Genomic DNA, 41,634 nt, shown 5'->3' with positions numbered 1-41,634 from the left:
TTGATTTCTAGTCTTTGATTAGATCGTTCTTTAAAAATTTGGGTATGTGATAGAAAGATAGACTGAACGTTACTTTCACTGGTAACGGCTCAGGCTAAGGTAAAATTTGTGAGTGGCTCTTAATTGAGTATGATCGAATTTTCGGCGAATGTCGTCTTCATAGTATAACCAGATTGCTTGGGGTTATATGGTCAAGTGAAGAAGCGCATACGGTGGATGCCTTGGCAGTCAGAGGCGATGAAAGACGTGGTAGCCTGCGAAAAGCTTCGGGGAGTCGGCAAACAGACTTTGATCCGGAGATGTCTGAATGGGGGAACCCAGCCATCATAAGATGGTTATCTTGTACTGAATACATAGGTGCAAGAGGCGAACCAGGGGAACTGAAACATCTAAGTACCCTGAGGAAAAGAAATCAACCGAGATTCCCTTAGTAGTGGCGAGCGAACGGGGACTAGCCCTTAAGTGGCTTTGAGATTAGCGGAACGCTCTGGAAAGTGCGGCCATAGTGGGTGATAGCCCTGTACGCGAAAATCTCTTAGTCATGAAATCGAGTAGGACGGAGCACGAGAAACTTTGTCTGAATATGGGGGGACCATCCTCCAAGGCTAAATACTACTGACTGACCGATAGTGAACTAGTACCGTGAGGGAAAGGCGAAAAGAACCCCGGAGAGGGGAGTGAAATAGATCCTGAAACCGTATGCGTACAAGCAGTGGGAGCCCACTTTGTTGGGTGACTGCGTACCTTTTGTATAATGGGTCAGCGACTTATTTTCAGTGGCGAGCTTAACCGAATAGGGGAGGCGTAGCGAAAGCGAGTCTTAATAGGGCGTCTAGTCGCTGGGAATAGACCCGAAACCGGGCGATCTATCCATGGGCAGGTTGAAGGTTGGGTAACACTAACTGGAGGACCGAACCGACTACCGTTGAAAAGTTAGCGGATGACCTGTGGATCGGAGTGAAAGGCTAATCAAGCTCGGAGATAGCTGGTTCTCCTCGAAAGCTATTTAGGTAGCGCCTCATGTATCACTGTAGGGGGTAGAGCACTGTTTCGGCTAGGGGGTCATCCCGACTTACCAAACCGATGCAAACTCCGAATACCTACAAGTGCCGAGCATGGGAGACACACGGCGGGTGCTAACGTCCGTCGTGAAAAGGGAAACAACCCAGACCGTCAGCTAAGGTCCCAAAGTTATGGTTAAGTGGGAAACGATGTGGGAAGGCTTAGACAGCTAGGAGGTTGGCTTAGAAGCAGCCACCCTTTAAAGAAAGCGTAATAGCTCACTAGTCGAGTCGGCCTGCGCGGAAGATGTAACGGGGCTCAAACCATACACCGAAGCTACGGGTATCACGTAAGTGATGCGGTAGAGGAGCGTTCTGTAAGCCTGTGAAGGTGAGTTGAGAAGCTTGCTGGAGGTATCAGAAGTGCGAATGCTGACATGAGTAACGATAATGGGTGTGAAAAACACCCACGCCGAAAGACCAAGGTTTCCTGCGCAACGTTAATCGACGCAGGGTTAGTCGGTCCCTAAGGCGAGGCTGAAAAGCGTAGTCGATGGAAAACAGGTTAATATTCCTGTACTTCTGGTTATTGCGATGGAGGGACGGAGAAGGCTAGGCCAGCTTGGCGTTGGTTGTCCAAGTTTAAGGTGGTAGGCTGGAATCTTAGGTAAATCCGGGATTCTAAGGCCGAGAGCTGATGACGAGTTAACTTTTAGTTAACGAAGTGGTTGATGCCATGCTTCCAAGAAAAGCTTCTAAGCTTCAGGTAACCAGGAACCGTACCCCAAACCGACACAGGTGGTTGGGTAGAGAATACCAAGGCGCTTGAGAGAACTCGGGTGAAGGAACTAGGCAAAATGGCACCGTAACTTCGGGAGAAGGTGCGCCGGTGAGGGTGAAGGACTTGCTCCGTAAGCTCATGCCGGTCGAAGATACCAGGCCGCTGCGACTGTTTATTAAAAACACAGCACTCTGCAAACACGAAAGTGGACGTATAGGGTGTGACGCCTGCCCGGTGCCGGAAGGTTAATTGATGGGGTTAGCTAACGCGAAGCTCTTGATCGAAGCCCCGGTAAACGGCGGCCGTAACTATAACGGTCCTAAGGTAGCGAAATTCCTTGTCGGGTAAGTTCCGACCTGCACGAATGGCGTAACGATGGCGGCGCTGTCTCCACCCGAGACTCAGTGAAATTGAAATCGCTGTGAAGATGCAGTGTATCCGCGGCTAGACGGAAAGACCCCGTGAACCTTTACTATAGCTTTGCACTGGACTTTGAATTTGCTTGTGTAGGATAGGTGGGAGGCTTTGAAGCGTGGACGCCAGTCTGCGTGGAGCCAACCTTGAAATACCACCCTGGCAACTTTGAGGTTCTAACTCAGGTCCGTTATCCGGATCGAGGACAGTGTATGGTGGGTAGTTTGACTGGGGCGGTCTCCTCCTAAAGAGTAACGGAGGAGTACGAAGGTGCGCTCAGACCGGTCGGAAATCGGTCGTAGAGTATAAAGGCAAAAGCGCGCTTGACTGCGAGACAGACACGTCGAGCAGGTACGAAAGTAGGTCTTAGTGATCCGGTGGTTCTGTATGGAAGGGCCATCGCTCAACGGATAAAAGGTACTCCGGGGATAACAGGCTGATACCGCCCAAGAGTTCATATCGACGGCGGTGTTTGGCACCTCGATGTCGGCTCATCACATCCTGGGGCTGAAGCCGGTCCCAAGGGTATGGCTGTTCGCCATTTAAAGTGGTACGCGAGCTGGGTTTAGAACGTCGTGAGACAGTTCGGTCCCTATCTGCCGTGGACGTTTGAGATTTGAGAGGGGCTGCTCCTAGTACGAGAGGACCGGAGTGGACGAACCTCTGGTGTTCCGGTTGTCACGCCAGTGGCATTGCCGGGTAGCTATGTTCGGAATAGATAACCGCTGAAAGCATCTAAGCGGGAAACTAGCCTCAAGATGAGATCTCACTGGGACCTTGAGTCCCCTGAAGGGCCGTCGAAGACTACGACGTTGATAGGTTGGGTGTGTAAGCGCTGTGAGGCGTTGAGCTAACCAATACTAATTGCCCGTGAGGCTTGACCATATAACACCCAAGCAATTTGCGTCGAAAGGCCAGATTGCGGTGTGTGAAGACGCAATGAACCGAAAGTTCGAGATTTCACAAAACACCGACAGCTGTCACATACCCAATTTGCTGAAGCGAGGCCAGCTGGCCACGACTCAGTACCCGAATTTCTTGACGACCATAGAGCATTGGAACCACCTGATCCCATCCCGAACTCAGCAGTGAAACGATGCATCGCCGATGGTAGTGTGGGGTTTCCCCATGTGAGAGTAGGTCATCGTCAAGATTAAATTCCGAAACCCCATTTGCGAGAGCAGATGGGGTTTTGTTTTGGGCGGTCGGAAAGTGCGAAGAGGCGCCTCGGGAGGGGCTTCAGTGCTAAAGTCCATGCCCATTAAAGGAAACAGGATCTCCGTTCGAAGCGCTAGCAGTACTTTGGGTGGGTCCAGGGTTAACCAAGGGTCGTTTTAGCGTCCTCGCAAAGGCCTGTGAGTGGGCCTGCTGGACTTTATGATGATATGAAGGGGAGTCGCGCTATCTCGCTCTCTGGGAGCTGTCGCGGCCTCAGGGCGCTTTTCTGCAGACGAAAAAAAAGACCTTGAAATTCAAGGTCTTTCTTTAAGATGGTGCCCCGAGGGAGACTCGAACTCCCACTCCTTTCGAAAACGGATTTTGAATCCGCCGCGTCTACCAATTCCGCCATCAGGGCTCAATGGCGGCGAAGTATAGAGATGAGATTACCGTTGGTCAATCACGTTTCATGGTCTATTTTCACTATTTCCGCTAGACTTCCCGGCCCTGCTAGACGAACCCCATCATGCGCGTTGCTGACTTTACTTTTGAACTCCCGGATTCGCTGATTGCTCGCCACCCTTTGGCCGAGCGTCGCGCCAGTCGACTGCTGACCCTGGACGGGGCCAGCGGCACCCTCGCACACCGTCAATTCACTGATTTGCTTGAGCATTTGCGTCCGGGCGATCTGATGGTGTTCAACAATACCCGGGTCATCCCGGCACGGCTGTTTGGCCAGAAAGCATCCGGCGGCAAGTTGGAAATTCTGGTGGAACGGGTGTTGGACAGCCATCGTGTGCTGGCCCATGTACGCTCCAGCAAGTCGCCGAAACCGGGTTCGAGCATCCTCGTCGAGGGTGGCGGTGAAGCCGAGATGGTAGCGCGTCATGATGCGCTGTTCGAACTCCGGTTCGCCGAAGAGGTTTTGCCGTTGCTGGAGCGCGTCGGTCATATGCCATTGCCTCCTTATATCGACCGCCCCGACGAAGACTCGGACCGTGAGCGCTATCAAACGGTCTATTCCCAGCGCCTCGGTGCCGTGGCCGCGCCGACTGCCGGGCTGCATTTTGACCAACTGCTGCTGGATGCGATTGCCGCCAAGGGCGTCGAGACCGCCTATGTGACCCTGCACGTGGGGGCCGGCACGTTTCAGCCGGTGCGTGTGGATAACATCGAAGACCACCATATGCATAGCGAATGGCTGGAAGTCAGCCAGGACGTCGTGGACGCAGTTAGCGCCTGCAAGGCGCGCGGCGGGCGGGTGGTTGCGGTGGGCACCACCAGCGTGCGCTCCCTTGAGAGCGCGGCGCGTGATGGCGTGCTCAAACCGTTCAGTGGCGACACCGATATCTTTATTTACCCAGGCCGGCCGTTCCATGTGGTCGACTGCCTGGTGACCAACTTCCATTTGCCGGAATCCACGCTATTGATGCTGGTGTCGGCCTTCGCGGGTTATCCCGAAACAATGGCGGCGTACAAAGCAGCCATCGACAATGGATACCGTTTTTTCAGCTACGGTGATGCGATGTTTATCACCCGTAATCCGGCGCCGCGCGGCCCAGAGGAACAACTATGAGTCGTATGTCGTTTGAATTGCTCGCCACCGACGGCAAAGCCCGTCGCGGTCGCCTGACGTTTCCGCGCGGTACGGTAGAGACCCCGGCATTCATGCCCGTGGGCACCTACGGCACCGTTAAAGGCATGCTGCCGCGTGACATCGTCGCCACCGGCGCCGAGATCATCCTCGGCAACACCTTCCACCTGTGGCTGCGTCCAGGCACTGAAGTGATCAAGAAGCATGGCGACCTGCATGACTTCATGAAGTGGCAAGGCCCGATCCTCACGGACTCGGGTGGTTTCCAGGTGTTCAGCCTGGGCGCCATGCGCAAGATCAAGGAGGAGGGCGTGACCTTCGCCTCGCCGGTGGACGGTTCCAAGGTATTCATGGGCCCGGAAGAGTCCATGCAGGTGCAACGCGACCTGGGCTCGGACATCGTGATGATTTTCGACGAGTGCACACCGTACCCGGCTGATGAGGACGTCGCGCGGATTTCCATGGAGCTGTCCCTGCGTTGGGCCCAGCGTTCGAAGAATGCCCATGGCGACAACACCGCGGCGCTGTTTGGCATTGTCCAGGGCGGCATGCATGAAAGCCTGCGCAAACGCTCGCTGGAAGGCCTCGACAAGATCGGTTTTGACGGCCTGGCCATCGGCGGTTTGTCGGTGGGCGAACCCAAGCACGAGATGATCAAGGTACTGGACTACCTGCCAGGCCTGATGCCCGCTGACAAACCTCGTTACCTTATGGGCGTTGGCAAACCCGAAGATCTCGTAGAGGGTGTGCGCCGCGGTGTGGACATGTTCGATTGCGTGATGCCAACCCGTAATGCCCGCAATGGGCATCTGTTCATCGATACAGGCGTGCTCAAGATCCGTAACGCGTTCCATCGCCATGATGATTCGCCGCTGGATCCCACCTGTGATTGCTACACCTGCCAGAACTTCTCCCGTGCTTATCTGCACCATCTGGACAAATGCGGGGAAATGCTGGGTAGCATGTTGAATACCATCCACAATTTGCGTCACTACCAAGTCCTGATGGCTGGTTTGCGCGAGGCTATTCAACAGGGTACATTGGCCGCCTTCGTCGATGCCTTCTATGCCAAGCGCGGGCTCCCTGTGCCGCCCTTGGACTGAGTTTTCCGACCCTAAGATTCACTATTTGCAACTGGAGTGCTAAATGAGCTTTTTTATCTCTAACGCCATGGCTGACGCCGCTGCGCCTGCTGCTGCCGGCCCTATGGGCGGTGGTTTCGAGTGGATTTTCCTGGTCGGCTTCCTGGTCATCTTCTACCTGATGATCTGGCGTCCACAGGCCAAGCGTGCCAAAGAGCAGAAGAACCTGCTGGGCAGCCTGCAGAAAGGCGACGAAGTCGTGACCACCGGCGGCATCGCGGGCAAGATCACCAAGGTTTCCGATGCTTTCGTGGTTCTGGAAGTGTCCGACACCGTGGAAATGAAGTTCCAGAAGGGCGCCATCGCCGCCACGCTGCCAAAAGGCACGCTCAAAGCGATCTAAGTTCCAACCTTTACCAATCGACGGGGCGCGCAAGGCGCCCCGCGTTATAAGCGGGCGGCGTGATGCTGAACAAATACCCTCTGTGGAAATACGTACTGATCCTGGCGGTGCTGGCGATCGGTTTTATTTATTCCGCTCCCAATCTTTACCCTGATGACCCGGCGATCCAGATCACTGGCGCCAGCACTTCGCTGCAGGTCAACCAGGCTGACCTGGAGCGCGCGAGCAAGGCGCTGGCCGACGCGGGTATCCAGGTTAAAGCGGCAACATTGGCAGCTGGTGCGAAGGGCGGGTTGTTGCGCCTGACCAAGCAAGAAGACCAATTGCCGGCAAAAGATGTCGTACGCAAGGCCATGGGTGACGATTACGTTGTTGCCCTGAACCTGGCACAGACCACGCCACAGTGGTTGCGCAGCATTGGCGCGCACCCGATGAAGCTGGGTCTGGACTTGTCCGGTGGTGTGCACTTCCTGCTGGAAGTCGACATGGACAAAGCCCTCGACGCACGCCTGAAGGTCTATGAAGGCGACGTGAAGAGCCTGCTGCGTAAAGAGAAGCTGCGTTATCGCAGCCTGCCGCAGCTCAACGGTGCCATCCAGCTGGGCTTCTCTGACGAGGCCTCCCGTGAACAGGCCCGTGCGCTGATCCGCAAGAACTTCAACGATTTCGACATCGTACCGGCCGACCTGAATGGTCAGGCGGTACTGCGTCTGGCGATGAGCCCGGCCAAAATCGCGGAAATCCGCGAATACTCCATCAAGCAGAACTTGACCACGGTACGTAACCGCGTCAACGAGCTGGGTGTGGCCGAGCCGATTGTTCAGCGTCAGGGCGCCAACCGCATCGTGGTTGAGCTGCCGGGCGTGCAGGACACCGCTGAAGCCAAGCGTATCCTGGGTAAAACCGCCAACCTGGAGTTCCGTCTTGCGGCTGAGCCGGGTGCTTCCCGTGCAACTTCCGAAGAGTTCGAGTTCCGTGAAGGCAACCGTCCTCCGGCGCTGATCGAGCGTGGCTTGATCATCACCGGTGACCAGGTGACCGACGCCAAGGCCGGTTTCGGCGAGCACGGTACCCCTGAAGTGAACATCCGCCTGGATGGCCACGGCGGCGAACTGATGAGCCGCGCCACGCGCAGCAACGTTGGTCGCAGCATGGCGGTGATCTTCATCGAGCAGCGCCCGGTGACCACCTACACCAAGCAAATGGTCAACGGCGTCGAGAAAGACGTACCGGTGCAGACCTTCAAGGAAGAGAAGAAGATCATCAGCCTGGCGACCATCCAGTCGCCGCTGGGTGCTCAATTCCGCATCACCGGCCTGAACGGCCAGGGCGAATCCTCGGAGCTGGCCCTGTTGCTGCGTGCCGGTGGCCTGGCTGCGCCGATGTACTTCGCTGAAGAACGTACCATCGGCCCGAGCCTGGGTGCCGACAACATCACCAAGGGTATCGACGCGGCCTTGTGGGGCATGCTGTTCGTGTCGCTGTTCATCATCGCCATCTACCGCTTCTTCGGCATCATTGCCACCGTGGCCCTGGCGGGCAACATGGTGATGCTGCTGGCCCTGATGTCGCTGCTGGGCGCTACGCTGACCTTGCCAGGTATCGCCGGTATCGTACTCACCATGGGTATGGCGGTAGACGCCAACGTGCTGATCTTCTCGCGGATTCGTGAAGAGATCGCCGCCGGCATGACCGTACAGCGTGCAATCAACGAAGGCTTCGGCCGGGCATTTACCGCGATTCTCGACTCCAACCTGACCACATTGCTGGTTGGCGGGATTCTCTTTGCCATGGGCACCGGCCCGGTCAAAGGTTTTGCGGTAACCATGTCCCTCGGTATCTTTACCTCGATGTTCACGGCCATCATGGTGACCCGCGCAATGGTCAACCTGATCTTTGGCGGGCGTGACTTCAAGAAGTTGTGGATTTAAGGGGCTGCCATGTTACGTACAATCAACTTCATGGGCGTTCGCAACATTGCGTTCGGCGTCACCTTGCTCCTTACCGTTCTGGCGTTGTTCAGCTGGTTCCATAAGGGCCTGAACTACGGTCTGGACTTCACCGGCGGTACGCTCATCGAGCTGACCTACGAGAAGCCCGCCGACGTCACCCTGGTACGCAGTGAACTGGTCAAGGCCGGCTATCACGAAGCCATCGTGCAGAGCTTCGGTGCGACCACCGACCTGCTGGTGCGCATGCCTGGCGAAGACCCGCAACTGGGTCACCAGGTAGCCGAAGCCTTGCAGAAGGTGGGTGGTGACAACCCTGCGTCGGTCAAGCGCGTCGAGTTCGTGGGCCCGCAAGTGGGTGAAGAGCTGCGCGACCAGGGCGGCCTCGGCATGCTGATGGCGCTGGTCGGTATCATGATCTACCTGGCTTTCCGCTTTCAGTGGAAGTTCGGTGTCGGCGCCATTGTGTCGCTGATCCACGACGTGATCGTGACCGTGGGTATCCTGGCGTACTTCCAGATCACCTTCGACCTGACCGTGCTGGCGGCCGTGCTGGCGATCATTGGTTACTCCCTCAATGACACCATCGTGGTATTCGACCGGGTTCGCGAGAACTTCCGCGTACTGCGCAAGGCGTCGCTGATCGAGAACATCAACATCTCCACCACCCAGACCCTGCTGCGGACCATGGCGACGTCGATCTCCACCTTGCTGGCGATCGCGGCGCTGATGATCTTCGGTGGCGACAACCTGTGGGGCTTCTCCCTGGCGCTGTTCATCGGCGTCCTGGCAGGCACCTACTCGTCGATCTACATCGCCAACGTGGTGCTGATCTGGCTGAACCTCAACAGCGAAGACCTGATCCCTCCTGCCGCCACTGGCAAGGAGGTCGACGACCGTCCTTGAGGGGCGCTTGTTGATCTGCTGTTACAAAAAGGGCACGAGTATTGAACTCGTGCCTTTTTTTTTGCTCCAAGGCTGGGTATAGCGCGGATCTTTCGGTCCGTTTGTGATGGTCAGGAGGTTCAACGTGAACAAGTCGTTACTGGTTGGTGCGGTATTGGGTGCTGTCGGTGTAACTGCCGGGGGTGCTGTTGCCACCTACAGCCTGGTAAAAAGCGGCCCTGAGTATGCGCAAGTGCTGGCGGTGCAGCCGGTGAAAACCCAGATTAAAACACCTCGCGAAGTCTGCAAGGACGTCGCAGTGACCCGGCAGAAGCCGGTGCAGGATCAACATCAGATCGTCGGTACGGTGGTTGGTGCGCTGGCCGGTGGCCTGTTGGGTAACCAGGTCGGTGGCGGTAACGGCAAGAAGCTGGCCACTGTGGCCGGTGCGGTCGGTGGTGGTTACGCCGGTAACAAGGTTCAGGAAGGTATGCAGAACCGCGATACCTATACCACCACCCAGACTCGCTGTAACACCGTCAACGACATCAGTGACAAGGTCGTTGGCTATGACGTGCGTTACACCTTGGATGGCAAGGAAGGTTCGGTGCGCATGGATCGTGATCCGGGCGGCCAGATTCCAGTCGACAAGGAAGGGCGTCTCGTCCTGGGCCAGAACCAGCAGTAAGTCTTCTCTTGTATTTGATTTGTGGTGGTGTTGGTATTTAAGCTCACACCAAGCAAATCCCAGGCATAAAAAAAGCACCCCGCAGGGTGCTTTTTTTTGCTCGCTCGCTTAGCGCTTCAGCGAAGCCGGCAGGTGCGGCTGGATCGCCGTCAGTACTGCCTTGAAGCATTTGGTGTTGCCGGCAACGACGTGGCCTTTTTCCAGGAAGTCATGACCGCCGGTGAAGTCGCTCACCAGGCCGCCGGCCTCTTGGATCAGTAGGGCGCCTGCAGCCATGTCCCACTCGGACAGGCCCGACTCCCAGAACGCATCAAAACGACCGGCAGCCACATAGGCCAGGTCCAGGCTGGCCGCGCCAGCACGACGGATGCCGGCAGTCTGGCCAACCAGGGCGCGGAACATGCCCAGGTAGTTCTCCAGGTTGTCCATCTGGTCGTCACGGAACGGGAAGCCGGTACCCAGCAGGGCGCCATCCAGGCTGGTGCGACCGCTGACGCGCAGGCGACGACCGTTCAGTTGGGCACCACGGCCACGGCTGGCGGTGAATTCTTCCTGGCGAACAGGATCGAGTACTACAGCGTGTTCCAGGCGGCCACGGTATTTGCAGGCAATGCTGACGGCAAAGTGCGGGATGCCGCGCAGGAAGTTGGTGGTGCCATCCAGTGGGTCGATGATCCACAGGTAGTCTTCGCCTTCGCCGCTGCCTTTGTGCAGGCCGGTTTCCTCGCCGAGGATGCCGTGGGTAGGGTAGGCCTTGCGCAGCGCGTCGATGATCTTCTGTTCAGCGGCGCGATCCACCTCGGACACATAATCCTTGGCGTCTTTTTCGTCGACCTTGATGGTATCCAGGCGCTCGATGGAGCGGAAGATCAATTCACTGGCGCTGCGGGCGGCGCGCAGCGCGATATTCAGCATGGGCTGCATGGATGTGTCACCTAAGGTTGTTAAAGAAAGCCGAGCATTCTAGCAGAAACTTTCTTCAGGTGAAGGACGACGTTAGCTTTCATGGCATAACCTTAGGCTGTTCTGTAAGATTTGCTCCCCTTTCCCGTGTCCGAGAGCGCCTACCTTGCTGCAAAACATTCGTGTCGTCTTGGTCAATACCAGTCATCCCGGCAATATCGGCGGGGTGGCGCGAGCCATGAAAAACATGGGGCTGACGCGCCTGGTGCTGGTCGAACCGCGCGTGTTCCCGCACCACGAGGCCGATGCCCGCGCATCCGGCGCCAATGACATCCTGGAAAAAGCCCAGGTGGTCGCCACTCTGGAAGACGCCTTGGTCGGCTGCAACCTGGTGCTTGGCACCAGCGCCCGTGACCGCCGCATCCCCTGGCCGCTGCTGGATCCGCGTGAGTGCGGTACCAAGGTAGTGGAAGAGGCGGCCGGCGGTGCTGAAATCGCCCTGGTATTCGGCCGTGAAGACTCCGGCCTCACCAATGAAGAGCTGCAACGATGTCATTATCACGTGCACATTCCATCAGACCCTGGGTTCAGTTCGCTGAACCTCGGGGCAGCGGTGCAGGTGTTGAGTTACGAAGTGCGCATGGCCTGGCTGGCCGCTGAAGGGCAGCCGAGCAAGGTAGAGAAGGATGAAGTGGCGTCGACCAAGAGTGGCGAACTGGCCACCATGGACGAGCTGGAGCGGTTCTATGAGCACCTGGAGCAAACCCTGGTGGCCATCGAATTCCTCGATCCGGAAAAACCTCGGCACTTGATGGCGCGCCTGCGCCGCCTGTACGGGCGCAGCTCGGTCAGTCGAGCGGAAATGAATATATTGCGTGGCATCCTCACGGAAACCCAGAAAGCGGCCCGTGGCGAGCTTCTTAAGCGGAAGGATTAAAAATGTTCGAGCGTTTGCGAGAAGATATCCAGAGTGTTTTCCATCGTGACCCGGCGGCGCGCAACGCCTTTGAGGTGCTGACCTGCTACCCGGGCATGCACGCGATCTGGATCCATCGCCTGTCCGGCGCCTTGTGGAATATGGGCTGGAAATGGTTGGCGCGGCTGGTGTCGAACTTCGGCCGCTGGTTGACCGGGATCGAGATTCACCCAGGTGCCAAGGTGGGACGTCGCTTCTTTATCGATCACGGTATGGGCATCGTCATTGGCGAGACTGCCGAGATTGGTGACGACGTGACCCTCTACCAAGGCGTGACATTGGGCGGCACCAGCTGGAACAAGGGTAAGCGCCACCCGACGCTGGAGGATGGTGTGGTGGTGGGTGCGGGCGCCAAGGTGCTTGGTCCGTTCACCGTAGGCGCTGGCGCCAAAGTCGGCTCCAACGCCGTGGTGACCAAGGCCGTGCCGGCCGGCGCCACTGTAGTGGGGATTCCGGGGCGGATCATCGTCAAGCCGGAAGTGGGCGATGAGCAGGAAGCCAAGCGCAAGGCCATGGCCGAAAAAATCGGTTTCGATGCCTACGGTGTCAGCGAAGACATGCCCGACCCTGTCGCGCGCGCCATCGGCCAGTTGCTTGACCACCTGCAAGCGGTGGACGGCAAGCTGGACGGTATGTGCGGCGCGCTGAAGGAATTGGGCAGCAGCTACTGTGCGAAAGACCTGCCTGAGCTGCGCGAAGAGGACTTCGCCGAGATCAAGAGTGAGCCCGCCACCAAAGCTGGCTGAGATCTCACATTTGCTGCTAGGCCCATGTGGGAGGCTTGCCCCCCCCCCCCCGATGGCCATCTGTCAGTCACCCAATATATTGACTGATCCACCGCTATCGGGGGCAAGCCCCCTCCCACATGTGATCTCCATTGGTCTCGATATCGAGCCATCGCCGCGCTGCCGCTGTTCGTCCTCGCCCCGTCCTGCTATGATTCGCGCGCCCTTTTTACGGGTAATCCTGACTAAAGTACTAGGTCTTATAGTTGACTTAAATACTCGGGAATCGCATACTTGCTCCCATTCTGAAACACCTTGGTACTTGTCCATGAGACTGACTACAAAAGGCCGATACGCGGTGACCGCCATGCTTGATTTGGCCTTGCACGCGCAAACTGGGCCGGTGTCCCTGGCCGATATCTCCGAGCGCCAAGGCATTTCCCTGTCCTACCTTGAGCAGCTGTTCGCCAAGTTGCGCCGTAGCAATCTGGTCTCCAGTGTGCGTGGGCCGGGCGGCGGCTATCAGCTGTCCCGCGACATGCAGGGCATCCAGGTGGCCCAGGTGATCGACGCGGTCAACGAATCCGTCGACGCGACCAAGTGCCAGGGCCTGGGTGACTGCCACGCCGGCGACACCTGCCTGACGCACCACTTGTGGTGTGACTTGAGCCTGCAGATCCATGAGTTTTTGAGTGGTATCAGCTTGGCTGATCTTGTGACTCGCCGTGAGGTGCAAGAAGTAGCCCAGCGTCAGGACCAGCGCCGTTGCAATACCAAGGCGCCGCGTCTGGACAAGATCGAAGCGTCCGCCGTCGAGTGACAGCCGAAGAGCTAACGGCACGCCAGCCAGCCTGATTTAGGAGAAAGTCCATGAAATTGCCGATTTACCTTGATTACTCAGCGACCACCCCGGTTGATCCGCGTGTCGCGCAAAAGATGAGCGAGTGCCTGCTGGTCGACGGAAACTTCGGCAACCCGGCCTCCCGTTCCCACGTTTTCGGCTGGAAAGCCGAGGAAGCGGTCGAGAACGCTCGTCGCCAGGTTGCCGACCTGGTTGGCGCAGATCCGCGTGAAATCGTCTGGACCTCCGGTGCCACCGAGTCCGACAACCTGGCTATCAAGGGCGCGGCGCATTTCTACGCGACCAAAGGCAAGCACCTGATCACCACCAAGATTGAGCACAAGGCTGTCCTCGACACCATGCGCCAACTGGAGCGTGAAGGTTTCGAGGTCACTTACCTTGAGCCAACCACCGACGGTATCGTCACCCCGGCCATGATCGAAGCCGCGCTGCGTGAAGACACCATCCTGGTTTCCGTGATCCACGTGAATAACGAGATCGGTACCATCAACGACATCGCGGCCATCGGCGAGCTGACTCGCTCCAAAGGCATCCTGCTGCACGTCGACGCTGCTCAGTCCACCGGCAAGGTCGATATCGACCTGTCCAAGCTGAAAGTCGACCTGATGTCGTTCTCGGCCCACAAGACCTATGGCCCCAAAGGCATCGGCGCACTGTACGTGAGCCGCAAGCCACGCGTGCGCATCGAAGCCACCATGCACGGCGGCGGTCACGAGCGCGGCATGCGTTCGGGCACCCTGGCGACCCACCAGATCGTCGGCATGGGCGAAGCCTTCCGCGTAGCCAAGGAAGACATGGCTGCCGAAAACGTACGTATCAAGGCCCTGAGCGATCGCTTCTACAAGCAGGTCGAGAACCTTGAAGAGCTGTACATCAACGGCAGCATGACTGCCCGTGTACCGCACAACCTGAATTTGAGCTTCAACTATGTCGAAGGCGAGTCGCTGATCATGGCGCTCAAGGACCTGGCGGTTTCGTCCGGCTCGGCCTGTACCTCGGCTTCGCTTGAGCCTTCGTACGTACTGCGCGCCCTGGGCCGCAACGACGAACTGGCACACAGCTCGATCCGCTTTACGTTCGGCCGCTTCACCACCGAAGAGCAAGTCGACTACGCCGCGCAGAAGGTTTGCGAAGCCGTCAACAAGCTGCGCGTCCTGTCGCCGCTGTGGGACATGTACAAAGACGGTGTCGATATTTCCAAGATCGAGTGGGCGGCACACTAACTATAGAAGCCGCCACCCAAGCTCTGTAGGAACGTGGCGGTAAACGCAGGCGTTTTTACAGGGTTCCAGAGCGGCCCTGATGAGTGAGGATTCAGTACCATGGCTTACAGCGAAAAGGTCATCGACCACTACGAAAACCCGCGCAACGTCGGCAAGATGAACGCGGAAGACCCTGATGTCGGCACCGGCATGGTCGGCGCTCCGGCGTGCGGCGATGTAATGCGCCTGCAGATCAAGGTCAACGAAGCTGGCGTTATCGAAGACGCCAAGTTCAAGACTTACGGCTGCGGTTCGGCCATCGCCTCCAGCTCCCTGGCGACCGAATGGATGAAAGGCAAGACCCTGGATGAGGCTGTGACTATCAGCAATACCCAGCTGGCCGAAGAACTGGCCCTGCCTCCAGTGAAAATCCACTGCTCCGTGCTCGCAGAAGACGCCATCAAGGCGGCCGTTCGCGACTACAAGCAGAAGAAAGGCTTGATCTAAGCATTTGGCGACGAGTAAGGAGTCAACGATGGCTATCAGCATGACAGAAGCGGCTGCGCGGCACGTGCGACGCTCCCTGGATGGGCGCGGTAAAGGTGAGGGGATTCGTCTGGGTGTTCGCACCACGGGCTGCTCCGGCCTTGCCTATGTGCTGGAGTTCGTCGACGAGGTGGTTGATGAGGACCAGGTGTTCGAAAGTCACGGCGAGAAAGTGATCATCGACCCTAAAAGCCTGACTTACCTGGACGGCACCGAACTCGATTTCGTCAAGGAAGGGTTGAACGAAGGCTTCAAGTTCAACAACCCCAACGTACGCGGTGAATGTGGCTGCGGCGAAAGCTTCAACATCTGAGGCTATTCGTGGGTACTCCTTGTCATTTCGCTTTATTCGAGCTGCAGCCGAGTTTTCGGCTGGACCTCGAGCAGCTTGCCACGCGCTACCGAGAATTGGCGCGTGGGGTGCATCCGGACCGCTTCGCTGACGCTTCCGAGCGTGAGCAGCGCTTGGCGCTGGAGCAATCGGCCAGCCTCAACGAAGCCTATCAGACGCTCAAAAGCCCACCGAAGCGCGCGCGTTACCTGCTCGCGATGAACGGTGGCGAGTTGCCCCTGGAAGTGACCGTGCACGACCCGGACTTCCTGATGCAGCAGATGCAGTGGCGTGAAGAGCTCGAAGACCTGCAGGACGAAGCCGATGTGGCGGGTGTCGCGGTCTTCAAGCGTCGTCTGAAAGTTGCCCAGGATGAGCTCAACGAAAGCTTCGCAGCCTGTTGGGACGATGCAGCGCAACGTGAACAGGCCGAGCGCCTGATGCGGCGCATGCAGTTCCTCGACAAGCTCACCTACGAAGTGCGCCAGCTGGAAGAGCGCCTCGACGATTAACCCAGTGTGCTGCCCGTGATGCGCGCCTGATAGACAGATAAGACCTGATTACCATGGCTCTACTGCAAATCGCCGAACCCGGCCAAAGCCCTCAACCGCACCAGCGTCGCTTGGCGGTGGGGATTGACCTGGGTACCACCAATTCCCTGGTTGCTGCCTTGCGCAGCGGCCTGTCCGAGCCGCTGCCCGACGCTGACGGCCAGGTGATCCTGCCGTCCGCCGTGCGCTATCACGCTGATCGCACCGAAGTCGGTGAGTCGGCCAAGTTGGCGGCGTCTACCGATCCTTTGAACACCGTGCTGTCGGTCAAGCGCTTGATGGGTCGTGGCCTGTCCGACGTCAAGCAATTGGGCGACCAGCTGCCGTACCGCTTTGTCGGTGGTGAATCCCATATGCCGTTCATCGACACGGTCCAGGGCCCGAAAAGCCCGGTGGAAGTGTCGGCGGATATCCTCAAGGTGCTGCGCCAGCGCGCGGAAACCACGCTGGGTGGCGAACTGGTCGGTGCGGTGATCACCGTCCCGGCGTATTTCGATGATGCCCAGCGCCAGGCCACAAAGGACGCGGCGAAACTCGCCGGCCTGAGCGTGTTGCGCCTGCTCAACGAGCCGACTGCTGCGGCCGTGGCCTATGGCCTGGACCAGCATGCCGAAGGCCTGGTCGCTATTTACGACCTGGGTGGTGGCACTTTTGATATTTCGATCCTGCGCCTGACTGGCGGCGTGTTCGAAGTACTGGCTACCGGTGGCGATACAGCGCTGGGTGGCGATGACTTCGACCACGCCATCGCGGGTTGGATCATCAGCAGCGCCGGCTTGTCCGCTGACCTGGATCCGGGCGAGCAGCGTAACTTGCTGCAAACGGCCTGTGCCGCCAAGGAGGCGCTGACTGACGCTACTTCTATTGACGTTTCCTACGGCAGTTGGTGCGCCAAGCTGACTCGCGAAGCCTTTGATTCGCTGATCGAACCGATGATCGCCCGCAGCCTGAAAGCCTGCCGTCGTGCCGTGCGTGACTCCGGTATCGAGTTGGAAGACGTCGGTGCCGTGGTCATGGTCGGCGGTTCAACCCGTGTGCCAAGGGTTCGCGAAGCCGTGGCCGAAGCCTTTGGTCGCCAGCCGCTGACGGAAATCGACCCGGACCAGGTGGTCGCCATCGGCGCCGCCATCCAGGCCGATACCCTGGCCGGCAATAAGCGCGATGGCGGCGAACTGCTGCTGCTTGACGTGATCCCGCTGTCCCTGGGGCTGGAGACCATGGGCGGGCTGATGGAGAAGGTGATTCCACGGAACACCACCATCCCCGTCGCTCGCGCCCAGGACTTCACGACCTATAAAGATGGTCAGACGGCGATGATGATTCATGTGCTGCAAGGCGAGCGCGAGCTTATCAGTGACTGCCGCTCCCTGGCGCGCTTTGAATTGCGCGGCATCCCGGCCATGGTCGCGGGTGCGGCGAAGATTCGCGTGACCTTCCAGGTCGACGCCGACGGCCTGCTCAGCGTCGCCGCGCGCGAGCTGGCGTCCGGCGTGGAGGCCAGCATCCAGGTCAAGCCGTCCTACGGCCTGACTGACGGTGAAATCGCCAAGATGCTCAAGGATTCGTTCCAATACGCCGGTGACGACAAGGTCGCGCGTGTACTGCGCGAGCAACAAGTGGATGCCCAGCGCCTGCTTGAAGCGGTGCAGGGCGCCCTTGATGCCGACGGCGAGCGTTTGCTGGATGCCGAAGAGCGCATGGTCATCGACCTGCAGATGCAGGAGCTGGCCGAACTGATGAAAGGCAACGATGGTTACGCCATCGAGCAGCAGACCAAGCGCTTGTCGCAGGTCACTGACGCCTTTGCTGCCCGCCGCATGGATCAGACGGTAAAAGCCGCACTGGCCGGGCGCAACCTGAATGAAATCGAGGAATAATTAATGCCGCAGGTCATTTTTCTGCCACACGCCGAGCATTGCCCGGACGGTATGGTTGTTGAGGCTGAGACCGGCAAGTCCATCCTCGAAGTTGCCCATGACAACCACATCGAGATCGAAAGTGCCTGTGGTGGTGTGTGCGCCTGCACCACCTGCCACTGCATCATTCGCGAAGGCTTCAGTAGCCTGGAAGAGGCCGATGAGCTGGAAGAGGATTTTCTTGATCGCGCCTGGGGCCTGGAAGCCACTTCTCGCCTAAGCTGTCAGGCAAAGGTCGGGACTGAAGACATCACCGTCGAAATTCCGAAATATTCGCTCAACCATGCGGCCGAAGCGCCGCACTGATTCAAGGAGGTGTCATGAGTCTTAAATGGGTTGATGTGCAAGAGATCGCTATCCTGTTGGCCGACGGCAACCCGGATACGGATCCCTATTCCCTGAATTTTGTTGCTTTGCGTGACATGGTCATGGCCTTGCCAGGCTTTGATGATGAGCGCGATCGCGGTGGCGAAAAGGTCCTGGAAGCTATCCAGACTGCCTGGAAAGAAGAGCAGGACTGACGCCTCCCTTACGCAGTTAGGCAATACCCAAGAACCCGCGTATAATTCGCGGGTTTAATTTTTCGTAAATTACCGTTTCTGGAGTTACACCATGGCTGTTCAACGTACTTTCTCCATCATCAAGCCTGACGCTGTTGCAAAAAACGTCATCGGCGAGATCACCACTCGTTTCGAAAAAGCCGGCCTGAAGGTTGTAGCTTCGAAACTCAAGCAACTGTCCAAGGCTGAAGCTGAAGGCTTCTACGCTGAGCACAGCGCTCGTGGCTTCTTCGGCGACCTGGTTGCCTTCATGATCTCCGGTCCTGTTGTTGTTCAGGTTCTGGAAGGCGAAAACGCCATCGCTCTGAACCGTGAGCTGATGGGCGCTACCAACCCTAAAGAAGCCGCTGCCGGCACCATTCGTGCTGACTTCGCTGACTCCATCGACGCCAACGCTGTTCACGGTTCGGACTCCGAAGCCGCTGCTGCTCGCGAAATCTCGTACTTCTTCGCAGCTACCGAAGTAACCACTCGCTAAGCATCGGCTTAAAGAGTGAGGGTGAATCCATGACGACATCGACTGTAAAAACCAACCTGCTGGGTCTGACTCAACAGGAAATGGAAAAATTCTTCGACTCAATCGGGGAGAAGCGTTTCCGTGCCGGTCAGGTAATGAAATGGATTCACCACTTTGGCGTCGACGATTTCGACGCCATGACGAACGTCAGCAAGGCCCTGCGCGACAAGCTCAAGGCTATTGCTGAAGTACGTGGCCCCGAAGTGGTCAGCGAGGACATCTCCAGCGACGGCACCCGTAAGTGGGTGGTGCGCGTAGCGTCCGGCAGCTGCGTCGAGACCGTGTACATTCCCCAGGGCAAGCGCGGTACCTTGTGCGTTTCGTCCCAGGCAGGCTGTGCCCTGGACTGCAGTTTCTGCTCCACCGGCAAGCAAGGCTTCAATAGCAACCTCACTGCCGCCGAAGTGATCGGCCAGGTGTGGATTGCCAACAAATCCTTTGGCAGCGTCCCGGCGACCGTCGACCGTGCCATCACCAACGTGGTGATGATGGGCATGGGTGAGCCGCTGCTGAACTTCGACAACGTCATCGCAGCCATGCACCTGATGATGGACGACCTGGGCTACGGCATCTCCAAGCGCCGTGTGACCCTGTCGACCTCCGGCGTGGTCCCGATGATCGATGAGCTGGCCAAGCACATCGACGTCTCCCTGGCGTTGTCGCTGCACGCACCCAATGACGCATTGCGTAACCAATTGGTGCCGATCAACAAGAAGTATCCGCTTAAGATGCTGCTCGAATCCTGCCAGCGTTATATGGCGACCTTGGGCGAAAAACGTGTGCTGACCATTGAGTACACCATGCTCAAGGATGTTAACGACAAGGTCGAACACGCGGTCGAGATGATTGAACTGCTCAAGAACACCCCGTGCAAGATCAACCTGATTCCGTTTAACCCGTTTCCACATTCTGGTTACGAGCGACCAAGCAACAACGCCATTCGCCGTTTCCAGGATCAACTGCACCAGGCCGGCTACAACGTCACCGTGCGCACCACCCGTGGTGAAGACATCGACGCCGCCTGTGGTCAATTGGTCGGGCAGGTGATGGACCGCACCCGCCGCAGCGAGCGCTATATCGCCGTGCGTGAATTGAACGCCGCCGACGATCTGCCGCAAATTGCTGTGAATCGAATCTGAGAGAGGATCTCTATGCCCTTGCGCCTTGCGCTGCTTCTGCTGGTTACCGGCCTCGCCGCCGGTTGTGTTTCATCGGGCCATGACAGCCCTTTGCAAACCGGCAAGGGCCGTGACGAGGCGCGGGTTGCCTATGTGCAACTGGGGTTGGGTTACCTGCGCCAAGGCATGAGCGAGCAGGCCAAGGTGCCGTTGAAAAAAGCCCTTGAACTGGACAGCGACGATGCTGACGCCAACGCTGCGCTGGCCCTGGTGTTCCAGGCCCAGGCCGAGCCTGAACTGGCTGACCGGTACTTCAATAAAGCCCTGGCCGCACGGCCTGCCGATCCGAAACTGCTGAACAATTACGGCAGTTTCCTGTTCAAGCAAAAGCGTTATGACCAGGCCGCCCTTTATTTCCAGCAAGCCAGTACCGATACCCTCTATCCTGAGCGCGCGCGGGTGTTCGAGAACCTTGGGGTGACCTCGATGCGCCTCGGCCAGCGCGACAGCGCACGCCAGCAGCTGGAAAAAGCCCTGCACTTGAATGGCCATCAGCCACGAGCGCTGCTCGAAATGGCTGAGTTGTCCTACGAAGACAGGCATTATGTGCCGGCACGTGACTATTACGAGCGTTTTAGCCTGCTCAGCGGGCAAAATGCACGTAGTCTATTGCTCGGCGTGCGCCTGGCGACGGTTCATGAAGAACACGACACGGCCGCACGTTTTGGCCAGCAACTCGAACGACTCTATCCCGGTACGCCGGAATATCAGCAATACCTGTCGGAGCAATGATGAAAGCGGCGCACCCGGAAGTTGTAGCAGCTAATCGCGTAAACCCAGGCGACACCTTGCGTCAGGCCCGCGAAAGCAATGGTTGGTCGCTGGCGGAAGTGGCCCTCAAGCTCAATTTGACCACCACCTCCCTGGGCAACCTTGAGGCCGGCGCATTCGACAAGCTGCCTGGGCATACCTTCGCCCGTGGTTATATCCGCGCCTACGCCAAGTTGCTGGGCATCGACCAGGCCGTGTTGGTCCAGGAATTCGACCAGTTCACCGGCACCGACTCCCAGGGCAGCAATGTGCATGGCCTGGGTCGCATCGAAGAGCCGGTGCGGGTTTCCCACACAATCCTGCGGATTGTCAGCCTGTTGTTGCTGATCGCCGTGATCGGCGGCGGTTTCGTCTGGTGGCAAGACCAGACGTCCCAGCGCAGTAAAGACCTGACCAGCAACGCCATGGAGCACGTCGAAGTCGAGAGCGCCGACGGCACCACCCAGATTCATCCGCTGGATGAGCCGGAAGACCAGGCCGTTGCCCAAGGCCAGGCTGCCCCCGAAACCCCGGCCACCGCTGAGCCGTCCGAACCGGAAAGTGCCCCGACCGCTGCCGTACCGGCCCCAGTGACACCGGCCACGCCAGCCCATACCCCCGCGGCTCCGGTTGCCCAGGCTCATACACCGGCTGCTCCGGTCCCGGCGCCAGCGACTACGGCGCCAACCGCTCCGGCAGCCCCTGCGATTTCACCACCCACCACCCCTGCGTTGATCGCCGGTGACGGGCGTGTACAAATTACCTTCGTCGCTGACTGCTGGACGCAAGTCACCGATGGCAACGGCAAAGTGCTGGTCAGTGGTCTCAAGCGTAAGGGCGATACGCTCGACCTGGGCGGCAAGCCTCCTTTGACGCTGCGTCTGGGCTTCGCCCGTGGCGCGCAAGTGGCCTACAACGGCCAGCCTGTAGACGTAGCGCCGTTCACCACTGGCGAGACCGCTCGCCTGAAGTTGGGACAATAGTCATGCACGGCGAATCTCCAATCAAACGTCGCGTATCGCGCAAGATCTGGGTCGGCTCGGTGCCGGTGGGTGGCGACGCCCCCATCGCGGTACAGAGCATGACCAACAGCGACACCAATGACGTTGCCGCTACCGTTGCCCAGATCAATCGCCTGGAAGCGGCCGGTGTAGACATCGTTCGGGTATCCGTCCCGGACATGGACGCTGCCGAGGCTTTCGGTCGCATCAAGCAGCTGGTCAAGGTGCCGCTGGTTGCCGACATTCACTTCGACTACAAGATCGCCTTGCGTGTGGCCGAGTTGGGTGTCGATTGCCTGCGCATCAACCCGGGCAACATCGGTCGTGAAGACCGTGTGCGCGCTGTGGTGGACGCTGCCCGTGATCGCGGGATCCCGATCCGCATCGGCGTCAACGCCGGTTCCCTGGAAAAAGACCTGCAAAAGAAGTACGGCGAGCCGACCCCGGCAGCGCTGGTCGAGTCTGCACTGCGTCATGTTGAACACCTCGAACGCCTGAACTTCCAGGACTTCAAGGTCAGCGTAAAGGCCTCCGACGTGTTCATGGCGGTGGAAGCCTACCGCCTGCTGGCCAAGGAAATCGTGCAGCCGCTGCACTTGGGCATCACCGAAGCCGGCGGTTTGCGCTCAGGCACAGTGAAATCTGCGGTGGGTCTCGGTATGCTGCTCGCCGAAGGGATTGGCGATACTATCCGCATCTCGTTGGCGGCAGACCCGGTAGAGGAAGTGAAAGTCGGCTACGACATTCTCAAATCCCTGCGTTTGCGTTCACGCGGCATCAACTTCATTGCCTGCCCGAGTTGCTCGCGGCAGAACTTCGACGTGGTGAAAACCATGAACGACCTGGAGTTGCGCCTCGAAGACCTGCTGGTGCCGCTGGATGTTGCAGTGATCGGTTGTGTGGTCAACGGCCCGGGTGAAGCCAAGGAAGCCCATGTGGGCTTGACCGGCGGTACACCGAACCTGATTTACATCGACGGTAAGCCGTCGCAGAAGTTAACGAATGACAATCTGGTGGATGAGCTGGAAAAGCTGATCCGCGAGAAAGCGGCCGAAAAGGTCGCGGCTGACGCAGCGCTGATCGCTCGCGGCTGATTGAACGAATTTAAGGATTTGATGTGAGCAAGTCTCTGCAAGCCATTCGTGGCATGAACGACATCCTGCCGGAGCAAACGCCGTTGTGGCGCTACCTCGAGGGTACTGTCGCGCGCCTGCTGGATAACTACGGTTACAAGCAGATCCGCATGCCGATCGTCGAGTTCACCGAGCTGTTCAAACGCTCCATCGGTGAAGTGACCGACATCGTCGAAAAAGAGATGTACACCTTTGAAGACCGTAACGGCGACTCCCTGACCTTGCGTCCGGAAGGTACTGCCGCGTGCGTGCGCGCCGTGCTTGAGCATGGCCTCACCGGTGCTGGCCAGCCGCAGAAACTGTGGTACATCGGCCCGATGTTCCGTCACGAACGTCCACAGAAAGGCCGTTATCGCCAGTTTCATCAGATCGGCCTGGAAGTATTCAACATCGACGGCCCGGACATCGACGCGGAGCTGATCGTGCTGACGTGGCGCCTATGGGGCCTGCTGGGCATCCGCGACGCGGTCAAGCTTGAGCTCAACAGCCTGGGCACCAGTGAATCCCGCGGCCGCTATAAAGTGGCCCTGGTCGAGTACCTGTCCGCCCACCTGGACAAGTTGGATGAAGACAGCCAGCGTCGTCTGAAGACCAACCCGTTGCGCGTCCTCGATACCAAGAACGCCGACACCCAGGCCGTGCTGGTCAATGCGCCGAAAATGGCCGATTACCTGGACGACGAATCCCGCATTCACTTCGAAGGCCTCAAGGCTCGTCTGGACGCGGCCGGCATTCCGTTCGTGATCAATACCAAGCTGGTGCGTGGCCTCGATTACTACAGCAAGACCGTGTTCGAGTGGGTCACCGACAAGCTCGGCGCCCAGGGCACCGTGTGTGCGGGTGGCCGTTACGACGGGCTGGTCGAGCAGATGGGCGGCAAGCCGACCACCGGCGTGGGCTTCGCCATGGGGATCGAGCGGCTGATCCTGCTGCTGGAAACCCTGGAGAAGGTTCCGGAAGAAATCTCCCGTCAGGTGGACGTGTACCTGTGTGCCTTTGGCGAGGCCGCCGAACTGGCCGCCCTGGCCCTGAGCGAAAAAGTACGTGACCAGTTGCCAAACCTGCGCCTTCAGGTCAATGCCGGCGCAGGCAGCTTCAAGAGCCAGTTCAAGAAGGCCGACAAGAGCGGTGCACTGTACGCACTGATCCTGGGCGATGACGAGCTGGCCCAGCAAGTGATAGGTTTCAAACCCCTGCGTGGCCAGGGCGAGCAACAGAACATTGCCTTTGATGCGCTCGCTGCGCACTTGGCCACCTGCGTCGTGCAGGGTTGAAGCTGTCGAACAGCCGAATTTAGCGATTAAGGAGTATTGGGGTGTCGAGTACTGATGATGAGCAGTTGGCCGAGTTCAAGGACTGGTGGCAGCGTAACGGCAAGCCCCTGGTTACTGGCGGTCTGCTGGCTTTAGTGGTGGTGTTCGGCTGGCAAGCCTGGACAAAGTATCAGGCCAACCAGTCCCAGGGCGCCTCGATCGTTTATCAGCAATTGCTGGAAACTACACTGACGCCGGACGGCAAGCCCGACCCCGCGCAGGTTGCAGACCTGGCCGGCAAGCTGAAGAACGAATTCGGCGGCAGCACCTACGCCCAATACGGCAGCCTGTTCGTCGCGAAAGTCGCGGTCGATACCGGCAAGCTGGATGACGCCGCCGCAGAACTCAAGGCCATCGCCGACAAGCCGACCAACCCGACCCTGGGTGAAATCGCGCGTCAGCGCCTGGCCCAGGTATTGGCGGCACAGAACAAGGCTGACGAAGCACTCAAACTGCTCGACGGCGATGCGGACAAGGCATTTGTAGCCACTCGCGAAGAGCTCAAGGGCGACCTGTTGGTCCAATTGGGTCGTACCGACGAAGCCAATGCTGCGTACAAGAAAGCCAAGGCGGCGCTGTCTGATGAAGCGGCAGTCGGTGGCTTACAAATCAAGCTGGACGACCTGGCCAAAGGGGATGCATGACGTGATCCGTTGGAAACATGCAGCATTGCTGGCTCTGGCCGTTCTGGCCGCGGGTTGCAGCAGCAACAGTAAAAAAGAACTGCCTCCGGCCGAGCTGACCAGCTTCAAGGAAGAAGTCGTCCTGCAAAAGCAATGGAGCCGCTCCATCGGTGACGGCCAGGGCGAGACCTACAATATGCTGGTGCCGGCAATCGACGGTGACAACATTGTGGCCGCTGACGTAACCGGCGTGGTGATCTCCATGGATCGCATGAACGGCGACGTGAAGTGGAAGAAAGACCTTGAATTGCCGGTGTCCGGCGCCGTAGGCGTGGGTTACGGCATGGTCATGCTCGGCACGCTCAAGGGCGAAGTCGTGGCGCTGGACTCCAGCACCGGTGAAGAGAAATGGCGCGCTCGCGTGACCAGTGAAGTCCTCGCACCGCCTGCCACCAACGGCGATATCGTCGTGGTGCAAACCCAGGATGACCGTGTGATCGGCCTGGACGCCAGCACCGGCGAACAGCGTTGGTTGTACGACAGCACCCCGGCGGTGCTGACCTTGCGCGGTACCAGTGGTCCGGTTGTGACCAACAATCTGGCCGTTGCAGGCCTGTCGACCGGTAAAGTAGTCGCCCTGGACACCAGGAACGGCGTGCCTGCCTGGGAAACCCGTGTGGCCATCCCCCAAGGTCGTTCCGAGCTGGATCGCGTAGTGGACATCGACGGTGGCTTGCTGCTGTCGGGCGAAACCCTCTACGTCGCCACTTATCAAGGCCGCGTTGCCGCGCTGGACCTGCAGAGCGGCCGTGTCAACTGGCAGCGCGATGCTTCCAGTTATGCGGGTGTCGCCCAAGGGTTTGGCAGCGTCTACGTAAGCCTGGCGTCCGGCACCGTTGAAAGTGTCGACGAGCGTTCCACCACTGCACTGTGGAGCAATGACTCCCTGGCCCGTCGTCAACTGTCGGCTCCGGAAGTGTTCTCCAGCTATGTAGCGGTCGGCGACTTCGAAGGCTACCTGCACCTGCTGAGCCAGGTGGATGGTCGTTTTGTAGGTCGTGAGCGTATCGACAGCGACGGTCTGCGTGCTCGTCCGCTGGTGGTGGGCAACATGCTTTATGTGTTTGGCAACAGCGGCAAGCTGGAAGCCCTGACCATCAAGTAAGAACTATGCTTGGGGGTAACCCCTCAAGCAGCTTCACCTGTAGGAGCGAGCTTGCTCGCGAAAATCGTTAACGATAACGCGTGCTGTCTGAATAAACGCGGTGCCATTGCGTTTTTCGCGAGCAAGCTCGCTCCTACAGTCGAGCACCAGCCGCTGCCTTGCAGCGGCTTTTGTATTTTCTGAAATAACGAAGTGGAGAGCCGCATGGTTCCCGTAATCGCCCTGGTGGGCCGACCTAACGTCGGCAAGTCCACCTTGTTCAACCGCCTGACCAGGACTCGTGACGCCATTGTCGGCGACTTGTCCGGTCTGACCCGTGATCGCCAATACGGTGAGGCAAAGTGGCAAGGGCGCTCCTACATTATTGTCGACACCGGTGGTATCTCCGGTGATGAGCATGGCATGGACGAAAAGATGGCCGAGCAGTCCCTGCTGGCCATTGAAGAAGCCGATGTCGTGTTGTTCCTGGTGGACGCCCGCGCGGGCTACACCGCTGCCGACCAGATGATTGGCGAGCACCTGCGCAAGCGCAACAAGCGTTCCTATCTGGTCGCCAACAAGATCGACAACATCGATCCTGAGGCGGCCCGTGCCGAATTCAGCCCGATGGGGCTTGGCGACGCGATCCCGGTCGCCGGTGCCCACGGTCGCGGCATCACCCAGATGCTGGAAGTCGCCCTGCGCGACTTCCCTAAGGATGACGCCGAGGAAGAAGAAGGCGAAGAAGAGATCGTTGCCGAAGGCGAGGAAGCCAAGCGCATTCCTGGCCCAAGCGAAAAAGACGGTATCAAGATTGCGATCATCGGTCGCCCGAACGTGGGCAAGTCGACCCTGGTCAACCGCATGCTCGGTGAAGACCGGGTAATCGTCTACGACCAGCCCGGCACCACCCGCGACAGCATCTACATCCCGTTCGAGCGTAACGACGAGAAGTACACGCTGATCGACACCGCCGGTGTGCGCAAACGCGGCAAGATCCACGAGGAAGTTGAAAAGTTCTCCGTGGTGAAAACCCTGCAGGCGATCAAAGACGCCAACGTGGTGATCTTCGTGATGGACGCCCGCGAAGGCGTGGTGGACCACGACCTCAACCTGCTGGGTTTTGCCCTCGAAGCCGGTCGTGCCCTGGTCATCGCGATCAACAAGTGGGACGGCATGACGCCGAGCGAGCGCGATTTCGTCAAGATCGAGCTGCAGCGCCGCCTGTTCTTCGTCGAGTTCGCCGATATCCACTTTATCTCGGCCCTGCACGGCACGGGTGTGGGTAACCTCTACGCTTCCGTACAGAACTCGTTCAAGTCCGCCGTTACCCGTTGGCCGACCAACCGTCTGACCCAGATCCTCGAAGACGCCGTTGGCGAGCACGCACCGCCGATGGTCAACAACCGCCGGATCAAACTGCGTTACGCCCACTTGGGTGGTGCCAACCCGCCGATTATCGTGATCCACGGTAACCAGATCGAGAAGGTGCCCAAGTCCTACGTGCGTTACCTGGAAAACACCTACCGCCGTGTCCTGAAACTGGTCGGTACGCCGATCCGTATCGAGTTCAAGGGTGGCGAGAACCCGTACGAAGGCAACAAGAACACATTGACTGACCGGCAGGTGAACAAGAAGCGTCGTTTGATGACTCACCACAAGAAGGCTGACAAGAAGCGCAGGGATAAAAAGTAGCAGCTGCAAGTTGTAAGCTACAAGCTGCAAGCTAAAGCGGGTTTGCTTGCGGCTTGAAGCTTACAGCTTGTAGCTCAAACCGCCAGGCACAAAAAAGGGCTCTGAATGAGCCCTTTTTTGTGCCTGGCGGTTTGCCCCTTGACCTGCTTGCAGCTTGCAGCTTAAAACTTGCAGCTCACCCGAAGGGGGCTCCCATGATCACCAGCAAGCTGCCAAATGTCGGCACGACTATTTTCACTACCATGTCGCAACTCGCTGCCGAAACCGGCGCGCTCAACCTGTCCCAGGGGTTTCCCGACTTCAATGGGCCTCAGGCTTTGCTCGATGCCGTGGGCAAACATGTCGCCAGCGGGCACAACCAATATTCACCGATGACCGGCCTGCCGGCCTTGCGCCAGCAAGTGGCGGCCAAGATCGCCCGCAGCTATGGCGCCACGGTGAATGCCGACAGTGAAGTGACCATCACCCCTGGCGCCACCGCCGCGATCTTCTGCGCGATCCAGGCGGTGATTCGCACTGGCGATGAGGTCATTGTGTTCGACCCCTGCTACGACAGCTATGAGCCCTCAGTCGAACTGGCCGGTGGCCGCTGCGTGCATGTGCAACTGAGCCTGCAAGGCTTTGCATTGGACTTCGAGAGGATCAAGGCCGCGCTGTCGCCACGTACGCGCATGATCATCCTCAATACTCCGCACAACCCAACCGGCGCGCTGATCAGCCGCGCCGAGCTGGACCAGTTGGCCGAACTGATCCGCGACCGCGATATCTACCTGGTCAGCGACGAGGTCTACGAACACCTGGTATTCGACGGCGTGCCCCACGTCAGCGTGCTGGCCCATGAAGAGCTGTACCCGCGAGCGTTCGTGGTCAGCTCCTTCGGCAAGACCTACCACGTCACCGGCTGGAAAACCGGCTACGTGGTCGCGCCACCGGCCCTGACGGCCGAACTGCGCAAGGTGCATCAATACGTCAATTTCTGTGGCGTGACCCCGTTGCAGTTCGCGTTGGCCGATTTCATGGCCGAACACCCGGAGCACGTCGATGAACTGCCGGGGTTCTACCAGGCCAAGCGCGACCTGTTCTGCGACCTGCTGGCACCGTCGCGTTTCAGCTTTAGCCGGGTGGCCGGTACCTACTTCCAGTTGGTCGATTACTCACAAATACGCCCGGACCTGGATGACGTCGCCATGTCCCTGTGGATGACCCGCGAGCATGGCGTGGCGACCATCCCGGTCTCGGTGTTCTACCAGAGCCCACCGCAAGGCCAGCGCCTGGTGCGCCTGTGTTTTGCCAAGCGCGAGGAGACGCTGCGACAAGCGGCTGAAAAACTATGCGTGATCTGACGGCATTGCCTGACTTGAATATCGCCCTGGTCCAAACCACCCTGGCCTGGCACGACCGCCAGGCCAACCTCGAGCATTTCGAGGGGCTGCTGGAGCAGGCCCGCGGTGCCGACCTGATCGTGCTGCCGGAAATGTTCACCACCGGTTTCTCCATGGCGTCGCAAACCCTCGCCGAGCCGGAAAACGGCCCGACCCATCAGTGGCTCCAGGCCCAGGCTGCGAAGTACAACGCCGTGATCACCGGCAGCGTGATCATCCAGGCCGCTGATGGCAGCCACCGCAACCGCCTGTTGTGGGCGCGGCCGGATGGCGAGGTGTTGCACTACGACAAGCGTCATCTGTTTCGTATGGCCGGTGAACACAATCACTACACCCCCGGCGAGCGCCAGGTGCAGTTCGAATTAAAAGGCTGGCGTGTTCGGCCGCTGATTTGCTACGACCTGCGCTTCCCGGTGTGGAGTCGGGATGCCCAGGACACTGACTTGCTGCTGTACACCGCCAATTGGCCGGGGGCGCGGCGCCAGCATTGGAACCGCTTGTTGCCGGCGCGGGCTATCGAGAACCTGTGCTACGTAGCGGCGGTGAATCGAGTGGGCACCGACGGCAAGGGCTTTGCCTACACCGGTGATAGCCAGGTGCTGGATTTCCAGGGTGAGAGCCTGCTGAGTGCGGGGGAGGCGAACGGGGTGTTCCAGGTGTGCCTGGACGCGGCTGAACTGGCGGCGTACCGCACCAGGTTTCCGGCGAACCTGGATGCCGATAGCTTTCAGTTTGTCTGACAGGCCGTTATCGGGGGCAACCCAAATCTGAAACTCAATAAAAAAGGCCCCTGGGTTCTCACCCAGGGGCCTTCTGTATGACGGCGAAGGTTACGCCGCTTTCGCTTCCTGCTGGCTCAACGAGCGGTTCAGCGCACTGAACAGTGCCTTGAAGCTCGCCGTGGTGATGTTTTCATCAATACCCACGCCATGCACCGGGCGTTCACCGTTCACACGCAGCTCGATATAGGCCGCGGCCTTGGCGTTGGTGCCCGCGCCGATGGCATGTTCGTTGTAGTCCATGATCTCCACCCCAATCGGCAGGCCGGCTACCAGGGCTTCCAGTGCGCCGTTGCCTTTGCCTTTCCAGTGCAGGTTGGTTTCGCCCTGGCCCTTGCCCGAGACTTCCACTTCGACAAAGCTGTTGCCGTTTTCTTCCTGCAGGCGATGGCTGACCAGCGCGTACGGAGTGTTGGCTTGCAGGTATTCACGCTGCAGCAACGCGTAGATCTGCGGTGCGGTCATCTCCAGGCCCACACGGTCGGTTTCGGCCTGGACCACCTGGCTGAATTCGATCTGCATGCGGCGCGGCAAGCTGATGTCGTATTCCTGCTCCAGCAGGTAGGCGATGCCGCCTTTGCCCGACTGGCTGTTCACCCGAATCACCGCCTCGTAGCTGCGACCGATATCGGCCGGATCGATCGGCAAGTACGGCACTTCCCACAGCGCATCCTCTTTCTGCTGGGAGAAGCCTTTGCGGATCGCGTCCTGGTGAGAACCGGAGAAGGCGGTGTGCACCAGATCGCCGACGTACGGATGACGTGGGTGTACCTGGATCTGGTTGCACTCCTCGACGACTTTACGCACGCCGTCGATGTCGGAGAAGTCCAGCTGCGGGTCGAGGCCCTGGGTGTACATGTTCAAGGCCACGGTGACGAGGTCGACGTTACCGGTACGCTCGCCGTTACCGAACAGGCAACCCTCGACACGGTCCGCGCCGGCCATCAGGCCCAGCTCGGTGGCGGCTACGCCGGTGCCGCGGTCGTTGTGGGTGTGCAGGCTGATGATCACGCTGTCGCGACGGTTGATATGGCGACCGAACCACTCGATCTGGTCGGCATAGATGTTCGGCGTCGCGCACTCGACGGTGGCTGGCAGGTTGAGGATCATCTTGTGCTCAGGCGTCGGGTTCCAGACCTCGATCACGGCATCGCAGACTTCCTTGGCGAACTCCAGTTCGGTAGCGCTGAAAGTCTCCGGCGAGTACTCGAAGGTCCACTGGGTTTCCGGCTGCTGGGCGGCGTACTTGACGAACAGCTTGGCCGCGTTGACCGCGATGGCCTTGATGCCGTCCTTGTCCTGGTTGAACACGATGCGGCGGAACGACGGCGATGTGGCGTTGTACAGGTGCACGATGGCCTTTTTGGCGCCGCGCAGGGATTCGAAGGTGCGTGCGATCAAGTCTTCACGGCCCTGGGTCAGCACCTGGATGGTGGTGTCCTCGGGGATGTGGTTGTCTTCGATCAGGGTACGCACGAAGTCGAAGTCGGTTTGCGATGCGGCAGGGAACGACGCCTCGATTTCCTTCACGCCGACCGCGACCAGGGTCTTCCAGAAGCGCAGCTTTTTCACCGCGTCCATCGGCTCGATCAGCGACTGGTTGCCATCACGCAGGTCGGAACTGCACCAGATCGGCGCGGTGGTGATGGTTTTGGAAGGCCAGGTGCGGTCCGGGATATCGATGGTCGGAAACGCGCGGTACTTCGAAGACGGGTCTTTGAGCATGCTCATCGGGAAATCCTTTGTTGTAGGGGCCGAGAAAAGGCGGCCTGCCGTAGAACTGTTTTTAGGGATAAAACGTAAAGACGAGGCAGATCGATTCAGCCTGGCAGTCGTGCGCTGACGAGGCACAGGCTGCGGTGCTGGCGAAGCTGGATGAGGGTGTGAGAGGTTTTCATGGATTTAACCCTACCCGGGGGGGATAGGAGATGGCAAGCGCTCAAGAAAAATTGATAGAAAATCTACGGTTTCGCATTTTTGTAGTTTTTTATTGTTTGTTTTGTGGTTTTTTGTGGTTTTTATTTTGCTCATCTTCGTGGGTGCGCAATGGGCGGTTGCCGTACGGCGACGTTAGCGCCGGTACGGCATCCTGGGTTGCCTGCTACGGTAGTCGTAGATCATCAACGTTTTGCTTGAATTCAATATCCGGTTGTAAATCGGCGAAACTTGGGGAGGTAGTGTCTTTCGCGGCTGGGGGGATCGCCAAGCTTTTTGCGCCCTGGGGAGCCTCGATAATCGAGATTCCGACCCCTTTGTTCAACTCGGCAACCCCTGGAACACCGGCGGCCGTATTCATGTGCACGTTGCCAACCAACGCCACCCATTTCTCCCCCGGTGGTGTCTTCCCAATGATTTTTGTCGCGTAGTAATTGAAGTCTGACAAGCGCTCTTGGACGTAGCCTTGGTTACCAGCCCTGGCCGCGAAGTTATCGCTATGGGCTGTGAGGTAAGGATGCTCGAGCCCTATGACCTTAATGCCGTGTTTGTCGGCTTCCTGAATGAGGTCATACGGGGTCGGACTGTTTGGTGCATAGGTTGAGTAATCGTAAGGGCGGGGATAGGCATATCTCGCATCCTGAGGTTGATAGGCGCCGGCGCCGAACACTGGAGAGCCCTCGAAGTACGGGGCATTTTCGAGATAAATCGTTGTGACTCCGTTTGCTTTTAAGTTCGCCATGTTTTCAATGATGAACTTGTAGCCCCCTGGCTCGTCGTGAAGTTCGCCTATGACCAGGCCATTTACATCGGCTGGCGCCAAGGTCGATTTAATCAGTTGGGCCGACGTCGCATTGTCAGGGATGGCTGGAATGGCAGGCCGTGCCGGCAGTTGCCCCGCACTCATGCGGGCAAAGAAGTCCTGCACGTCACGCCTGAACCAACGCCTCAGTTGCCCGGTGGTGGCCGCGTTCCCGTCGAAGTCTCTGGCCGCTTGGCCACTGAGCACGCGATCCATATATTCGTCGCCCGGTGGTGAAGTTCGTCCTCTGTGCCTCTTGGCGCCGGGCAACTCACTCAGGCGCCATTCCCCTGTCCCGGTTGATTCCATGAACGCCACATTCTTGTAGATGCTGGGGGCATCCGACGGCACTTTGGGATCGATAATACTGACCCGCCCATGCCTGGCGTTGAACACAGAATAAATCTGGTAGGGGCGGTTGATTCCGGTGCTGTCGGTATAGCGGATGTAACAGTTTTCTCCCACTTGATAAATGCCATTGGCGTCTGGTCTGACGCCTCTAAGCGTGTCTTCAGGGACGGAATAGGCGCTCAGGTCTCGCGGTGGCGTAACGGATTGCGCGACGGGGCTGGGGATTGCCTGGGACGCCCTGATGCCCGCGCTGGTCGAAGGGACGGCAGGCGGGACAGGCGCGCCGGGCGGGGGCGTTCCCTGGGTGAGCAGCGACCTTGCGACGGGAGCGGCGGNACGGGCGTTCCCGCCGCGCGAAACACCGGACGCAAAGGCGTGCTCGGCACATGGGGCAGGCCTGATGCAAGCGCGGTGAAGTCGGCGAAAAGGTTGACCCGGCCGCCGCGTGTGAGCAGTCCACCTGGCAAGTGCCGGGCATTGCCCTGGATGGTTTTCAGTGCCGCTCGGCCGAGCCGACTGCCCACCTTTACCCCGGTAGAAATGCCCTTGCCGATGACTGGTATGAAGTCCAGAAACAGGCTGCCCACCTCCACGCCAAACATGATCTTGTTACGCGTCGATTCGGCGTTCACTTCTGCGCTGCTGGTTGACTGGAAGTCGGCTTTATCGATTAGCAAGCGCGTCTGTTGAGTGAACAATTCATCGTGGATGTCTGTTTCCATCGGCTTTAGGGTTATGGAACCAGCGAGGCGTTTTCTTCCTTTGTCAAGAACCTCGGCGGCTGCAAGAAGGTCGGTGCCCCCACTGGTGACGACTCGGCGCGCAGCGTCCACGGATTGCTGAAAATCGTCCTTTTCCGTTGGCGATTTTCTGCTCTGGGTATAGGCCTGCCATTCTTTCTTCTCCAGCAGCGTCGTCAATGCGTCCAGGTTGGGCAGTTCCCTGAACGCCAGTCCGTCGGGGGCTCCGGGGCTGTAGAGCACCACAGAAGCGTCGGTTTGATTGCCGATGACCATCACGCCGCGAACCGGTAGGCCCAGCTGGAGCAGGGTGTTGGCAACAATCGTTTGTCCATCCACCTTCGCACGCTGGGCCGGATCCGGATGATCCAGAACCGCGTTGATCCACTGTACGCCCCGCTTCAAGGTCTTGTCGGTGCTGGCATCGGCTTGGAACCCACCGGGGTTGAGTTGTGCCAGGAAGGCTTCTTTCACCATCAAGTCGGCATTGCTGGCTTTCCACGCCTTGTGTAAATCAGCAGCCGGCCCCGATGCGGCATCCGGCGCCATGCGCGTCTCCAGCAGCTTGGTGTATTCGCCACCCACATCTGCGGTGTAGACCAGGTGCTTGAGTTGTTGTGTATCGAGGGTGATCGGCCGCCTCTGATCATCTGGAACCGGTGAGCCCTTGGTGTCTTGCAGCGCCAGGGTCATGGTGGTTTCGGTGTGCTTGTGGCTTTCGCCCATTTCCCAGTGGCTTGGGTTTTTCAGGGCCAGGTCGGACAGTGACAGATAGGTGATGGTAGTGGAGGGGGGTTGTGGAATGCCGGAGCGACCGAGGTGGAAACGCGTCTTGGTGACTACTTTAACCATCAGTTGATCGGCGTCCACATTGGCCTGGGGGTAAGCCTGTTTCAGCGCCTCATTCATTTGCGACGTGGCAAAGCTGGATAAGGACGGAATGTTTTCCAGCAGGGGGGCGAGTTGTTCAGCGCTCTTTGTCGCTTTCCCTTCCAAGTGGCTGTAGAGCAATTCTTGAGCGGGGCTGAGGTTTTTCAACCAGCCCGGCTGGCCTTTCTCGGCCAATTTCTCGTTACGCGCAAGCATGGCGTTGCTGCCGTCGACTTGTGCCGACCAGTCAGCGGCATCATCCAGGGCCGTCATGAGCGTCGGTCCCAGCGTTGATGTGGGGCTTGATGGCCGCTGCGGGGTGAATGTCCTGGCCATCAACGCATCGACTTCCGCGCCCTGGCGCTGGAGCAGCAAATTTATCCCCTCTGCCTGCACATCCCCGGCCAGGGGGGCCACGCCTAGCATCAAGTCATCCCCCGTAGGCGGCGACGCGCGGTTTTGCAGCGAAAGCGGCAGGCTTTGCCTCAACAGCTCGGCGGCCGGCCCGCCGCTGTCGAGCCGTTGCGCCAATGCTTCGCGTAACAGTGCCGGGGTTGCGAATTCCTCGAAACCTTCGCTGGGGGTATAGAGCACCACGGGGCCATTCTGGTCGTTGAGCTTAATCTCCCGACCGGTGGCAGGCCAGGTCGGGGTGGACGCTGAAGAGCCATCCTTGCTGGTGATCATGAACGCACCGGCGAAGGCTGCACCCTGTACTGTGCCGTCATCAATGGTGATGGGGTACACACCGGGCCTTGATCCGTCAGGCAGTTTACTTTCCCGTTCCTCTAGAGACGGGTAGCGCAGCGCGTTGTCGATCAACTCTTTGCTGGCCGGGCTCAGCGTGCCGTCCATCTTGCGGATGGCTGCCAAGGTCGACAGTTGCTGTTTGTGGACCCATAACAGTTGGTCCTGTGGCGAGGGCGAGTTCGCTGAAAGCTGGGGCGTGGTCCAGTATTCCCGAAGCGTCTGAGCGTACTCGGTGGCAATGCTCCTGGCGATGGTGTGCAGCGAGGCGGTGGGCTGGAGGACATTGACTGCCTCATCGGGCGCTGGCCGGGTCACAAATTCGGTCCTGACCCCCGGTGTCTCGAATAGCTGTTTGCTCGGGTTGGCATAGATTTCCCGAATCGCACGGCTCAAGGCAGTCATTATCGGCTCGGAGGATTTCAACTGTTCTACGCCGTTGTTTGACGTATAGCTATTGAACGAAACCTTGTCCGGGTCGAGGGGATTCAGTTGAGGAAACGCCTGTGCCAGCCGTGTCTGCAAAAAGTTTTTGAAATCAGGACGCTGGCGTTGCTCTGAGGCCATCTCGTCCATGAGGCTGGAGTACTGTTCATTCAGTAGCTGCAGATCGCCGATCTTGAAGTGATTCGAGAGAGGGCTGCGGATGGCAGTGGCGGGGTTTATGCCCGATGAGTAAGGGGCGGAGAGGCTGGCGAGTCCCCGTATGGACGAACGAGACCTGGCGGGGGCGGGTTGTGGGCCTGGGCTGTCGTTCTGGGCTGTTGGCGTAGATGATGCAGGGCGAGAAGGTGGAATAACGGTTTGGGGTTGCGCGGGCCTGAAGTCAGAGATATGCATTAAGGAAACTCCACAAGACTTGCTTTATGTGTCCTTGTGAGCGAATTGTCCTCCCTGGGATTCGATGTGTGGGTGGCAAGTCAAGCGATGACGGTTCCTTCGAAAATAGGCGGGAATGGCGACGCACTGTGTCGAAATCGGCGCCATGGTTGTTGAAAGAGGGCGGTCGTCAGTGACCGGTCTATACGTGGGTTTGAACGTCCAGACCGGGCTGAATGCGCTGCCGCGTATCAGGGCTGGAAGGCGCCGATAAATATCGCAGGATCGACCCGTGCGTCATTGAGGCTGATATTCCAATGCATATGCGGCCCGGTCGCACGGCCCGTCGAGCCGACCTTGCCCACCACCGTACCGCGCACCAGTTGATCGCCGACTTTTACATCGATCTTCGACATATGGCAGAACATGCTGATAAAACCCTGGCCGTGGTCGACAAACACGGTATTGCCATTGAAGAAGTAGTTGCCGGTCAGAATCACCTTACCGTTCGCCGGCGTCTTGATCGGTGTACCGGCCGGCACGGCAAAGTCCAGGCCCGAATGAGGATTGCGCTCTTCATCGTTGAAGAAACGGCGTACGCCAAACTTGCTCGACAGCGGCCCGTTCACCGGTTTGTCCAGCACCAGGTTGCTCGGCAGGTTCGGGCTGAAACTGCGATAGGCCTTGAGCTGCACGGCCAACTCGCCCTCGATGCGCTTGAGCTGCGCCGGGTCGGGGTTGACCTGGCTTTTGTTCTTCAGGGTGATGCGCTGTTCCGGGTATTTCTTGTAGCCGACGATAAACGGCAGGCTGCGCCCGCCGCTGCTGATGCGCTCGTTGCCCGGCTTGACCGTCAGCGGGATGCCGACAATCGCCAGCCAGTTGTCCTGCTCCTTCACCACCAGCACGGGTTTGCCCTGGTACGTGGCTTTCGGCGCGGTAGCCGAAGGGCCGAGTTCAACCACCGCAACGCCGCCGGGCACCGGCTTGTTCAAGGTACGGCTGATATAGCTATCGGCATGAGCGTTAACGGCGAGGCATAGCAGCAACAACACACTAAAGAAACGTGGCATCAATCAATCCAATAACGAAAGGGTGACGGGGGTCAGGTGGTTATCTTCCACTCGCACCTGCAATTGGCCTTCACCGAGGCGTGCGGTGAGGCGCTGGCCGGTGTGGGTCTGCGCGGCGTTGCGGATGGCCTGGCCACGCTCGTCGAGCAAAATGCTGTAGCCACGGCCCAAGGTTGCCAGCGGGCTGACTACGTGCAACGTCTGCACCTGGCTTTGCAGTTGCAGGCGACGCGCCTTGAGGCCTTCGCGCATGGCGCGGGGCAGGCGTTCGGCAAGGCTGTCCAGGCGCTGGCGCAGCAGGGCCAACTGGCGCCCCGGATGCTGGCCGGCGAGGCGGGTTTCCAGGCGGATCAGGCGTTCGCGGCGGGTATTGAGGCTGCGCTCGAAGGCGCGGCGCAGGCGCATATCCAGGTCATCCAGGCGCTGGGCCTGCTGGCGCAGACGTTCGCCGGGGTGCCGCAGGCGCCGGGCCATGCCTTCCAGGCGCAGGCGGTCGTGGGTCAGGCGATTGCGCATCAGCATCACCAGGCGGCGGTGCAGGCTTTCGACCTGGCGCACCAGGTTGCCGGCGTCGGGGGCCAGCAACTCAGCGGCCGCCGAAGGTGTGGGCGCGCGTACGTCGGCAACGAAATCGCTGATGGACACATCGGTTTCATGGCCGACGGCACTGACGATTGGCGTCACGCAAGCATCCACTGCCCGCGCCACGGCTTCTTCGTTGAAGCACCAGAGGTCTTCCAGCGAACCGCCGCCACGGGCTAGGATCAGCGCGTCAAAGCCACGGGCATCCGCCAGCTTCAGCGCGCGCACAATCTGCGGGATCGCTTCGCGGCCTTGTACGGCGGTGGGGATCAACGTTAATTGCACTTGGGGCGCGCGACGACGGAACACGCTGATGATGTCGCGGATCACCGCACCGGTGGGCGAACTGATAATGCCGATGCGGCGCGGGTGCGCGGGCAGCGGCACCTTGCGTTCGGCACTGAACAGGCCCTCGGCGCTGAGTTTTTCCTTCAGGGCATCGAAGGCCAGGCGCAGCGCGCCATCCCCGGCGGGTTCGACGGTATCGAGGATCAACTGGTAGTCGCCACGGCCCTCGAACAGCGAGACCTTGCCGCGTACCTTCACCGCCAGGCCATCCTTCAACGCCTGGCGGACCCGCGCGGCGTTATTGCGAAACAGCGCACAACGCACCTGGGCGCCACTGTCCTTGAGGGTGAAGTACACATGGCCGGAGGCCGGGCGGGCGAGGTTGGAGATCTCGCCTTCGACCCAGATATTGGTGAACACGTCTTCCAGCAACACCCGCGCGCGGCCGTTGAGCTGGCTGACAGTCAGGACTTCGCGGTCCAGGCCCAAGCGGGCAAAGGGATCTTTAATCATGGACGGCAGTTTATAGGCATTCGTGCAGGGTTTGACAGAACTGCTCCACCAACGCGCTCGGTGACTGCTGGCAGGCCAGGGCGACGGTGCTCAGGCAGTCCGGGTCGGCCAGGGGCAAAAAGTGCACGTTGGCGGGGGCGATGTCCTGCATGGACTTTGGCAGCAAGGCTATACCGAAACCGGCCTGGATCAACTGCAACTGGGTGGTTTTGCGTGACATCACTCGCGCGGCCTTGGGGAAAAATCCCGCACGCATGCACAGTTCGGCCGACAGATAACTCAGGCCGCCACGCTGGGGATGGGGGATCGAGATAAACGCCTGGTCTTTCAGTTGCTCCAGTTCGATGGGCGCCTGGCTGCGTGCCAGCGCATGACTCGCAGGCACGGCCAGCAGCAGGGGTTCGCTGTATAAAGGCATGACCCGTACACCTTCGCGCTGGCGCAGCACGGGTAAACGCAGCACCCCGACTTCCAGGCGACCGTCGGCGATTTCTTCCAGCTGCGCTTCGGAGGACAGTTTGCCGATATCCATCGACACCCCAGGGCAGCGCTCCAGCCAGGTGCCGATGCCTTGCAGTAAAGGCCCGCTCATCGGCACGGTGCTCGAATGGCTGAGGCGCAGTGTGCCCAATTCGCCGTTGCCCACTTGGGTCGCCATCTGGCTGGCCTTGAGCAATTCGCCCAGCAGGTTGCGCGCCCGTGGATAGAAGGCTTCACCGGCGGCAGTCAGCCGCGGCTGGCGCGCGGTGCGTTCGAACAGCGGGGTTCGCAGTTGGTTTTCCAGCTCCTTGATCTGCCGGCTCAGGGCCGATTGCGCCACGAACAAACGTTCGGCGGCGGCACTGAAGCTGCCGCTGTCGGCGATTTCGACGAAGTAACGCAGTTGGCGGGTGGAGATCACACGTCATGCCTTTTCGAGATGGGTGGAGGGCTTTGAAGATATTAGTCGCATCCCTTACCGATGGCTAAAGTGATGGTCATCTCCAATAAGGAATTACCCATGAGCCCGGTTGAGCTGATGAGTCAGTGGTCGTTTGGTGGTATGGATTGGCTGGTGATCGGCCTGGGCGTGGTGGTGGCCTATATCGTGTTCGGCATCGCCGGTTTTGGCACGGCGCTGGTGGCGGGGCCGATCCTGATTGTGTTTATACCGCTGTCGAAGATCATCCCGCTGCTGGTGCTGCTGGATTTCGTCGCGGCCTTCGGCGGCCTGCTGCAAACGCGCCGGGACGTGAACAAGCCGGAGCTGCTGCGATTGCTGCCGTGCATGGCGATTGGCTGCACCCTGGGCGTGGTGTTTCTGCTCAACCTGCATTCGGACCTGTTGCTGCTGCTGATGGGGCTGTTTATCAGCGCCTATGCGATCTACAGCCTGGCGGTGAAAACCCGGCCAACGCAGCTGGCCGCTGGCTGGTCGATCCCCATGGGCACCGTAGGCGGGTTGTTCGGTGCGTTGTTCGGCAGTGGTGGCTTTTTATATGCAATCTACCTCAACAGCCGCTTGCCCAAGGACGCGGCGCGCGCCACCCAAAGCGCGCTGATCAGTTGCAGCACGGTGGTGCGCCTGAGCCTGTTCCTGATCGCCGGGGTGTATGCTGACTGGCCGCTGTTGATGTTGGCGCTGTGCCTGCTGCCGGCGATGGCCCTGGGGCTGTGGTGTGGGCGCAGGCTGACCATGCGCATGTCCCGTGAGGCCTTCGTCCGGCTGGTGACGTGGTTGGTGCTGGCCAGTGGCATTGCGTTGATTGGGCGGTACTTGAGCACTTGACCTGATTTCTTCAGGGATTAAGCTGCCGTCCTCCCGGGCCTCATCGCGGGCTTGTCCGCGATGAGGCCAGAAGCCACGCCGCAGGTCTCCCATGAATTCCCAAAGCATCCTTGTCCCGAAAATCTCCACCTTGCCCGTCCACGAACCCCGCGCCCGGGCGATCGTGCGGTGGCTGGTGCGCAAGAACATCATCAAGGAAGAACTGACCACCTGTGGCCGCACCGGCAACCGCATGGCCTATGCCCTGGCCGACGGCGCCCGCGCCGTGGTGCTGCACCCCGAGGCGTTGCCGTTCAACGAGCCGGTCAACGGCCTGGAGATCATCTACAAGCGCTGCATCTATACCCCGGCCAAGGGCTTTCTCGAAGAAGCCGGCTGCCCGGAATGCCTCAAGGAAGTCGGCGAGGCGCTGTTCGAAAGCCTGGAAGACTGGATGCCCGGCCACACCGACAACTTCACCTGCCCGCTGTGTGGGCATGAAGATGACATCAACGGTTTTCTGTTCCTGCAGGCGTGCGGGTTTTCCAACCTGGGGTTCATCTTCAACAACTGGGCGGAGGCGGGGTTCAAGCAGAGCTTTATCGACGAATTCGCCGATTGGCTGGACCAGAAGATCAGCTGGGTCAAAGTCGAGCTGTAGTCCTTCTATCACTATTCCCAAATATGTCAGAGTTTTACATTGAGACCTGGGGGGTGTCTGAGTATAATGGCGCGCTTCCATTTTCCCGCTCGGGAGCCCCCGCGATGCTGCGTATCAGCCAAGAAGCTCTGACATTCGACGACATTCTCCTAGTGCCCGGTTATTCCGAGGTGCTTCCTAACGAAGTCAGTCTCAAGACCCGCCTAACCCGTGGCATCGAGCTGAATATTCCCCTGGTTTCCGCTGCCATGGACACCGTCACCGAAGCCCGTCTGGCCATTGCCATGGCTCAGGAAGGCGGCATCGGCATCATCCACAAGAACATGACCATCGAGCAGCAAGCTGCCGAAGTGCGCAAGGTCAAGCGTTACGAAGCCGGTGTGGTGAAGGATCCGATCACCATCGAAGCCGACGCTACCGTGCGTGACCTGTTCGACCTGACTCGCCTGCACAACATCTCCGGC

Annotated in this window: 37 protein-coding genes, 1 tRNA gene and 2 rRNA genes (1 of these 40 cut by a window edge); 32 read left to right on the top strand and 8 right to left on the bottom strand. The window is 59.1% G+C overall.

The features are described 5' to 3' along the window. Positions 1-189: 189 nt before the first annotated feature. Positions 190-3,081: ribosomal RNA gene (locus tag BFQ01_RS08010) — 23S ribosomal RNA — on the top strand. 152 nt (positions 3,082-3,233) lie between these two features. Further along, positions 3,234-3,349: ribosomal RNA gene (gene rrf / locus BFQ01_RS08005) — 5S ribosomal RNA — on the top strand. A 338-nt stretch (positions 3,350-3,687) separates the two neighbouring features. Here the strand turns inward: rrf and BFQ01_RS08000 are convergent. After that, positions 3,688-3,772: transfer RNA gene (locus BFQ01_RS08000), tRNA-Leu, on the bottom strand. Positions 3,773-3,880: 108 nt separating this feature from the next. Here BFQ01_RS08000 and queA point away from each other — a divergent pair. The 6 genes from queA (at position 3,881) to BFQ01_RS07970 (ending at position 9,955) form a co-directional block, all read left to right on the top strand. After that, positions 3,881-4,930, top strand: coding sequence for a tRNA preQ1(34) S-adenosylmethionine ribosyltransferase-isomerase QueA (gene queA / locus BFQ01_RS07995; protein ID WP_065924873.1), 1,050 nt, complete (start codon positions 3,881-3,883; stop codon positions 4,928-4,930). A 5-nt stretch (positions 4,931-4,935) separates the two neighbouring features. Beyond that, on the top strand, positions 4,936-6,051 hold the full coding sequence (gene tgt, locus BFQ01_RS07990; protein ID WP_003175976.1) for a tRNA guanosine(34) transglycosylase Tgt: 1,116 nt from the start codon (positions 4,936-4,938) through the stop codon (positions 6,049-6,051). Positions 6,052-6,094: 43 nt separating this feature from the next. Continuing rightward, positions 6,095-6,433 (top strand): preprotein translocase subunit YajC, encoded by a 339-nt coding sequence (gene yajC, locus BFQ01_RS07985; RefSeq protein WP_003175975.1) that lies wholly within the window; start codon positions 6,095-6,097, stop codon positions 6,431-6,433. A gap of 62 nt (positions 6,434-6,495) precedes the next feature. After that, the gene (gene secD / locus BFQ01_RS07980; protein WP_027605408.1) at positions 6,496-8,364 is read left to right on the top strand and encodes a protein translocase subunit SecD; all 1,869 of its coding nucleotides are present in this window, start codon (positions 6,496-6,498) and stop codon (positions 8,362-8,364) included. Positions 8,365-8,373: 9 nt separating this feature from the next. Continuing rightward, positions 8,374-9,288, top strand: a complete 915-nt coding sequence (gene secF / locus BFQ01_RS07975; protein WP_065924872.1) for a protein translocase subunit SecF — start codon at positions 8,374-8,376, stop codon at positions 9,286-9,288. 124 nt (positions 9,289-9,412) lie between these two features. Next, on the top strand, positions 9,413-9,955 hold the full coding sequence (locus BFQ01_RS07970; RefSeq protein ID WP_015885750.1) for a glycine zipper 2TM domain-containing protein: 543 nt from the start codon (positions 9,413-9,415) through the stop codon (positions 9,953-9,955). Between the two features lie 108 nt (positions 9,956-10,063). Here BFQ01_RS07970 and suhB read toward each other — a convergent pair whose 3' ends face one another. Then, complete coding sequence (suhB, locus tag BFQ01_RS07965; RefSeq protein WP_003175971.1) at positions 10,064-10,879, bottom strand: type III secretion system regulator SuhB; 816 nt, start codon at positions 10,877-10,879, stop codon at positions 10,064-10,066. 145 nt (positions 10,880-11,024) lie between these two features. Between suhB and trmJ the strand changes: the two genes are divergently transcribed. The 21 genes from trmJ to BFQ01_RS07860 all read left to right on the top strand — a co-directional run bounded on the left by trmJ (position 11,025) and on the right by BFQ01_RS07860 (position 30,003). Continuing rightward, on the top strand, positions 11,025-11,795 hold the full coding sequence (gene trmJ / locus BFQ01_RS07960) for a tRNA (cytosine(32)/uridine(32)-2'-O)-methyltransferase TrmJ (protein ID WP_027605410.1): 771 nt from the start codon (positions 11,025-11,027) through the stop codon (positions 11,793-11,795). Positions 11,796-11,797: 2 nt separating this feature from the next. Beyond that, entirely contained in the window at positions 11,798-12,580 is a 783-nt protein-coding gene (gene cysE / locus BFQ01_RS07955; protein WP_065924871.1) for a serine O-acetyltransferase, read from the top strand. 307 nt (positions 12,581-12,887) lie between these two features. After that, positions 12,888-13,379 carry a Fe-S cluster assembly transcriptional regulator IscR gene (iscR, locus tag BFQ01_RS07950; protein WP_003194020.1) on the top strand — a complete coding sequence of 164 codons (492 nt, stop codon included), beginning with the start codon at positions 12,888-12,890 and terminating at the stop codon, positions 13,377-13,379. A gap of 50 nt (positions 13,380-13,429) precedes the next feature. Beyond that, complete coding sequence (locus tag BFQ01_RS07945; RefSeq protein ID WP_017530022.1) at positions 13,430-14,644, top strand: IscS subfamily cysteine desulfurase; 1,215 nt, start codon at positions 13,430-13,432, stop codon at positions 14,642-14,644. 99 nt (positions 14,645-14,743) lie between these two features. Beyond that, positions 14,744-15,130: a Fe-S cluster assembly scaffold IscU gene (gene iscU / locus BFQ01_RS07940; RefSeq protein WP_003209682.1), complete on the top strand. Its 387-nt coding sequence runs from the start codon at positions 14,744-14,746 to the stop codon at positions 15,128-15,130. A gap of 28 nt (positions 15,131-15,158) precedes the next feature. After that, a complete protein-coding gene (gene iscA / locus BFQ01_RS07935) occupies positions 15,159-15,482 on the top strand; it encodes an iron-sulfur cluster assembly protein IscA (protein ID WP_024077295.1) in 324 nt (107 codons plus the stop codon). Between the two features lie 8 nt (positions 15,483-15,490). Next, entirely contained in the window at positions 15,491-16,012 is a 522-nt protein-coding gene (gene hscB, locus BFQ01_RS07930) for a co-chaperone HscB (RefSeq protein ID WP_027605413.1), read from the top strand. A 53-nt stretch (positions 16,013-16,065) separates the two neighbouring features. After that, on the top strand, positions 16,066-17,928 hold the full coding sequence (gene hscA / locus BFQ01_RS07925) for a Fe-S protein assembly chaperone HscA (protein ID WP_065924870.1): 1,863 nt from the start codon (positions 16,066-16,068) through the stop codon (positions 17,926-17,928). Positions 17,929-17,931: 3 nt separating this feature from the next. Continuing rightward, positions 17,932-18,273, top strand: a complete 342-nt coding sequence (fdx, locus tag BFQ01_RS07920) for an ISC system 2Fe-2S type ferredoxin (RefSeq protein ID WP_065924869.1) — start codon at positions 17,932-17,934, stop codon at positions 18,271-18,273. Positions 18,274-18,287: 14 nt separating this feature from the next. Continuing rightward, positions 18,288-18,488, top strand: coding sequence for a Fe-S cluster assembly protein IscX (iscX, locus tag BFQ01_RS07915; RefSeq protein WP_065924868.1), 201 nt, complete (start codon positions 18,288-18,290; stop codon positions 18,486-18,488). A gap of 91 nt (positions 18,489-18,579) precedes the next feature. Further along, positions 18,580-19,005: a nucleoside-diphosphate kinase gene (gene ndk, locus BFQ01_RS07910; protein WP_017846179.1), complete on the top strand. Its 426-nt coding sequence runs from the start codon at positions 18,580-18,582 to the stop codon at positions 19,003-19,005. Between the two features lie 29 nt (positions 19,006-19,034). Further along, positions 19,035-20,183, top strand: coding sequence for a 23S rRNA (adenine(2503)-C(2))-methyltransferase RlmN (gene rlmN, locus BFQ01_RS07905; protein ID WP_027605416.1), 1,149 nt, complete (start codon positions 19,035-19,037; stop codon positions 20,181-20,183). Between the two features lie 12 nt (positions 20,184-20,195). Then, entirely contained in the window at positions 20,196-20,954 is a 759-nt protein-coding gene (pilW, locus tag BFQ01_RS07900) for a type IV pilus biogenesis/stability protein PilW (protein ID WP_065924867.1), read from the top strand. After that, positions 20,954-21,955 carry a RodZ domain-containing protein gene (locus BFQ01_RS07895; RefSeq protein WP_065924866.1) on the top strand — a complete coding sequence of 334 codons (1,002 nt, stop codon included), beginning with the start codon at positions 20,954-20,956 and terminating at the stop codon, positions 21,953-21,955. The genes pilW and BFQ01_RS07895 overlap by 1 nt, the downstream gene beginning before the upstream one ends. A gap of 2 nt (positions 21,956-21,957) precedes the next feature. Further along, positions 21,958-23,067, top strand: coding sequence for a flavodoxin-dependent (E)-4-hydroxy-3-methylbut-2-enyl-diphosphate synthase (gene ispG / locus BFQ01_RS07890; RefSeq protein WP_003175952.1), 1,110 nt, complete (start codon positions 21,958-21,960; stop codon positions 23,065-23,067). Positions 23,068-23,090: 23 nt separating this feature from the next. After that, positions 23,091-24,380: a histidine--tRNA ligase gene (gene hisS, locus BFQ01_RS07885; RefSeq protein WP_065924865.1), complete on the top strand. Its 1,290-nt coding sequence runs from the start codon at positions 23,091-23,093 to the stop codon at positions 24,378-24,380. Between the two features lie 41 nt (positions 24,381-24,421). Continuing rightward, on the top strand, positions 24,422-25,063 hold the full coding sequence (locus BFQ01_RS07880) for a YfgM family protein (protein ID WP_027605420.1): 642 nt from the start codon (positions 24,422-24,424) through the stop codon (positions 25,061-25,063). Further along, positions 25,056-26,207 carry an outer membrane protein assembly factor BamB gene (gene bamB, locus BFQ01_RS07875; protein WP_065924864.1) on the top strand — a complete coding sequence of 384 codons (1,152 nt, stop codon included), beginning with the start codon at positions 25,056-25,058 and terminating at the stop codon, positions 26,205-26,207. Before BFQ01_RS07880 ends, bamB begins: the two co-directional genes overlap by 8 nt. 204 nt (positions 26,208-26,411) lie before the next feature. Beyond that, the gene (gene der / locus BFQ01_RS07870; protein ID WP_065924863.1) at positions 26,412-27,881 is read left to right on the top strand and encodes a ribosome biogenesis GTPase Der; all 1,470 of its coding nucleotides are present in this window, start codon (positions 26,412-26,414) and stop codon (positions 27,879-27,881) included. A 194-nt stretch (positions 27,882-28,075) separates the two neighbouring features. Beyond that, complete coding sequence (locus BFQ01_RS07865; RefSeq protein WP_065924862.1) at positions 28,076-29,224, top strand: pyridoxal phosphate-dependent aminotransferase; 1,149 nt, start codon at positions 28,076-28,078, stop codon at positions 29,222-29,224. Beyond that, a complete protein-coding gene (locus tag BFQ01_RS07860) occupies positions 29,212-30,003 on the top strand; it encodes an amidohydrolase (protein ID WP_065924861.1) in 792 nt (263 codons plus the stop codon). Before BFQ01_RS07865 ends, BFQ01_RS07860 begins: the two co-directional genes overlap by 13 nt. A 90-nt stretch (positions 30,004-30,093) precedes the next feature. Here BFQ01_RS07860 and leuA read toward each other — a convergent pair whose 3' ends face one another. The 6 genes from leuA to BFQ01_RS07830 form a co-directional block, all read right to left on the bottom strand. Continuing rightward, complete coding sequence (leuA, locus tag BFQ01_RS07855) at positions 30,094-31,773, bottom strand: 2-isopropylmalate synthase (protein ID WP_027605424.1); 1,680 nt, start codon at positions 31,771-31,773, stop codon at positions 30,094-30,096. Positions 31,774-32,143: 370 nt separating this feature from the next. Continuing rightward, entirely contained in the window at positions 32,144-33,244 is a 1,101-nt protein-coding gene (locus BFQ01_RS07850) for a membrane-targeted effector domain-containing toxin (protein WP_065924860.1), read from the bottom strand. Between the two features lie 65 nt (positions 33,245-33,309). Continuing rightward, positions 33,310-36,063, bottom strand: coding sequence for a dermonecrotic toxin domain-containing protein (locus tag BFQ01_RS33285; RefSeq protein ID WP_065924859.1), 2,754 nt, complete (start codon positions 36,061-36,063; stop codon positions 33,310-33,312). A gap of 494 nt (positions 36,064-36,557) precedes the next feature. Beyond that, the gene (locus BFQ01_RS07840; RefSeq protein WP_065924858.1) at positions 36,558-37,379 is read right to left on the bottom strand and encodes a M23 family metallopeptidase; all 822 of its coding nucleotides are present in this window, start codon (positions 37,377-37,379) and stop codon (positions 36,558-36,560) included. Positions 37,380-37,382: 3 nt separating this feature from the next. Further along, entirely contained in the window at positions 37,383-38,762 is a 1,380-nt protein-coding gene (gene xseA / locus BFQ01_RS07835; protein WP_065924857.1) for an exodeoxyribonuclease VII large subunit, read from the bottom strand. Between the two features lie 10 nt (positions 38,763-38,772). Then, a complete protein-coding gene (locus tag BFQ01_RS07830; protein ID WP_065924856.1) occupies positions 38,773-39,663 on the bottom strand; it encodes a LysR family transcriptional regulator in 891 nt (296 codons plus the stop codon). A 99-nt stretch (positions 39,664-39,762) separates the two neighbouring features. On the opposite strand from BFQ01_RS07830, the gene BFQ01_RS07825 reads away from it, so the two are divergent. The 3 genes from BFQ01_RS07825 to guaB form a co-directional block, all read left to right on the top strand. After that, a complete protein-coding gene (locus BFQ01_RS07825) occupies positions 39,763-40,530 on the top strand; it encodes a sulfite exporter TauE/SafE family protein (RefSeq protein ID WP_065924855.1) in 768 nt (255 codons plus the stop codon). Between the two features lie 91 nt (positions 40,531-40,621). Further along, on the top strand, positions 40,622-41,170 hold the full coding sequence (locus tag BFQ01_RS07820; protein ID WP_065924854.1) for a sugar ABC transporter ATPase: 549 nt from the start codon (positions 40,622-40,624) through the stop codon (positions 41,168-41,170). A 104-nt stretch (positions 41,171-41,274) separates the two neighbouring features. After that, positions 41,275-41,634 carry the start of an IMP dehydrogenase gene (gene guaB / locus BFQ01_RS07815; protein WP_017478674.1) on the top strand. Its footprint extends 1,110 nt past the window's final position, so only the first 360 of its 1,470 coding nucleotides appear in the window; the start codon lies at positions 41,275-41,277; its stop codon lies off the right edge, out of view.

The organism is Pseudomonas sp. 8 R 14, assembly GCF_900005955.1.
Lineage (GTDB): Bacteria > Pseudomonadota > Gammaproteobacteria > Pseudomonadales > Pseudomonadaceae > Aquipseudomonas > Aquipseudomonas marginalis.
The sequence above is the reverse complement of the archived record's forward strand: the minus strand, read 5'-3'. Positions and strand labels throughout refer to the sequence as shown.

Bases quoted from the DNA above. Each gene is read 5' to 3' on its own strand.
- der (WP_065924863.1), top strand. From the start codon at position 26,412: ATGGTTCCCGTAATCGCCCTGGTGGGCCGACCTAACGTCGGCAAGTCC.
- BFQ01_RS07865 (WP_065924862.1), top strand. From the start codon at position 28,076: ATGATCACCAGCAAGCTGCCAAATGTCGGCACGACTATTTTCACTACC.
- pilW (WP_065924867.1), top strand. From the start codon at position 20,196: ATGCCCTTGCGCCTTGCGCTGCTTCTGCTGGTTACCGGCCTCGCCGCC.
- leuA (WP_027605424.1), bottom strand. From the start codon at position 31,773: ATGAGCATGCTCAAAGACCCGTCTTCGAAGTACCGCGCGTTTCCGACC.
- ispG (WP_003175952.1), top strand. From the start codon at position 21,958: ATGCACGGCGAATCTCCAATCAAACGTCGCGTATCGCGCAAGATCTGG.
- queA (WP_065924873.1), top strand. From the start codon at position 3,881: ATGCGCGTTGCTGACTTTACTTTTGAACTCCCGGATTCGCTGATTGCT.
- hscA (WP_065924870.1), top strand. From the start codon at position 16,066: ATGGCTCTACTGCAAATCGCCGAACCCGGCCAAAGCCCTCAACCGCAC.
- iscA (WP_024077295.1), top strand. From the start codon at position 15,159: ATGGCTATCAGCATGACAGAAGCGGCTGCGCGGCACGTGCGACGCTCC.
- secF (WP_065924872.1), top strand. From the start codon at position 8,374: ATGTTACGTACAATCAACTTCATGGGCGTTCGCAACATTGCGTTCGGC.
- cysE (WP_065924871.1), top strand. From the start codon at position 11,798: ATGTTCGAGCGTTTGCGAGAAGATATCCAGAGTGTTTTCCATCGTGAC.
- ndk (WP_017846179.1), top strand. From the start codon at position 18,580: ATGGCTGTTCAACGTACTTTCTCCATCATCAAGCCTGACGCTGTTGCA.
- tgt (WP_003175976.1), top strand. From the start codon at position 4,936: ATGTCGTTTGAATTGCTCGCCACCGACGGCAAAGCCCGTCGCGGTCGC.
- rlmN (WP_027605416.1), top strand. From the start codon at position 19,035: ATGACGACATCGACTGTAAAAACCAACCTGCTGGGTCTGACTCAACAG.
- secD (WP_027605408.1), top strand. From the start codon at position 6,496: ATGCTGAACAAATACCCTCTGTGGAAATACGTACTGATCCTGGCGGTG.
- BFQ01_RS07860 (WP_065924861.1), top strand. From the start codon at position 29,212: ATGCGTGATCTGACGGCATTGCCTGACTTGAATATCGCCCTGGTCCAA.
- BFQ01_RS07840 (WP_065924858.1), bottom strand. From the start codon at position 37,379: ATGCCACGTTTCTTTAGTGTGTTGTTGCTGCTATGCCTCGCCGTTAAC.
- iscX (WP_065924868.1), top strand. From the start codon at position 18,288: ATGAGTCTTAAATGGGTTGATGTGCAAGAGATCGCTATCCTGTTGGCC.
- suhB (WP_003175971.1), bottom strand. From the start codon at position 10,879: ATGCAGCCCATGCTGAATATCGCGCTGCGCGCCGCCCGCAGCGCCAGT.
- BFQ01_RS07945 (WP_017530022.1), top strand. From the start codon at position 13,430: ATGAAATTGCCGATTTACCTTGATTACTCAGCGACCACCCCGGTTGAT.
- bamB (WP_065924864.1), top strand. From the start codon at position 25,056: ATGCATGACGTGATCCGTTGGAAACATGCAGCATTGCTGGCTCTGGCC.
- fdx (WP_065924869.1), top strand. From the start codon at position 17,932: ATGCCGCAGGTCATTTTTCTGCCACACGCCGAGCATTGCCCGGACGGT.
- iscU (WP_003209682.1), top strand. From the start codon at position 14,744: ATGGCTTACAGCGAAAAGGTCATCGACCACTACGAAAACCCGCGCAAC.
- iscR (WP_003194020.1), top strand. From the start codon at position 12,888: ATGAGACTGACTACAAAAGGCCGATACGCGGTGACCGCCATGCTTGAT.
- BFQ01_RS07825 (WP_065924855.1), top strand. From the start codon at position 39,763: ATGAGCCCGGTTGAGCTGATGAGTCAGTGGTCGTTTGGTGGTATGGAT.
- BFQ01_RS07895 (WP_065924866.1), top strand. From the start codon at position 20,954: ATGAAAGCGGCGCACCCGGAAGTTGTAGCAGCTAATCGCGTAAACCCA.
- yajC (WP_003175975.1), top strand. From the start codon at position 6,095: ATGAGCTTTTTTATCTCTAACGCCATGGCTGACGCCGCTGCGCCTGCT.
- xseA (WP_065924857.1), bottom strand. From the start codon at position 38,762: ATGATTAAAGATCCCTTTGCCCGCTTGGGCCTGGACCGCGAAGTCCTG.
- BFQ01_RS07820 (WP_065924854.1), top strand. From the start codon at position 40,622: ATGAATTCCCAAAGCATCCTTGTCCCGAAAATCTCCACCTTGCCCGTC.